A 57,671-nucleotide genomic window follows, 5' to 3' on the forward strand; every position below is an offset into this window, starting at 1 on the left:
GCGTCCAGGGCGGCTATGCCGACTTCCGCGACGCCAAGTATCCGCGCCTGTCGGGCCTGGTCTCCAACAAGTGGGACACCAGCATCGGTCGTGTCGGCGCGTTGCTGAACGTCTCGTACGAAGAGCGCAAGCTGCGCTCGGACGAGTTCGACGTGCTGGCCTGGGACCGCGTGGGCCTGGGCGACATCAACGGCGACGGCGTGACCCAGACCGCGACCAGCGGCCCGCTGACCCCGGACGAAGTCTGGCGTCCGCGCCAGCTGCGCAGCGTCAGTCAGGCCCAGGACCGCAAGCGCCTGGGCGCGGTGGGCACCCTGCAGTGGGCCCCGACCTCGACGCTGCAGTTCACCTGGACCAACAGCTACAACCGCTTCAAGTACCGCAACGACTATCGCCTGCTGCGCCTGGACGTCGACAAGGCCCGCGCCAACACGACCGCCTTCAAGCGCAACGAGAACGGCACGCTGATCGCGGCAACGGTCAACAACGGCAACGTGCTGACCAACAACTTCGTCGAGCCGACCAACCAGACCAACTACACCTCGCAGCTGGACGTGAAGTGGGACCTGTCCGACCGCCTGCAGGTGACCGGCAAGGCCAATATCGCCCGGGGCCGCAACCGCGTGCCGCTGGTGGTCTATCCGACCCTGGTGGGCAACAACACCACGACGATCAGCTACGACTTCGCCAGCGGCGCCGACCTGCCGACCGTCAAGCTGCCCAGCTTCAACCTGAATGACCTCGCCAACTACAAGGTCAACACGGTCGTCCCGCAGTCGCGCCACACGGCCAACAACGAAGACGCCGTCCGTTTCGACCTGAAGTACGACTTCGACGCCGGCATCCTGGAGTCGGTGAAGGGCGGCGTGCGCTACGGCAAGCGCACCCTGGCCCAGCAGAACGACGACTCGCTGTCGAACAAGTTCACCAACACCCCGGTCACGACGATGCAGGGGCAGATGGCCGGGGCCTTCACCGGCACGTTGACCACCGGCAATGACTTCCTGTCGGGCCTGGGCGGCGACCTGCCGCGCGGGTGGGCCGGCTATGCATCCAGCTTCGTCAACGGTCCGGGCCTGGATCAGCTGATGAGCGCCTGGGGCCTGTCGGTCCCGATCGCCAAGAACATCACCACCTATTACGACGTGCAGGAGAAGACCTGGGGCGGCTACGTCCAGGCCAACCTGTCGGGCGATATCGCCAGCAAGCCGTGGTCGGGCAACATCGGCGTGCGGGTGGTCCAGACGGACTCCCACTCGTTCGCCTTCCTGCCCGACAAGACCGGCGCGCTGACCTGGCAGGACAATCCCAACAAGTACACGGACGTCCTGCCCAGCGCGAACTTCAAGGTGAACCTGACCGACGACCTGGTTTTGCGCCTGGCCGCCGCCAAGGTCATCGCCCGCGCCGCCGCCGACCAGCTGAAGGCCGCCACCAGCATCAACTACGGCTTCCAGACCGCCAGCTCGGGCAACCCGACCCTGGATCCGTTCCGGGCCACCCAGTACGACGCCTCGCTGGAGTGGTACTTCCGCCCGTCGGACTTGCTGTCGATCGCGGTGTTCAAGAAGGACGTCTCGGCCTTCATCGCCAACGAGATCGTCAACATCACCATCGTGAACAAGGAATTCCCGGGCCGTGACGACTTCCGTCTCAGCCGTCCGCGCAACGGCAACAGCGGCGAGGTCCAGGGCTTCGAGCTGGGTCTGCAGCACAGCTTCACCGAGCTGCCGGGCGCGCTGGACGGTCTGGGCGTCCAGGCCAACTACACCTTCATCGACAGCACGACCCCCAACACCGACCCGTTCACGGGCGACACTCTGCCGCTCGAGGGTCTGTCGAAGAACAGCTACAACCTGGTGGCCTTCTACGAGAAGTACGGCTTCTCGGCCCGCATGGCCTACAACTGGCGCTCCAAGTTCCTGACCGGCACGGTGGCTGGCTCGCCGATCTTCTCCAAGGCCGTGGGCCAGCTGGACGCCTCGGCCAGCTATGACGTCAACGAGCGCCTGACCGTGACCTTCGAGGCGCTGAACCTGAACGGCGTCGAGGGCTACACCTACCAGACCGTGAAGGAGCGCCTGCTCTCGCACGTCAAGAACGACCGGCTGTTCAGCGCGGGCCTGCGCTTCCGTTACTGACGGAATCCGCGCTGACACGCGCCGCGACGCTGATCAAACGCTCTCCCGCGTCCAGCGTCGCGGCGCCCTTTTGGCCTTCACCCGGGAGACCCTCCGTGGCCCTGAACCGACGTAATCTTCTCAATGCTGGCGCGGTTGCGGCGGCTGTCTCGGCCCTGCCGAAGGTGGCGGTGGGCAAACCGGCGCGTAAGCCCAACTTCGTGGTCATCCTCTGTGACGACCTAGGCTTCGGCGACGTCCAGCCGTTCGGCGGCAAGATCCCGACGCCGTCGCTCAGCCGGATGGCGGAGGAGGGGCTAACGGGCCAGAGCTACTACTCGGCCGCCAATATGTGCACGCCGTCGCGGGCCGGCCTGCTGACGGGGCGCTACCCGATCCGCACGGGCCTGGCCTGGGAGGTGATCCTGATCGGCGACGACCGGGGCCTGCCGCTGGAAGAGAAGACCATCGCCCACGCGCTGAAGGCCGACTACGCCACGGCCCTGGTCGGCAAATGGCACCTGGGCCACACCGCCCCCTGGTGGCCGCCGACCAAGCACGGCTTCGACCAGTTCTACGGCATCCCCTACAGCCACGACATGGCGCCGCTGCAGGTGTTCGACATCAAGGGGCCGGAGGCGACGCCCGGCAAGGACGTCGACCTGCATGACCTGCAGCAGATGTTTGTGACCCGCGCCGAGCAGTTCATCGAGCAGAACAAGGACCGGCCGTTCTTCCTGGAGCTGGCGCTCAGCGCCCCGCACCTGCCGGCCGTGCCCTCGAAAAACTACGACGGGGTGACGATCCAAGGGCCGTACGGCGACTTCGTGCGCGAGATCGACGACATCGTCGGCCGCGTGCTGTCCAAGCTGAAAGCCCTGGGCCTGGCCGAGGACACGCTGGTGCTGTTCACCTCGGACAACGGTCCGTGGTTCGAAGGCTCGACTGGGCCTCTACGCGATCGCAAGGGCGGGGCGGCCTATGACGGCGGCTATCACGTGCCGTTCCTGGCCTGGCGTCCGGGCCACGTGCCGGCCGGCAAGAAGACCAGCGCCATCCTGTCGGCCATCGACTTCCTGCCGACCTTCTGCGCCATGGCCGGCTATGCGCCGCCGGCCGGTGTCGAGCTGGACGGCAAGGACGTCAGCGACGTCCTGCTGAAGGGCGCGGCCTCGCCGCACGACGCCATCCTGCTGTTCAACAACGAGGACATCGTCGGCATCCGCACCCAGCGCTGGAAGTACGTCGCCAAGGCCCACTGGCGCGGCGGCATCCAGGACTTCTCCAAGCGCGGCTACGACGAGCTTTACGATATCGAGGCCGATCCGTCCGAGAGCTACAGCGTCGCCGAGCGCCATCCGGAGGTGGTCGCCGAGATGAAGCAGCGGCTAGCCGAGGCGCAAGGGAAGTTCGACAGCTTCCGCAAAGGCGTGCCGCCGTTCTTCCAGAAGGCCAGCGCGCCCAAGTCGACGCACGACTAGCGCGACAGCAGCCGCTTCAGCGCCCCGCCGGGGATCAGCTTGAAGTTCTGCTTGTCGGGGCTGTTGTCGCCATCCTGGACGACGAACAGGCCGTCCTGGAACGGCGCGCCGAAGTCGCCGGCGGCGAACTCCAGGCCGTCGGTGTCGGTCACGGCGTCCACCGAGCCCGAGCCCGTCACGCGGAAGCGACGCAGGTAGCGGCCAGTCTCCAGGTCGTAGGCGACATAGGCGTTGTCGTTCTGGCTGGAAGCGATCAACACGCCGCCGCGCTTGCCCTCGGGCATGATGGCCAGGCCCTCGATGTCGGGGATCAGCCGCACGCCGTCCACGGCGGCGAACATGACCGGCGCGGCCTTGCTGTCGGGCGCGGCGTCCATGCGCCAGACGCCGCGTTCCTCTTCGCCGACATAGAGTAGGCCGGTGCGGTCATCGACCACGCAGCCCTCGGTCTGGGTGGCCAGGCGGACGTCGCGGACTAGCTTGGCGATGGGCGAGGGGCCTGAGAGGTCCAGCGCGTACTCACGAACGTCGCCGTTGTTGTAAGCGATGATCGCGAACACCTCGTCGGCGGCGCGCCGCCACAGGCAAAAGCCGTAGACGTCGCCGACTCCGTCGCCCTCGACACGCGGATGACCCAGGTGGCGCAGGCTGACGGGCGTGCTTTCCAGGGCGTACAGGGCAAGCTTGCCGTTCGGGTCCTCGCTGCGGTCGGTGGCGGCGACCAGCACGCCCGGCTTGCCGTTGATCAGCACGTCGGTGCGTAGGTCAACATTGTTGACCAGGCCGGCCGGCGCCGAGGCGAGCAGGGCGCCCGACAGGTCGTAGACGTGCAGCCCCCACTCCTTGTCGGTGCCGACGATCAGGCTCTTGGTCGGGTCGGTGGGGTTACGCCAGATCGCCGGATCATCGGCGGCGTCATTGGGCGAGGCGACCGGAACGGTCTCGCGCACGGCCTGGATCTCGAAGGTCTCGACGGCCGGTTTGTTGTCAGGGCTTGCGGTGGCGATATCAGTATTGATGGCGCATGCGCATAGAATAGTGGCGGATATAGAGACGAGTTTGCGCAATGCGGGCATGGTAATTCCCCATGGTCCATGATGTCGTGAAGGTGACGGTGTGTTTTTCCCTCATATGAGCTGAAATTCGGATGCGCCACGGCTTTCTGTGCCTGATGTCAACTTCATAAAAGCTTCACTCACGAGGCCGATCGGCCTGCGTCTTCCCCAAAGCGCGCATCCATGCGGCGCAGCGATTTCTCGCTGATTGAGGGGATCATGAGACATTTTTCGAAGCTCGCGGCTCTGGGCGGCTGCTCGCTTTTGGCCTTGGGCGTCTGCACGCCGACGATGGCCGAAGAGACCGCCGCGGCGCCGGCCGCGACGGCTGAAAACACCGTCGACACGCTGGTGGTCAGCAGCTTCCGCAAGGGTCTGGCCAACGCTCGCGAGATCACGCGGTCGGCCGACAACCTGGTCGAGGTGCAGTCGGCGGACGATGTCGGCAAGCTGCCCGACACCAACATCGCCGAGGCGCTGCGTCGCCTGACCTCGGTCTATCTGATCCGCGACCAGGGCGAGGGGCGCTACGTCTCGATCCGCGGCGCCGATCCGATCCTGAACAACGTGACCATGAACGGTCAGACCATCGCCGTCTCGGACACCGACGGGGAGTCGGGCCGCGCCGCGCCGCTGGACGTGCTGAGCGCCAGCGCCCTGTCGCGCGTCGAGATCCACAAGGTCACGCTGCCCTATATGGACGGCCAGTCGATCGGCGGCACGATCAACATCGTCACGCCCACGGGCTTCGATCATGCCGGCCGCTACATCAACGCCAGCGCCGAGGCCGGCTACAACGACTTCGGCAAGGACAGCAAGATCTACGCGGCCAACCTGTCGATGAGCGACCGGTTCGGCGCCAATGACGAGTTCGCCGTCTTCGTCAGTGGCGAATACTGGTTCAAGCAGTACACCTCGCAGCAATATACCTCGTCGGGCTCGCAGGCGGTCGCCGGCTATCCGGCCCACTACCTGTTCCCGACCAGCATCGTCTATGCGCAGTCCATCGGCGAGAAGGAGCGCTACGGCTTCTCGGGCAATATCGAGTATCGGCCCAACGACGACACCAAGGCCTGGGCCCGCTACTTCTTCACCCAGTACAACGACGACCGCACGCGCCCGCAGATCACCCTGCGCGGCCTGCAGGGCCGCGCCGTCGCCGCGCCGGCCGTACGTCGCCCGATCCTGAACCCGACCTCGCAGACCGAGTTCGGCTTCGCCGCCTATCGCGCGCAGATGGAGAACCGCGTCGAGGTCCAGGAGCGTCCGGTCCAGCAGTTCGTCGTCGGCGGCGAGCGCCGCTTCGGCAAGGGCTGGAAGCTGGTCGGCGACCTGAACTACACGACCGCCAAGGAACTGAACCCCTATCAGCGCTACTTCGAGTCGATCACCGACACGACCGGCGCTCTGCCGACCGAGGCCCCGGCGATCACCTTCGCCCGCACCAGCGAAGGCTTGCTGCGGCCGACCGGCTACAACACCGCGCTGTCGGGCGGCCTGACCTTCCTGGATCCGGCCTTCAACACGATGTACCGCCTGCGCGGCGTCACCTCGACCGTGGTCGAAGAGACCTATACCGGCAATCTGGACCTGACCTGGGACGGCGACATCGGCGGCCGTGAGCTGGAGTTCCGCACCGGCCTGAAGGTGCTGTCGCGCGACAAGTCGGTGGACGACACCGACTACCGCTACCAGTTCACCGGGCCCAAGACGACGCTGGCCTCGGCCCCGAACCTCTTCATGCGTTTCGAGGACGGCCGCGGCGAGACCTATCAACCCGTGTCGGGCCTGTCGCTGCTGGCCCCGAACCGCTTCGGCTACGAGGCCTTCTTCGCGGCCAACCCGACCTACTTCACCTATGACGCGGCCGGCGCGGCGGCCAACTCGATGGAGAACGACTACAAGCTGAACGAAGACATCTTCGCCGGCTACGTGATGGGCGAACTGCACTTCACGCCGGACTTCAGCGTCACCACCGGCGTCCGCGTCGAGAAAACCAAGTCGGACATCTTCGCCCAGGGTTTCGTCGCCCAGGTCTCGGCCGATCCCAACACCCCGGCGGGCCGCTCGCGCCTCGGCGAGGTGCCGTTCAAGACCAGCGACATCATCGATATCTCGCGCCAGCACGACTACACCAACGTGCTGCCGGCTGCGGTGCTGAAGTGGGACATGACCAAGGCCTGGCAGTTGCGCGCCTCGGTCACGACCAATATCGGCCGTCCCGACTACACCGACATCGCGCCCATCTCGACGGTGGTGGTCAGCGAGTTCTACGACCGCACCAACAACAAGGTCGAACTGAACGCCTCGGTCGAGATCGGCAACCCGAACCTGAAACCCTACAAGGCGCTGAACTTCGACGCCTCGCTGGCCTACTACTTCCCGGACAACTCGGGCTCGGTCAGCGTCGGGGCATTCCACAAGCGCGTCGAGAACGCCGTCTACAGCATCGGCAACGAGTACAAGAACTACAAGTTCGAGACCGTCACCTACGACAACTACGTCGAAAGCACGGTCGCCAACGCCAAGCCGGGCTTCATCCGCGGCATCGAGTTGGGCGTGCAGAAGGACTTCAAGGCACTGCCCGCGCCGTTCGACGGCCTGGGCGTTTTCGCCAACGCCTCGTTCATCGACTCCGAGGTCGAGATCGTCGTGCCGGGTCGTCCGGACGGCCATGTGCCGTTCTTCAATCAGGCCGACAAGATCTTCAATCTGCAAGGCTATTACGAGCGCGGGGGCTTCCAGGCCCGCGTCGCCTATTCCTATCAAGGCAAGGCGACCAGCAGCGCGTTCGGCGCCAATCCCGACCTCGACACCTATCGCGACCCGCGCAAGTCGGTGGACGCCCGCGTCGGCTACACCTTCGACAACGGCGTGCAGGTGGCGCTGGCCGGGGCCAATCTGACCAGCCCTGCCAACATCAACCGCCGCAAGTCGGACGGCTTCAACATCTCGAGCTACGAGCTGTTCGGGCGCGAGTTCCGCCTGTCGATTTCCAAGACCTGGTGATCCCCGGAGCCTGCCTGCTCCAGCGGGCGGGCTCTTTCACTCCGAAGGAGGGCGCTTCATGCGCCCTCCGCTTTTTCGTTGAGCGCCCCATGAAGAACTCCCGCCGCACCTTCATCGCCACCGCCGCGGCCGCCGGTGTGGCCGGTCCTTTCGCCGCGCACGCCGAGACCAATCCCGAAGGCACGCCGCGCCTCCTGCTGGGGCCGATGGTGGGCGCGGTCACCGCGACCAGCGCGCCGATCTGGATGCAGCTGAGCGGCGACTATTTCGACGCCCAGGTGGCCTACACGACCGACCCGGTCGCCGGGCCCTGGAAGCGCACCACGTCCTCGCGCGCCAAGGCGCAGGACGACTGTACCCTGGTCATCGGCCTGGAGGATCTCCAGCCTGACACGACCTATCACTACCGGGTGCTGTCCAACGGCAAGGTCGACAAGTACCTGCGCGACCTGCCGCCGATGAGCTTCCGCACCGCGCCCGCCGCGCCGGCGAGGTTCCGCGTCGCTTTCGGCTCGTGCGCCCGCATCCAGAGCGATCCCGAGCAGCCGATCTGGCGCGCCCTGGCGATGAACCGGCCCGACCTCTTCCTCTGGCTGGGCGACAACATCTATGGCGACAGCACCGTGCCGGCGACCCTGGCCATGGAGTACCAGCGCCAGCGGTTCGTGCCGTCCTTCCAGCCGATCGGCCGCAACATCCCGCAGCTGGCCATCTGGGACGACCACGACTTCGCCCTCGACAACTACGACCGCACCAACCCGATCCGCGACAAGGCGCTGGAGATCTTCAAGCGCTACTGGGCCAACCCGGCGTATGGCCTGCCGGGGACGCCGGGCGTGTTCTTCGACTACGGCTATGGCGGCGTGGACTTCTTTATGCTGGACGGCCGTTACCACCGCGCGCCGGACGCCGATCCCGACACGCCCGAGAAGGCGTTCCTGGGCAAGGGCCAGTTCGAGTGGCTGAAAGCCCGCCTGCTGGCCAGCAAGGCGCCGTTCAAGATCCTGGCCTGCGGCAGCGGCTGGTCGCGGTTCAAGGGGCCGGGCGGCGACTCCTGGTCGGCCTATCTGCACGAGCGCCAGCGGCTGTTCGACTTCATCCGCGACCACAAGATCAGCGGCGTCGTGCTGCTGTCGGGCGACACCCACTTCCCGTACGTCGCCTGCGCGCCGCAGTCGGAGCAGGGCGGTTACGACCTCTATGATCTGGTGAGCTCGGCCCTGGCTCAGATGGTGGCGGGGTCGCCCATGGACCTCGGGAAGATCGCCGCCCGGATGGCCCCGGACCAGATGATCCGCCAGCCATTGCTGGGGGTGAACAACGCCGGGATCATCGACTTCGACATGACCGGCAAGACCCCGACCCTCAGTTTCAACGTCATCGATATTCGCGGGAAGGCGCTCTACGACCCGCTGACTCTGCGTGCGGACGAACTGGTCAACGGCGTGTCGTCTTGGCGTGGCAAGCTGGGACGATGATCGTCACGGCGACCAAGCAGGAAACGAGCGTGAAGGACGGCGGCGACCCGCTGTTCGAGGCGTTTCGCGCGCTGGAGCCGGCCCTGCGCCGGTTCGTCGCCTCGCGCACCCGGCAGGACGCCGATGTCGACGACATCCTCCAGGGCGTCGCGGCGCGCATCGTCGCGCGCGACCGTGACGTTCCGGTGGAGAATAAAACCGCATTTCTATTTTCGATTGCGTCTAACCTCCTGAAGGATCGCGGTCGGCGCGGACTGGCGCGTCGCCAAGGCGAGCACGTCCCGCTGGACGACGTGGAGCTGGCCGATCCGGCGGCGTTGCAGGACGATGTCCTGGACGGACGCCAGAGGATGCGGCGGTTCCTGGCGGCGCTGGACGCGCTGCCGGGCAAGGAGCGAGAGGTGTTCGTGCTGCATAGGATGGAGGGGCGTACGCTTCTGCAGGTCGGGGAACAGACCGGCCTGTCGCTGTTCCAGGTTCGCAAGCTGGTCGAGCGCGCGATGACGCGCCTGGCGCGCAAGGTCTGGAAGGATTGACGGTGAGCGGCGCGTTTTATCACGAGGAAGAGGACGACGAGCTCGTCGCGGCCCGCTGGGTGCTGGCGATCGACGCGGGGCTCGAGCCTGGCCAGACCGAGGTGTTTCATGCCTGGCTGGCGGCGCGTCCGGAGCGTGCCGACCTGATCGCGCGGCAAGCGGCATTGCAGTCCCTGGCCAAGAGTGCGCGGACCGATGCGCGCCGGCCGACCTCGCGTCGGGGCCTGCTGATCGGCGGCGGCGTGGCGTTCGGCGCGGCGGCGATCGGCGGCGCGGCCGTGCTGCTGCGCCCGCCGCCCAGCGAGGTCTATGAGACGGGCGTTGGCGAGGTGCGGGCGGTCAATCTGGCCGATACGAGCCGCCTGTGGCTGGACACCCGCACCCGCGTCACGACCCAGATGGGCCGGGCCAACCGCTGGGTGTCGCTGACCAGCGGCCGGATGTTCATCGAGGTCGCCCACGACGCCAAGCGTCCGTTCATGGTGCGCGCCGGCAAGTTCGAGGCCCGCGCCCTGGGCACGGCCTTCGAGGCCTCCGCTTTCGCCAACCGCACCGGCGTGGCCGTGACCGAAGGCGTCGTGCGCTTCACGCCGCGCGACGGATCGGCCATCGAGCTGGGCGCCGGGGAGGGGGCCTGGATCACCGCTTCGGGCCAGATCCAGCGGGTGTCGACGGCCATGCCGGGCGTCGCGTCTTGGCGCGAGCATCGGATGGTCCTGAGCGACCGTCGGCTGGACGCGGCGCTGGCCGAGCTCAGCCGCTACTTCGATCAGCCGTTGACGGTGGTCGATCCCAGCCTGGCCGCTCGGCGTGTCAGCCTGTCGTTCTCGATCGCCGACCTGGACGAGCGCCAGGCCGCCCGGATCATCGCCGACGCGGTGGACGCCGACTTCGCCGCGCGGGCTGACGGCGCGCTCGTGCTGCGCCCCAAGCTTAACCTGTAATAGCGGCGTCACGCGCGAGCGATATCGTCCCGACGATGCGGCAGGCGGACATGCGGCTCTTTCCCCTCGTGTTGTCGAGCCTGATCGCCGCCGGCGCGCCGCTGCCCGTCCTGGCGGCCCAGGCGCCGCGCATGGACGCCGTGGCGGGGCCCGGGCGTCCCGGACGACTGGCCGACGCCCTGCTGGCTCTGGCCGCCCAGGCCGACGTCAACATCGCCTTCGACGCGGCCCTGGTCGGTGACCGTCGCACGCGGGGCTTTGCCGGTCCCACCACCTTGCGCCGGGCGCTCGACGCGCTGCTGGACGGCTCGGGCCTGACCTATGTCCTGGCGCCCAACGGCGTGGTGCGCGTGCTGGCGGTCCCGCCGTCCAGGACGCCGGCACCCAAGCCCTTGCCGGTCGCGCCAGCCGTCGAGCCGTCGACCTTGATCGAGCCCATCGCGGTGGTGGGCTATCGCGTCGGGCTGGACCAGGCCGAGGCGCGGGCGCGGCGCTATGACGGCATGGTCCAGGTGATCACCGCCGACGCGGTCGGCAAGCTGCCCGACAGCAACATCGCCGACGCCCTGGACCGGCTGCCGTCGGTCTATCGCATCTCCGACCAGGGCGAGGGGCGCTACCTGTCGCTGCGGGGCCTGAGCCAGGTGCTCGACACCGTGACCTTCAACGGCGTGACCATCGCCGCCTCCGACACCGACGGCCGCTCGGGCCGGGCCGCGCCGCTGGACGTGCTGAGCGCCTCGGCGATCTCGGAGGTCGAGATCCACAATGTCATCACGCCCGACCGCGACGCCGGGGCGATCGGCGGGCTGATCGACGTACGCACGCCCACGGCGCATGACTTCGCGGGGCTCGTCGCCAGCTTCACCGCCGAGATCGGCGCGGTCGACAACGGTGGTGGTCGTGACATCCACGCGGTCGGCGGGGCCTTCGCCGACACCTTCGGGCCCGGCAAGGCCTTCGGGGTCTATCTGGCCGGCGAGCGCTGGGTGCGGGAGTACTTCTCGCCCTTCTACGACACGGCCGAGATCGTGCCGTCGGACAAGGGCCTGTATCCCGACCGCATCCTGGTCGGCGCCTCGATGGGGCGTCGGGAGCGGACCAGCCTGACCGGCTCGCTGGACTGGCGGGGAGAGGGCGGCAACGCCGCCTGGCTGCGGGTCTTCGCGGCCAATTACACCGACGAGGAGCTGCGGCCGGAGTTCATGTTCTATCGGCGGGGCGCTTTGGCGACGGACGGAGGCGACACGTTCTCGTGGCGTGGCCTGCGGGTGCGCACCGAGACACGGCATGAGCGCCAGGACAGGCCCGTGCGCCAGTACGTGCTGGGCGGCCGCTGGGCCTTGAGCGACGACTGGACCGTCGAGGGCTCCGTCAACCGGACGACGGCGCGGGAGCTGAACCCGTATCTCGACTACTACGAGACCCTGGGCGACATCGATCCGCTGGACGGGGCGGCGGACATCGGCCGTTTCCGTATCGTCGACGGCGTCTCAAACCCCGACGGCGCCATGACCGCGCCGGACGGCCGTTCGGTGTTCGACGGCGGCTTTCAGCACCTGTTTCGCATCCGGAGGATCAGCTCGACGGTGCGGGAAGACATCACGACCCAGCAGCTCGACCTGAGCCGGCGCGGGCCAATTCAACTGCGGTTCGGGCTCAAGCGCTTGTCTCGGACTAAGTCGGTGGCCGACGCCGACAACCGCTTCAACTTCCTGGGCGCGGCGACCCTGGCCGATCCCGTCCTGGCTGGCCGGATGAGCAACTACGGCGGGGCAGACGCGATCGTGCCGGGTCTGGACTTTCCGTTTCCCGATCCGGCCGGCCTGGAGGCGCTGTTCGCGCGGCGGCCGGACCTCTTCGTGTTCGACGCCGCAGCCTCGCGCGAGAACTCCGTCGAGGACCAGTACCGCATCCGCGAGACCATCTGGGCCGGCTACCTGATGGGCGCCGTCGCGGTGACGCCGGCCCTGCGCCTCACCCTGGGCGCGCGGGTCGAGCGCACGCAGGTCAGCGCGATCGCCAACGCCTTCGTGACGGAGTTGTCCGGTCCATCCGCCGGCCTGCCGTTCGTGCAGGCCGATATGCTGCCGACCTCGGGCGGGCGCAGCTACGTGAATCTCGCGCCGGCCTTGCTGGCCAAATGGGACGCCGGCGGGGCCTGGGTGCTGCGCGCTTCGGCGACCCAGACCTTCGCGCGACCCGACTATGTCGACCTGGCGCCGATCGCCCGTTTGTCTGTGTCGGTCGCGCCGGATCCGCGCACTGGCGCGTCGGTCGTCAGCGGCGTCAACGAGATCGGCAATCCGCATCTGCGGGCGATCGAAAGCCGCAACTGGGACGTCTCGGCCCAGTACCACCTGCCGCGCCGGCTGGGCTGGATCTCGGCGGCGGGGTTCTACAAGGCGCTCGACGGCCTGCCGTTCGAGGTGTTGGAGGACCGGCCGGGCGAGACCTTTGGCGGCGCGCGCTTCGACCAATATGTGGCGGTCACCAAGAGCAATGTCGGTCACGGCCATGTGGCCGGGGTCGAGCTGTCGCTGCGCTACGACCTGCGCGATGCGCCAGCGCCGTTCGACGGCTTCGGCGTGCTGGCCAACGCGGCCTTCCTGGACTCAAGCGTCTCCGCGCCCGGACGCGCGCCGCGCCGTCTGGCCGACCAGGCCAAGGCGCTCTACGCCGCCCAGCTCTACTACGAGCGTGGCTGGTTCCAGGCGCGCCTGGGCTATGCCTATCAGGGCCGGGCGCCGCGCAGCGACCAGTGGTCCGAGCCGACCGGCCTGAACTATCGCAAGCCGATCTCACGCCTGGACCTGAAGGTCATAGTCGACCTGCCGAACGCCTGGCGCGTCACCCTGGCGGGCGCCAATCTGAGCAACACTCCGTATCGCACCGACCGCAGCACTCAGCCCTACCTTACGGGGACGGGTCCGGGCTACGAGGTCTATGGCCGGGAGTATCGCCTGGGCCTGACCCGGCGCTGGTGAGGCGACGGGGCTCGAACACGCTGTAGGTCAGCGTCCCCAGGAAGATGAAGTAGAAGATCCACAGCGTGATCACATAGCCCCGAGCCATCAGGGTCGGGTCCAGGATCATGCCCAGGTGCGCCATGACCGTGGCCAGCTCCACGCCCGCCGCCATGATCAGCCAGGCGCGGTCCCAGCACAGCGCCAGGACGACCAGCAGGGCGCACATCGAGATATCGACCAGCGCGACGCCCAGCAGCGGCCAGTGATGGCCGCCCAACTTCTGGACGTAGGGCGTGATCAGGAACGCGGCCAGCGAAGCCAGGGCCGCGATCCGCTCCGGACGACCGCCGCGCCACACCACCAGGACCGTGACGACCGGCGTCAGGATCGATCCGAGGGTCTGTACGGGCGAATGCGACATGGGGCCTCCGCGCGACAGGGGAGGTCGAAGCATCGGCATGGTCAAGCCTCAGGCTTGCCGGACTCAGGACTGTCGTGAGCTAATGCCCGACACACAGGGGCCTGTTTCGCCCGCGTCGCGTGGGTGATGGATGAGCCGTTTCGACAAGCTGACCCCCCGTGAACGCGACGTCCTGCTGGGCGCGGCGCAGCTGAAGTCGTCGAAGGAAATCGCCTTCGATCTCGACCTGCGCAAGGCCACCGTCGACAAGCATTTCGCCAGCGCCGTCAGCAAGTTGTCGTTCGGTTCGCGACGTCAGGCGGCGATGGCGCTGGTGGTCCATCTACGCGAAACGGGCCTCCCTATTTTATACCAGGGGCGCCCGATCCCACTACCGTTCGACCTTTCGCCGCTCGTCAATGAGGGGGCGAAAGGAGACCTACATGCTCGATCCGATGGAAGCGGTGCCAGCCTTTCCGGCGATCACATGGAGCGATCTGGAAGCGATCTACGAAGACTTGGCGATTACGAAGGTGGAGCGGGAGGCGGTGCAGCATTTGCTGACCATCACCCGGCTCATGAGCCCCCACCTGTCTCCGCTCGATCTGATGCGCGAGATTATCTGCATCGCTTTCGTTCTGACGCCCGCGAGCGATCAGTCGCCGAACGAGGGCAAGTCCCGCCGCTGGCCCGATCCAAAGCCCAGCGGCTGATCCTGATCCTGGCGGCCGCGCTGGGGTCGGTCGTGTTGGCCTTGGTCGTCCTGGCTCTGGTGATCCAGGTCGGCCACCTGTCCGACGCTTTCGACGCCTGGGTCACGCGCCGCTAGGGCGACGACTTCCTCATCCTCAATCCTATCAAAAGGAGCCCGCCCTGCCGGCGGGATCGAGATCGCATGCAAAGACGAGACATCGCTCAATCCGTCGCCGACGCCCTGTTCGAGGCCGAGCGCGCCGTCGACCTGGCCCTCGAGAAGGCGGCCCTGTTCATCACCCACACCTCGACCCTGCGCCGGGATCACAACTTCTCGGCCATGCTGGCGCATGAAGGCGTCACCGCCGTCACGCGCTCGATCGAGACCCTGGGGCAGACGCGCTCGCACATGATGACGGCCCACGCCGCGTTGGCCGCCGCCGCGCCGCAGATCGGCGTGCGTCCGCTGACCCTGCACGGCACGGGCACCGACAAGCCCGACACCGAGATACCGCCGACGGGCGAGATCGCTCCGCCGCGGATCGTGGCCTCGTCCGCGGAGCGCGCCGCCTAAGCCGTGAGCCCCGGCGGTCGATCGCGGCCGCCGGGTGTGTTTTACGAAACCAGGGTTTCGACCAGGTCGGCCAGAATGCGTTGCTGCGCCGATGTCAGCTGCGGAAACGCCGCCGCCAGGCGGTTGGAACCGGGCGCGGTTATGAAGTCGGCGAACTGGCCCAGCGCATTGCCGCCGTCGTCGACGTCCAGGCCCTCGAACAGCGCGCTGGGCGCGATGCCCAGGGCCCGCGAGGCCTTGTAGAGCTTCGAGGCCGAGATGCGGTTGGCGCCGCTCTCGTACTTCTGCACCTGCTGGAAGCTGACGCTCAGGGCCTCGGCCAGTTCCTGCTGCGAAACGCCCATGGCCAGTCGATGGACGCGCAGAAGCCTTCCGACGTGAACGTCGATCGGGTCGGGGGCGTCCGGGTCAAGCGCGTGCATCGAGCAACCTTAACGCGCTTTCTGAGCGTTGCAATCGAGAAGGGCGCAGCCTAGCCCTCTCTGAGGACGGGCGCGGGCCGTTGCGAGAGCGCCAGCGCCGCGGCGATCAGACCGCCCGCGGCCGCCAGGATCGCCGCGCCGACCATCAGGATCAGCACGCCGCTCCAGTCCACGCTCCAGCGGGCCTCGAACACCTTGACCACCACGGGCCAGGCGGCCGCGAAGCCGCACAGGACGCCAGCCGCGCCGGCGATCAGGCCGACCGCGCCATACTCGATGACATAGGCGACCAGGATCTGAGACCGCGTCGCGCCCAGCACCTTCAGGGTGGCGGCCTCTCGGGCGCGCGCCCTGGCGCCGGCGGCGATCGCGCCGGCCAGCACCAGAAGGCCGGCCAGCCCTGCAACGGCCGCCGCGCCGCGCACCGCCAGGGCCAGTCGGTCGAACAGCGAGGCGGCGGCGTCCAGCTGCTCGCGGACGCTGATCACGTTGACCGTGGGAAAGTCCGCGCCCAGCTGGCGAGTCAGGACCGCCTCGTGCTCGCGGCTCAGCCGTGCGATCGCCACGCTGCGCAGCTCGGCGCCCTCCAGCGTGGCGGGGTTGAAGATCAGCGCGAAGTTGGGCCCGAAGCCGCCGAAGTCGACCTTGCGCAGGGCGGCGATGCGGGCCTCGATCTCGCGGCCCAGGATCAGGACTGTGATGGTGTCGCCGACCTTCAGGCCCGCGGCCTCGGCGACCTCGATGTTCAAGGCGACCTGGGGCTGCCCGGCATGGTCGGTGGGCCACCAACGGCCGGACACGACGCCGGCGTTGCGGGGCTCGCGGGCGAACAGCGAGACGCTGATGTCGTTGTCGAAAGCCCAGCGCTCGGAAGGCTTGATGGCCTTCGTATCCACGGCCTTGCCCTTCAGGGCGACGATGCGGCCGGTGGCGAAGGGCATGCGCAGATAGGCGTCCTCCTTCAGCGGTCCGGTGACCTTGGCCACGGCGGCGTCGAAGGCTGCGGCGCGGTCGGCGGGGATCTCGGTGAAGACCATGGCCGGGGCGGTGCGCGGCGCCACGTCGCTGACCTGGGCCAGCAGGGCCGACTGGATCAGCACCACGCAGGCCAGCAGCGCGACGCCAAGGCCGATGGCCGGACTGGCCGTCCGCGCCGCTGACCTCGGTCCCGCCAGATTGGCCAGACCCAGTTTGATCGGGCCACGCGTCAGGCCGCGCACTCTACCGGCGACCCAGGCGGCCGCGCGTCCCAAGGCGGACAGCAGGCCGAAGGCGACGGCGACGCCCGCGATCATGATCGCCGCCGAGACCGGCGTCGGGGCGGTGGCCACGGCCAGGGCCGCCAGGCCAAGGCCCGCGATGGCCGCGCCGATTGTCTCCACGCCCAGCGGCAGGCGGGCGCGCGGCGCGCGGCGGAACAGAGCCGAAGGCGGGGTGCTGCGCGCCCGGGCCAGTGGGATCAGCGAGAAGGCGGCCGCCGCCAGGATCCCGAACAGCCCGGCCTTGGCCAGCGGCCAGGGATAGACCTTGAACAGGGCCGGGATCGGCAGGCTGGAACCGGCGAACTGCCCCAGGATCAGCGGCGCGATCGCGCCGACCGCCAGCCCGATCGCCACGCCCAGCAGCGCCAGCAGGCCGATCTGGATCAGGTGCAGGTCGCGGATCAGGCCGCTCTGCGCGCCCAGGGCCTTCAGCACGGCGATCGCCGGCTCTCGCGCCGACAGATAGGTCGACACCGCGCCGGCCACGCCCAGGCCGCCCGCGACCAGCGAAGCCAGGCCGATGAAGCCCAGGAAGTATTCCAGCTGGTCGATCAGCCGCCGCGCGCCCGGCGCGCTGTCCAGGCGATCGCGGACCCGCAGGTGGGAGTCCGGGAAGGCGCTCTGGATGGCCTTGCCGGCGGCACGGGGATCCTGGTTCGCCGGCAGGGCGATGCGGACGGTGCGGCCCGACAGTCCGCCCGGCGCTAGCAGGCCCGAGGGCTCCAGGACATCGCGGCGGATCAGGACGCGCGGGGCCAGCGAGAAGCCGCGCGACAGGCCGTCCGGCTCGCTGACCAGGCGGACGGTGACGACCAGGGTCATCGGTCCAGCCTCGAAGCGGTCGCCGATCTTCAGGTGCAGGCGATCCAGAAGCGCGGGCTCGACCGCCGCGCCCGGAACGCCGTGATGGTCGGCCAGGGCCGCGGCCAAGTTCGGCGCGCCGTCCAGCTTGACCGCGCCCGCCAGCGGGAAGCGGCCGTCCACGCCACGCAGGCTGACCAGGCGGCGGTCGCCATTGGGCGCCTGGGCCATGGCGCGGGCGACGGCGGCGTAGGTCGTGGCGCCCAGCTTGTCGAAGGCGGCGTGTTCCTTGTCGGTGAAGTCGCGGTTCTCGACCGAGAACGACAGGTCGCCGCCCAGGATCTCGCGCGCCTGTCCGGCCAGGCCCTGGCGGAAGGCCTCGGCGGTCGAGCCGGCGGCGGCGATGGCGGCCACGCCCAACGCCAGGCAGGCCAGGAAGATGCGAAAGCCGCGCACGCCCGAGCGCAGTTCGCGGGCGGCCAGTCGGAAGGCGAGAGGGGCCATGCTCAGGCCTGGATCCGGCCGTCGGCCATGCGCACGATCCGGTCGGCGCGAGCGGCCAAAGTCGGGTCGTGGGTGACCATCACCATGGCGGCGCCGACCTCGGCGACCAGGTCGAACATCAGGTCGGCCACCGACGCGGCGGTCGCGCCGTCCAGGTTGCCGGTCGGCTCGTCGGCGAACAGCAGGGCGGGGCGCGCGGCCAGGGCGCGGGCCAGGGCGACGCGCTGCTGCTCGCCGCCGGACAGCTGGTGCGGATAGTGGGTCAGGCGCTGGCTCAGACCGACCCGGCCCAGCCAGTCGCGAGCGATGGCGGTCGCGTCACGCGTTCCCGCGATCTCCAGCGGCGTGGCGACATTCTCCTCGGCCGTCATGTTGGGCAGCAGATGGAACGACTGGAACACCAGGGCCGCGCGACCGCGACGCAGGCGGGCCCGGCCGTCCTCGTCCAGCTTGGCCAGCGTCTGGCCGAATAGCCGCACCGTCCCGGCCGTGGGTTCCTCAAGCCCCGCGCCGACCGCGATCAGCGAGGACTTGCCCGATCCCGACGGACCGACCACGGCCACGCGCTCGCCCGGAGCGACGACGAAGTCCACGCCGCGCAGGATATTCACGGGTCCGGCGGATGAGGGCAGGGTCAGGGCGACGGCGTCGAGGGCCAAGGGGGCGGCAGGCGAGGGCTCGTCGGTCATGTCGCTTCCTGAGGAGCCGGCCATTGTTCCGCCGGCAGCCAGACTACATAGGAAGGCATGAGCCCGATCGCACAGCGTTTTCCCAACCGTCGCCGAATTTTGCTCGGCCTTGGCCTGTTGAGCCAGCTGGCCGCCGCGCCCAAGCCGCCGGTCGTCACCGTGTTGGGCGACTCCATCACGGCCGGACTGGGCCTCCCGGCGCGTGACGCCATGCCGGCCCAGCTCCAGGCTGCCCTGGCTAGACGCGGCGTGTCGGCCATCGTGCGGGCTGCCGGCGTGTCGGGCGACACCAGCGGCGGCGGCCTGGCGCGGGTCGGCTTCAGCGTCGCGCCCGACACCAAGGTCTGCGTGGTGGCCCTGGGCGGCAACGACCTGCTGCAAGGCGTCGAACCGGCGCGGACCAAGGCCAATCTGCGCGGCATCCTGCAGAAGCTCAAAGCGCGCGGCGTCAAGGTGGTGCTGGTCGGCGTGGGCGCGCCGCCGGCCATCGGCGCGACCTATGCCCGCGAGTTCAACGCGGTCTATTCGAGCCTGGCCAAGGAGTTCGCCGCGCCGCTCTATCCCAACATCCTGGCCGGGGTGAACGGAGACCGCGCCCTGATGCAGGGCGACGGCATCCACCCGAACGCCGCCGGCGCCAAGAGGATCGGAGAGGCCTTGGCGCCTTTGGTCGTTCGGGCTCTGGCAGGGCGCTAGATCAGCGGTTCCAGGGGAAGACCAGGCTGGGTTGGTGGGCGTAGCGCTTGACGCCGATGGTCAGGGTCTCGCCCGCGCCCGGCGCCAGGCGGACGTTGAACCATGAGGCGTTGACGGTCATCGCCGCGCCGCCCGCCGACTTGACGGTGGTCGCGTCGTTCTCGCCATAGGCCCCCATCTGCACCGTCACCGTCCGCGCCTTCAGCGGGTTGGTATTGACCAGGGTCAGGGTCACCGCCTCGGGCGTGATTTTGCGCACCAGGGCGGCGACGCCGTCCGGCAGGCCCGGGCGGCGCGCCTCGGGATCGAAGTGACGGACCTGGGCGTGCAGCGCCAGGGGGCCGTGACCCGAACCGCCCGGATCGGCCGCGCCCATGGTCAGGTTGATCAGGGCCTCGGTCGCCACCGGATTGGAGTCCGACCAGCGGGTGTCGTCCGGCGGGAAGCCGATCGTGGTGTCGTCCTTGCGGATACGCTCGCCGGCGACCCGCACCTCTTCCAGCCCCGCCTGCAGCGCGTTGACCGCATAGGCCTCGTCGCCCGACTGCAGGTAGTCCAGCCAGCCCGGCTTGCTCTCGCTGGCCTTGGCGCGGGCCAGGTCGGCGGGGTTCATCTCCCACAGATAGAGGTCGGCCTCGAGCTTGCGGCGATTGCCCAGGCCCGGCGAGCGGCCGGCGACGTCGTAATAGCCGTACCAGCCCTTGTCGCCGTAATAGACCGGGATCATCGTCTTGCCGTTCTCGACCTTCTTCTGGGCGTACAGGTTGTCGAGCTGCTTGCGCAGGACGGCGGTGTAGCCCTGGTCGCCGGTCAGCAGCAGGGCGTTGCCGAAGGCCTCGGGCGGGCCGCGCAGCACGTAGTTGCGCACGCCGCTGTCGGGCGAGTTCCAGCCGAACACGCCGCCGTACCACTTGCCGCCCCACTCGCCGCCGATCGAGCCATCCAGGCCGATGTTGGAGGGGATGTTGCCGCCATTGGCCTTGGTCCGCTCCTTCCAGGCGTCGACATAGGTGAGCAGCCAGGTGCGGTACTTGGCGTCGCCGGTGGCCATGTAGGCGGTCATGGCCAGGTTGGTGCTGGCCAGGTTCAGCGGGTGGTCGCCCTTGATGTTGGTCGACTTCAGGAAGCGCTTCTGGCGCTCGGGATTGCCGCCGGGCACGGGCGGGCCGTCCCAGTCGATCGGCGAGGGCTCGCCGAGGTTCGGACCCTTGCTGCCGTTGAACAGGCTACGGATGATCTTGTGCTGCGGATCATAGTTCGGCGCGGCCGGATCCTCGTTCAGATAGAAACCCGCGAACCGGCGCAGACGGGTGAGGTACAGCGGGTCATCGGGCTGGGCCAGGCCGTAGAAATAGAAGCCCGACAGGCCTTCGCCAATGTGCTCCCAGTCAAAGGACGGGGTGAATTCACGCTGGTAGATGCCGTCGCGGGCCGAGGCCACTTCCGGCACCTTGGCGCGGGAATATTGGTCCAGATGACCTTCCCAGACCGTCTGCCAGCTCTTGAGGATCGTGTCCGGTCCGCCCAGCGCATAGGCCAGCGGCCAGTTGCGGATCGGCTCGACGGAGTCGTCGGGACCGTCGGTGATGCCCCAGTGCTCGGGACCCTTCAGATAGCCGCGACCGTCCACGAACTTGCGGGTGAAGGCCTCGACGCCCTCGGCATTGGCCTGCAGCAGGGCGCGCTCGGCCAGGGCCCAGGCCGGGGCGGGCATGGGCTTGTCGACGGCCAGGGTGGGCTCGGCCCGCGCGATGGCAGACGTGGCCAGCAACGTCGAAAGCGCGAACGCGGCGAGGGAGAGGCGGCGGGGAGGGGACATGGGACAGGATCCGTCGGGAGGGAAACAAAAAGACCCGGGGCCGCGTGGCGCGGCCCCGGAGTTGGCAGGACCTAGAAGCTGTAGCGAAGGCCCAGATAGAACTGCCGGCCGGTGTGGCCGTAGACCCAGGGGCGGTCCGACACGTCGACGTAGCGGTCGTTGGCCTCGTCGGTCAGGTTGATGCCCTCCAGCGACAGCTGGAAGCGCTCGTTGATCGTGTAGGTGGCCTGCATGTCGACGTTGAAGGTCTTGTTGGTGCCTTCGACGAAGTTGCTGTTGCGGCCCGGGACCTGGGTCAGGTAGCCCGACCGGTAGGCCAGCGACCCACGGATGCTGAACTTGTCGGTCTCGTAGTACAGCGTGCCGTTGGCGGCGTCCTTGGACAGGCCCACCAGGGTCGAGGTCACCGTGGCCGCGCCCGGAACGTCGGAGGTCAGGTACTCGATGTCCGAGGTGACGTGGGTGTAGTTGGCCATCACCCCGAAGTGCGACAGCCAGCCGGGCAGGAAGGTCAGCCGCTGCTGCAGGCTGATCTCCAGGCCCTTCAGCTTGCCGCCGTTGGTGTTGACCGGCCGTGAGACGTCGAACTCGTCGGTGGGCAGGGCGATGGTGCCGTTCAGGATGTCCAGCGGCAGGCCCAGCGTGTTGAACGGCTGGCTGGTGCGCAGGGTCTGGACGAAGGTCGAGATGTTCTTCTGGAACAGGCCCACGGCATAGATCGAGCCCTCCGCCGGGTACCACTCGAACGACAGGTCCAGGTTCTTGGACTGGGTCGGCTTGAGGTCGGGATTGCCGGTCGAATAGCTGCGATTGCCGCCCTGGACGCTGATGTCGCCGCCGGGGCGCAGGCTGCCCAGGCCCGGACGGGCCATGGTCTTGGCCGCGCCGAAGCGCACCAGCACGTCGTCCGTCACTTCCAGGGTCAGGTTCAGCGACGGCAGGTACTTGTGGTAGGCGCGCTCGGCATTGACCAGCTCGATCTTGGAGCCGACCGCCGCATAGCCTTCCGAGTTCTGCTCGGTCTTCAGGTAACGCACGCCGGCGTCGCCGCGCAGGGGACGGCCAAAGAGACTGGTGCGGAAGTCGGCCTCGACGAAGGCGCCGGTGTTCTGCTCCTCGACCCGGCCAGTGGCGCTGCGGGCCTCGGTCTGCTCGATGGTGCCCAGCTTGAAGAGGCCGGTGTTGCTGTAGATGTTCAGCGCCTCGGCGTACTTGTCGATATTGGGCACCAGCCAGGACGTCACGCTGCCGCCGGGCAGGCCCAGGCCCTTACCGTAGCCGCTGAACACTTCGGACAGATCGGTCATCTGCTGGGCGGTGAGCACCGGAATATCGGTCTCGCCGGCGATGCGGCGCTGGTCGGCCGAGTTGAACTTGAACTTCCGGGTGTCGGCCCCGACGCGCAGGGTGATGTCGTTGGTGAGGTCGAACGCGCCTTCCAGCTTGGCGGTGTCGAAGGTGTTCTCGATCCGCGTCTTGACCAGGTTCAGCGCCGAGAAGCCGGGGATCGTCGCCCAGCTGGCCGGGCTGGCCGCGTCGAACGGCAGCTTGACCAGCGGCAGGCGGTCGTTCTGGCGGTAGTCGTAGGAATAGCCGTCGACGTCCAGTCGCTCAAAGGTGACCGTCGTGCCGATCGGGCTGTCAAACACCGACGAGGCGTGGCCGGCCAGGCCCTTGACCTGGAAGCGGTCGTTGAACCGGTGCTCGAAGTCCAGGGTGAACTGCTTGAAGGTGGTCGTGGACTCGGTGTGCGAGGCCTGCGAGCGCATGTCGACATTGTCGAAGACGCCGTAGACCAGGTCGTGGGTGTCGTTGACGACACCATCGCGAATGATCGTGGCCGGCTTGCCGGCCGAGCCGCTGCGCGAGAACGAGATGGCCTGCAGCAGGCGCTCGTCGCGCTTGCCGTCCAGCTTGCCGTACAGGGCGTTCAGCGAGACCAGCGTGCGGTCGGTCGGCCGCGCCTGCAGGGAGGCGGTGACACCCAGGCGCTTCTCGACGTGCTCGAAGCTGTTGAAGCTGGGATTGCGCGGATGGAAGATCGCCGTGGCGGTGGTGTTGGAATTGACCTGGGCGGCGGTGTAGCCGGGCAGGGTCGAAGCGGTGTTGAAGCCGCCATTGGCGCCGCCGGGACCCCAGCGGGTGGTGCCGTGGCTGTCCTCGACGATATCCCGCTCGCCATAGGCCACCGAGAGCAGGGCGCCCAGCTTGCCATCCGCCCAGGTCTTGCTGGCCAGGGCGGCGAAGCGCGGATCGTAGTTCTTGGACAGGTCGTTGTAGCCCATCTGGGCGGACAGGACCAAAGTCGGCTTGCGGAAGTCGAACGGCCGGCTGCTGGCCAGGTCGACCGTGGCGCCCAGCGAGCCTTCCTCGACATCGGCCGAGGCCGTCTTGCGCACGGTCAGGCCGTTGAACAGCTCCGAGGCGAAGACGTTGAAGTCGAAGCCGCGGCCCCGGTTGTTGCCCGCCGCGCCGCCGCTGTCGCTGCCGCCCGAGGTGGCCAGGGCCTCCATGCCGTTGATCCGCACGCGGGTGTATTCGGGACCCAGGCCCCGAACCGAGATCTGGCGGCCTTCACCGGCCACGCGGGTGATGGCCACGCCGGGAATGCGCTGCAGGGACTCGGCCAGGTTCAGGTCGGGGAAGGCGGCGATGTCCTCGGCCTTGATCACGTCGACCACGCCGGTCTCGCGGCGCTTGGCGGTGATGGCGCTGGCCAGACTGGCGCGGAAGCCCGTGACGACCACGGCCTCGACGCTGTTGGGATCCTCGGCCGGCGCCTGTTGAGCGACGGCATTGGTGGCGGTCAGACCCAGACTTAGAAGCGAAACTCCAAGTAAAAGGGCATGACGAGACGGCACGCGGGGCGTGTTCATAGGCGCGTTTCTCCCTTCCCCGAATTGATCGGGGTTATGTTTTTTGTATTTGCCGGGTCGACGCGCGACGGAGGGGCGCGATGCTTGAGCTCTCCGCCGATCGGCGCGTGTTTGGCGAATTAAGTCTTCATTGTGGCAATCTGTCTTGCCAATGCCGATATCGGTGTTCGCCATGCGATATCGGCATGGCCTCACCCTTCGGTTGATCTTGGCGCAAACTCCTGCGCCGTGTAGCCATGGTGAGAAAATGAGAACGAATGGCGCGGTCGTCCGATCGGGGATGATACCGGTGTCATCAAGGGGAGGATGATCATGGCCGCTAAGAGCGTCTTGCTCTCAACCGTTCTGGCGACGCTGCTGCTGGCGGGCGGAACCGCTGCGGCGCAGGATACGCTGGCCGGCCTTGGCCCCGTGCGGGGCTATACCGACGTCGTCTTCGACACCACCAAAGAGCGCTACGACATCCTGGTGGACGCCTCGCGCTCCGAGGATCCCGCCGCTCATCGCTACCGCACCGTCCAGGCCGCCTACGCCGCCGCGCCGGCCGGCACGCGTGAGCGGCCGACGGTGATCGGCATCCTGCCCGACGTCTATCAGCTGGGCGGCACGCCGACCGAGCCGGGCCTGACGATCACCAAGCCCAACATCACCCTGATGGGCCTGACCCGCGACCGCCGCAGCGTGGTGCTGGCCGACAATCGCGGCAACAAGCAGGGCGCGGCCAATAACGGCTTCACGATGATCGTCGACGCCGACGGCTTCTCGGCGGTCAACCTGACGATCCTGAACTACTGCAATGTCGACTACGACTATCCGGGCGATGCGTCGAAGAGCCTGAAGCGGCGCTCGGGCGTGATCACCCAGGCCGTGGCCATCCAGATGAGCGGCGACCGGCACGTCTATTCGCACGTCGCCATCCTCAGCCGGCTGGACACCATGTTCAACCGCACCAAGCGCTCGTACTTCACCAACGCCTATCTGGAGGGGACGGACGACTATCTGGGCGCGCCGGGCGCCAGCGTCTGGGAAGACTCCGAGATCAACTTTATCGAGGGCGGCGGCATCCTGTTCGCGGGCGGCACGACGTTCATCCGCACCCGGTTCCGCGCCGTCAAACCGATGCAGTTCTACAAGGTGCCGGTCGCGCCGGTGGCGCTGATCGACTCGACCTTGCCCGACGTGCCGCTGGCCTGGTTCGGCTGGCGCGCGCCGCCGCAGTCGGAAGCCTCGCTGACCTATCGCACCAAGACGGACGTCGGGCGGCCGGTCGACCTGATTGACAGCATCGTCGGCCCCGAGCGCCGCACCCTGTCGCGTGAGCTGACCGCGGACGAGAGCCTGGCCTTCAATCCCTGGAACCAGCTGCGCTGGGCGTCGGACGGCTCTGATGACGGCTGGGACCCGGCCGGGGCGCGGGCCAAGTTCGAAGGGCAGGGGACCCGTCCCTATCGCATCAAGTTGGCCAACGGCGTCTCCCGCATCCGCACCGGCGAGGCGCCGGTCGAGATCGCCGCCCAGGTCCTGCCCAAGGGCGCGACGGGGCGGGTGCGTTGGAGCTCGTCCTCGCCTCTGGTCAAGCTCAGCGCGACCGAAGGCGACCGCGTCGTGGTCACGGCCGCCAACACCGGCGAGCGCACCGAGGTCGCGACGATCAAGGCCATCGCAGACAATGGCTTCAGCAGCACGGCCCAAGTCTCCGTCGATCCGGCCTACCGACCTGCGCCCGCGCTGGTCGCCGCGCCGAAACTTCAGGCGACCTCCGGCGGCCTGTCAGTGGCCTACGCTCTGGCCGGCTCAACCGGTCGCCAGGACCAGTCGCTGGTCACCTGGTTTGCCTGCGCCGATGCAGCCTGCGCCCAGCCTCAGCGGATCGCGGTCTCGCGCGGCAACGAACCCCTGCGGACGCCGAAGCTCTCCGGCAACCTGGCGGGACGCTACGTGATGGCCGAGGTCCAGCCGAAGACCGATCTCAGCCAGCCTGGCCCGGCGGTTCGCACGCCGCCGATCAAGGCGCCGGCTGGCGCATTGGCGACGGCCGTCCTGGACCCTCGCGCCCAGCCCGACAGCACTGCCGCTGATCGGTGGGAGAAGGACTGGAGCCTGACGGGAGCCTGGTCCAGCCAGGCGCCGTTCGAGGACCAGACCCACTGGGGCCTGCGCGCCGGCGACAAGGACAACACCCTGCTCTATGTCGGCCGCCCGTCGGCCGGTGACATGGATGTCACGGTGGCCTTCGACACCGACAAGCTGGAGGGCCAGGGTTTCTCGATCGCCGGCTCGCCCGCGGACGACGGCCGTCCGCGCGCCGACATCCTGTTCAAGTACGATCCCGTGAGCCGCGACGGCTACGCGCTGCGCTTCTGGCGCTCGACCCGCTCGGCCACGGCCGTCGTGTTCCAGCTCTATCGGATCAAGGCCGGCCACGGGACGCCGATCAGCGACCAGGACCAGCTGACCGGCGTGGTCAAGCCGACCACGACCCTCCAGATCTCGGTGCGCGGCGGCCAGGTGACCGTGAAGGGCTCCAACACCGCCGACGGTGAGACCTTGAACCTGACCGGAACGATCGAGCCCAACAGCCACGGCGCCGCCGGCCTCTACTGGACCGCCTCGCGCCCCAGCGGCTCGGTGGTCTTGCGGGGACTCAGCGTGACCTACCCCTAGTCGCGGGGCTCGCCGTCTTCCCAGAAATAGGCGTCGCGCGCCGGGTCGTAGAAGTAGAAGCGGCCGACGCGACGATCGAAATACTGCCGGCGATTGATCTCGTAGGGGCGAGGCGCGGTGCGGGGCGGTTCGGCGCGTTCGGCCGCGACCTCGCTGTTGTCGTCGGCCGGGCCGGCCGCGCGATCGGCCGTGCGGGCCGGCGCCTCGTAGAAGACCGTGCCGCCGGTTTCGCCCGTCGCCGTCGCGGCGAAACGGGAGGTGTCGGCTCCGACCAGGGTGATCAGCTTGGAGAAGCGGTTGGGGCCGTATTTCTCGTCAGTGGTCACGTCGAAGTCGAGGCGCAACGCCACCTCGCACAGCAGGCCGTTGGGGCGGACCTCCTGGGTGATGCGGGCGATGCCGCTGAGGCGATCGTGCACCTCCTCACGGCAGGTCGCGTTGTCCGGCCACAGATAATAGTAGCGCCCGACCAGGTCGTAATTGGCGTTGGCCTCGTTGCGGCGCTTGAGGTCATAGACCGCGACCACGTCGCGTCCGCACCGGTCTACGGTCTGCGGCGTCATACGCTGCACGCCCCGGTACGATGGCTTGAACGCCAGGGACTCGGCGAACCGCTTGGCCTGGTCGCAGTCACCCCGGAAGGCGCTCTGGGCCTGGGCCTGGGTCGCGCCGACCAGGAGCAGGGCGGCGGTCGCCGCCACAAGGGTTCTGGTCATGGTCTGGCTCCTTGGCAGGTCGCGACGGCGCGCACCTGGCAGTAGTTGACGCCGTTGGGGCAGTTGGTGTCGCCGGCGCGGACCGACAGGGTCTCGCCGCCCTCGCTGTCGCAGGCGGCGCGGCCGGCCAGCTCCAGCGATGGATAGAAGTTCGTGGTCGGATCGACCTTGATGAAGCTCGAGGTCGTCCAGGTGCGCAGGGGCAGGGCCGGCGCGGCGGCCGCAGGGCGACGCGCCGGCAGCGTCACCGGCTTGGGCGGCGCACGCACGACGGGCGGAGCGGGCTGGACAGCTTTGGCCGGCGGTGGTTTCGCCACGACCTTGGCCGGTGGTTTGGCGACGGGCGCCTTGGCCTTGGGGGCGGGCTTGGGCGCGGGGGGCGGCTTTTCCCCGACCGGCGGTTCGGGCGGGGTCTCGACAGGCGCAGGCTTCATGGCCGCATCGATACGGGCCAGACCGCGCTCGCCTTCACGCTGCAGCAGCGAACCATCGCCCAGCTGGGCCACACGGGCATAGAGGCCGCGCGCCTGGGTCAGCCGATCGGTGTCGCCGCCGGCCTGGGCTTCCAGCAGTTGGGCCAGGGCCAGCACGGCGTCGGCGCGGCTGCCGGCGGCGGCCTGGCGGAGGCGGGTCTCGGCGGCGGCTGGGTCTGGCGCGCGCCCGCCTTCGCCGCGCGCCAACATCTGGCCCAGCGCCAGGGCCGCGTCGTCGCGGGCTCGCGCCGTGTCGGGCCGGCCGTCGTCCGGGGCGTCCGCCGCGCGGCGCAGCCAGCCCAGCGCTTGGTAGGCATAACCGCCGCGATCGGAATTGGCCGTCTCGCTGGCCCGCAGGCGATAGAAGGCCCCCAGCCGTTCCATGGCGGCAGGCTCGCCGGCGGCGGCGCGGGCCGTGGTCTGGGCGTCGAAGCGCTCGGGCAGGCGCAGGCCTTGGGCCGGGGCGTCCGCGCAGCGCAGGCGCCAGGCGCCGCCCGCCGAGATCCATTGGCAGCCGGTCGGCGCGACTGGGACGGCGGCCTTGGGCGTCGTGGCGGCAGGCGGTGTCGACGGTCGCGAAGTCAGGCGGGGCGCGACCAGGGCGACGGCGGCGATCGCGATGGCCGTGAGGCCCGCGGCCCACCAGCCCCATCGACGTCGAGCCGGCGCCTCGCGGGCGATCGTCAGCGGGGCGTCGACGGCGTCCGGCGTCTCGAACAGGTCGGCCATCGGCAGCGGCGGCAGGGCCAGCGAGTCGGTTTCGGGCTCCGGCCAGGGAGCCTCGGGCGGCGTCTTGGCGAGACCTTCGAACCAGGGCGCATCGTCCGGCTCGGGTCCCAGGTCCAGGCCCGCCAGCCAAGCCGCCGCGTTGGCCGGGCGCTCGGCGGCGACGGGCGCGAGCCCCGCCTCGATCCCGGCACGCAGGCCGACAGAGGTCGTGGCGGCGGGCCAGGCGTCGTCGCCGGCCACGCGAGCGGTGGCGGGCGGCGGCGTACGGCCGGTCAGCAGACGCTGGAGCAGGGCGCTGGCGGCGTAGAGGTCGGCGGCCGGACCGATCGGATGGCGCAGCGCGCCGTCATGACCTTCGGGCGGCGCATAGCCGGGCTCGACCAGGTCCTGCTGGCTGCGCAGCGGCCGGAAGAACGGCCGGCGATCGACCATGAAGCCGGTCAGCCGCACCTCGCCATCGCCGATCAGCACGGCGCGAGGCGACAGGTCGCCGTGCACGATGCCGGCAGTGTGCAGCTCTCCCAGCGCCCTGGCTAGTTTGCGCGCGAAGGCGGTGATGACAGGTTCGGCGAGGGGACCGGGATGGTCCGCTAGCCAATTCTCCAGGGTCACGCCGCTCGGCGGTTGCAGCCAGAAACAGCCGCCGGTCCCCCGCGAAACAGCCTGGACTGGCAGGGCCGCGCGTGGCGCGCTCGCCTGGAGCCGGCGGCCCAGCGTCTCGAAAGCGTCCAGCGCTACGCCGTATTGCTCGGCCGCCTCGGGGATCGCCGTCAGTTTACCGTCAGCCTCGCGCACGGCGCCGGCCGGGGTGAAGCGGACGGCCTCAAGCGCCTCACCCTCGACGGCGAAGGTCTCCAGGGCGCCGGCGCGGCGCAGGGGCCGCAGGCGTAACGGCTTGCGGAAACCCTCGACCTTCAGGCGCAGCGGCGCCGCGATGACCGTCATGGCATGTCTCCACAGTCGGCGACGGCCCGCGTTGCGGCCTCGACGATCCGGTCGGCCTCGGGCGCGGCCGGTGTGTCGAGCGGCGCGAGCGCGACGCGGATCGGCGTGGCCGAACCGTCTCGACGCCAAACGCTTTCGGAGCCGCCTCCGTTGAGTCCGAGCGTGGCGCGCATCAGGGCTGGATCGGCGGCCAAGCCGGAACAGGCGAAGAAGTGCGGCCAGTCGCGGGCGGCGGGACTACCGGCGGCGACGTTGACGGTCAGCCAGCGCGGCGCGGTGACATCGGCTTGTGGCGCCGGCGAGGGACGCGCCATCCAGGCGCCCAGGCCCAGGGCGGCCAGCCACAGGGCGGCGATGGCGGTGTAGGGAACCCAAGGCCTCATGACCCGCCTCCCACGATCCAGCTGTGAGCGGCGGGCGAGCGCAGGATGGCCGCGACGACCGCCAGGGCCGGGGTCTCGGCCTGCCGCTTGTCCTGCAGATTGACCACGATGGTCAGCCCTCGCGCCGGCTGGCCGCCGGCCTGGTGCAAGGCGACGACGGCGATGGCGTGGCCGTCCAGCAGCGGCGGCTCGACCGGTCGCAGCGGCAGGCTGAGGACCCGGCCGTCCGGCTCGGGCGTGAAGTCCCCCGGCTGGCAGTTGCGGTAGCCGCAGGCGAACCGCTGCATCTCCGCCGCCGCCTGCTGGGCAATGTCGGAGCGGCCGGCGACGCGGACGCGGCAGCGGGTTTCCTTGAGCTCCAGGATCTGGCGCGCTGCCTCTGCCTGGGTCTTGGGCGCGGTGAAGCCGAACTTCAGCACCCCGGCCGTCGCGTCCCAGCGCAGGCCGCAGTCGCTACGGGCCAGTTGCCGCAGCAGCGCCGCGCCCGGTTCGCTAGGGGCCTCGCCGGCGACCTTCATAGTGCCGGTTTTGCCGTAGAGGGTCACATCCGGGCCGTAGCCCATTTCGGCGAAGGACCGGCCCAGTCCGGCGGCGGTGCCGGTCTTGATCACGCGCGACAGGCCGTCCAGCACGGTGGCGCGGATCTGCGGGCTGCGCATCGGCAGCGTGTCGGCGGGCGGTCCGGCGTTGGGCGTGAAGCGGGCGCGCACCGCTCGACCCGTGACGATCCGCGAATAGACCTCGGCCATCTTGATGGCGCTCCAGGTCGAGCGGCTGCCGCCCAGCACGGCCATCAGGTAGTCGTTGCGGAACGAAGCCACGGCGTCGAAGCCCAGCCGTTCGCGCTCAGGCGAGGCACCGGCCAGGGGTGAGGCGCAGGGTGGCGTAGCCCCGCTGAGCCCCCGCCAGACGCCGACATCGTAGCGGCAGCCGCCGCCCTGGCCGGCGTCGAGGTCGAACAGGCGGGCCAGGCGATCGGGCCAGGCCGGACCGCGTCCGGGCGGCGGGCGCAGAACCCAGCCGAACGGCCCCGGCGCGGTCGCTTCGCCGAAGACGGGCAGGGGCGGGACGTCGGTATGGCTCTTGCCCTCCAGCGACCAGGCCTCGACCGGCGACGGCTGGGCGCGGGTCGGCGGCGGCGGCGCGCCGGGCGTCCGATAGGCCAGCATCATCAGGGCCAGGGCGTAACGGTTGTTGGAGTGCTCCAGGAAGGTCGGGAAGTCGGTGACGCCCAGGCCGTGGTTGTCGAAGCCGCCCTTGCCCAGGTCCATGCCCAGCACGGTGCGGACGCGAGCATCGGTCCCACCCTGGATCTTCAGGGTCGCCAAGCCTGGATCGGCGTCGAGGATCGCCATCGAGAACGGCCCCTTGGCCATCGAGCCGACGGGCAGGCGCTCGAAATTGTGGTTCTGGTCGATCAGGTTCTGGCCTCGGCGCGTGCGGCGCTGGGCGGGGGCAAGGTCGCTGTCGGTCAGCGGCCAGGAGGCGACGGCCAGCACCTGGCCGGTGGTGGAGTCCATCACCGTCACCGCCGCCTTGAAGGCGTCGCCGCCGTCCTTCTGGGCCTCGGGCGAGGGGCTGGCGCGCACCGTGGCCGCGCCGGCCGAGAGGGCCTCCTGGGCGACCTGTTGCAGGCCAGCATCCAGCGACAGCCGCAGCGGCGCCGGAGGTCGGCCGCTCATGACCCGCTCCAGCGGCTGGGCCAGGGGCTGCAAGGCCGGATAGTAGGCGCGGGCGCCCGAGGGCTCGCTGTGGGCGATGTCGGTCACGCCGCCTTCGAGGCGCAGGCGCAGCACCGACTGGCCGGTGCGCAGGGTCAGGGTCTCGCTCTGGGGCAGGGGCGTCAGGGTCACGTCGCCGTCGGACCTAGGGCGGATATCGCGGGCGCCGACCCGGATCTCCAGGATCGACGGGGTTTGCACCCGCACCACGGCCTGGTCGCCGACCAGCATCACCGAACCCACGGCATGAGGCGGGGCGTCGCCGTCCTTCAGGCAGATCGAGAGGGCGCGGCGCGACCCGGCGGCGCCGACGCGGCGGGTCGGCATCAGGATGTCGCAAGCCGCGGCGGGCGCGCCGTTCGGTTCCAGGGCGATGGGCGGCGGGGGCGGATCTCCGCCCAGCGGCTGCAGGCGCAGGCCGGGCGCGGGGCCGCCTCGGAACAGGATCGGGCCGGCCCAGGCCCCGCCGCCGGAATAAGGCCGGTCGATCTGGTGGGCGAAAGGGTCAATGCCTTCGACCCATTGGCCATCGTCGCTGAGCCGCCAGACCGCCGGGTCTTGCAGGTCGGCCCGCAGATACGAGGCGTTGACGAAGGCGCGCAGGCGCGGGTCGCGGCCGACCGGGCCGTCGCGCAGGGCGATCCGGGGCTCGCCGTTGGCGTCATAGCGCACCGACAGCCATTGGCGCTGGGCGATGGCGTCGACCAGGCGCTCGTAGCCGCTGGTCAGCCCTTGGCCGGCTGGTCGACCCAGCGCAGCGAGCACCGCCGGCGCGCCAGCGACCAGGGCGACGACGGCGAGCAGCGGCGCGGCGGTGGCGAGGGCGCGGGTCCAGGCCTGCGAGCGCTTGGCGCGGCGGCTCATCGCCTGGCCTCCGCCGAACGCTCGGCCAGGCCCCAGACGGCCAGGGCGACCAGGATCGCGCCTTCCAGCAGGTCGCCGCCCGAGGTCGGGGCCAGCAGGTAGGCGTTGCGGCCGGTGAACGGGACCAGTTGCAGATTGGCCAGCGTCATGTAGGTCGCCGCACCGAACAAGCACCACAAGGCTAGGAGGCCGGTCGCGCGCTTCGCATCGAGCGGCGTCGCGCGCGTCATCGACCAGACGGCGATCGGCGCGGCGGCCAGCAGGGCCAGGAACAGGCCGGTCGCCAGCCGTCCGAATGGCGACATCAGGTGGATAGCGGTCAGGTTGTCGGTGGCTTGCACGGGCTTGAGCGCGGTCAGATTGGCCGGCGACAGGTAGCCGCGTCCCAGTAGCGAGCCGGTGTAGTCGGAAAGTTGGGCCGACCAGACCTTGAGCGCCTCGGCCTCGGTGGAGACGTCCGCGCCCAGGGCCTCGGGCGCGGCGATCAGGTAGAGGCGCAGAAGGTTCTGGCTGGCCTTGGCCTGGCGGTCCAGGCTGGCGAGGGCCTGCTCATCGCTGAGGCCGCGCGTCATCTGGGCGGTCTGGCCCAGGCGATCGGCGCCGGCGGCCCCGACCGCGCCCAGCAGTGGCAGGACCAGCAGGGCGGCCATGGCCGCGACCGCCGGCGCCGCCCAGGGCAGGCGCGCGACGCCACGACGCCAGGCCAGGCCGGCGGCGACCGCGCCGATCGGCAGGAACATCAGGGCATAGCCGCTGTCGCGCACCGTGAACGGGATGACGAAGGTGGCCAGGGCCAGCAGCGCCCAGAACACGATCGGCCGTCCCCAGCCCGCCGGTCGGTCCTCGCTGGCGGCCAGCAGGCGGCCGAAGCCGATCAGGATCAGGGGCGTGTAGACGACGCTGATCGCCAGCACCGTGACGCCCAGGTCGATGCGTTCCTTCCAGCCGATGGCCCCGACCGTCAGGCGGCCGATCAGGACGATGATCAGCAGCATGACGCCGGACAGCCACGCGGACTTGGCGGGCGCGGTTATCCAGCGTTCGGCGAAACCGTTCAGGGCAGAGGGCGCGGCGCCTTTCGATGGCGGCGTCTTGGCGATGCGCCACAGCAGGGCCAGGCCCCAGGCTCCGAGCAACAGCAGGGCCAGAACACTGAGGTGGCGGGTCCAGGCCAGGACGACGGCGGCGGCCAGTGGCGGGGCGAGGTCCAGGGCCAGATCGCCGGCCTTGCGGGCTTCGCCGGCCCGCGCCCACGCGAGCAGGGCAGCCGGAACGACGGCATAGGCTATGGCGGCGTCGCCGAGGATCTCGCGCCAGTCCAGGGTCGGGTCAGCCTGGGCGGCGGCCAGGCCGATCAGCAGGCGCAGGGCGAGCAGTAGCTGTAGCAGGCTCAGGATGGTCCAGAGGGCTGGGCGGCGGTGGAAAAGGTCACGGCAGAGCAGCAGCAGGCTGAGGGTCCAGGCCAGCACGACCAGCGCCGCCGGCCAGGGCGTCGCCAACTGATCCAGCGCCAGATGGGCGATGCGCAAAGCCGGAGCTGCGGCGGGCGCATCGAGCTTGGCGTGGGTGAAGGCGGCGCAGGCAGGTCCTTGAGGGACGGACGGCGCCTGGCGCAGGGCGTCGGCGGTCAGTCCGCCGACGACGGCGGCTTCCAGCCCCAGGCGGCGAGGCGGCGCGCCTTGTTCGCAGCGGCCGACGACCTCGGTCGGCGGTGTGGCGAAGGTGATCTCGGCCTGGCCGTCGCGTTCGGCCAGGACCAGGCTGCGGCGCAGCTGTAGGCGGCCCCGCCGCGCGTCTGGTCCGTCCAAGACGCCATCGACGAAGCGAGGCTCGAAGATCTCCGCCCGGATCCCGACTCCCAAGGGAATGGCCGCCGGCGGGGTGTAGGGAACGACTTGTCCGCCGCGTGCAATGCGGGCGCCCGGATCCGCGAGGATGATCGCCCAGGCCGAGCCGCCGAAGCCGCCCTGCTGGAACAGGAAGCTGCGCGCCGGCGCGCGGGCCGCGCCCTTGCCGACGCACAGCCAGCGCTCACAGTCGGCCAGCACGCCGCTGGCTTGGCCCGTGCCCGGACGGGGGAAGAAGTCGCGCAGGGGATGGATCGCCTGGGTCGGGGTCCAGTCATTGACGCCGCCGAAGGCCAACAGGGTCTTGCGTTCAGGCATGGCCGGGCCGCCGGCGCCGGCCTCGGCCACGACCTGACCATCTCGCCATACGGCCGGGGCCAAGGTTCGGCCGCGCAGGATAGCCCAGGCCGCGCCGTCGCCCTCGCAGGGCGCCTGGACACACACGGCGTCGCCTTCGCCAAAGGTCAGGGCGGTCGGCCAGGTGAGACGTCGACCGTCGCGCAGGCCGATCACGACTTGCGACGGGGCTTTGTCGGCGCCGGCGACGACCAGGGCCAGGGGCGGGGCTTCACCGCCGGTCGAGAGGTCGGGCTCGACGGTGGCGAAGCCGGCCGGCAGGCGCGGCACAACCAGGTCGTCGCGGCCGGCGTCGCCGCCCAGGCGTAGCGGGAACTGGCGCACCTCGGCCGTCAGCCGCAGCAGCGACAGGCGCAGCTCGCCCGTGCGACCCTGGATGGAGGCCGTCAGCAGGCAGCCTAAGACGAGGATGGCCGGCGCGATGACACCCATCATCAGGGCCGCCACCCTCGCGGTCGACGGCTTGCGCCGCGCCGAAGCACCGTCGCTTGCCACACGCCAGTACGCCAGACCCAGCGCCAGGCAGACGACACCCAGCAGGACACCACTCATCCGCTGCCCGCCCTCCGCGCCGCGCCGAAGGTGGACCGACCCAGATAACGCCAGTGGTCATGGACCCGCTTGAGGGCCAGCATGCGCCATAGCGCCAGGCCCAGCGCCGCCAGCGAACCGGCGATCAGCGCTGGCCAGCCCAGACGCGGGCCGAGAGCCACGATCACCGGCGAAACCGCCGCGACATGCTCCATCGGCGCGGAACACAGTGCGCCGTCGTTGCGCACCAGGGCCCGCCGCGCCTCGCGGAAGGCCGGGTCGGCGTCCATGCCGACGCCTTGGCACAGGTCGCGGCGCAGCGCCGCGCCCTGGGGCGTGTCGCCGAGGGCCGCCAGGCGTTCCGCGAAGGCGGGCGTCGGCGACGACCAGGGCTCGAGCTGCGACAGGCCCAGCCGCTCGATCCATGGCCCGCCGCCGCGCGTCGGGGCGGCACCGACGACGGCCGCGCCCGGACGGAGCGTCAGGCCCAGGGCCCACACGATCCCGACCACGGCCAGCAGGACCAGCAGGCCGCTGACGATCAACGGCCTGACGCCGTTGCGCCGGGTCATGGCGCCGACTCCGTCAGCGGGGCCTCGGCCGCCGGCCGCCGCCGGAAGAGGCCCGTCAGCCCGTCCCAGGCGCGGCGCTTCTCGGCGTGTTCCTTCAGGCGGAGCAGGGCGCGGATCAGCTCGGTGACCCCCACATGGTCGAGCCGATAGTTGATGGTCGTCGACCCTCGCGCCACGCCCTCGAAGGCGGTGGCGAACTGGAAGCTGGCGAAGGCGAACCACTCGTCGATCTGGCGGGCGACCCCGGGGCGCAGGGCGTTGAGGGTCGCGAAGGCGTCGGCCTTGGCGGGCTCGCGGCGCAGGACGCGCAGCAGGTGGGCCGCTTTCGGATGGCCTTGCAGCAGCCGGCGGATCGGCAGCTGTACGGCGTCGGACCGGTGGGTCAGGTCGTCGCTCTTGGACAGCACGATGAACATCGGCTTGGTCGGCTTCTTGCGCTCGGCCTCGCGGCTGCGGTCGAACACGGCGTAGGCGTCCATCGACGGGTCCAGATCGGGGCCGCCGCGCTCTTCCATTACCACCATCAGCTGGGCCATCAGGCCCACGCCGCTGATATATTCGCCGAGCTCCTCGTGCTTGGAGGCCAGGCGTTGCAGGGCCTGCTCGACGCCGCCCTCCAGCAGATGCTTGCGCTCGCGGACCAGGGTCTTGAGCTTTGCCTGCGCCTTGGCGTCGCCAGCCTCCGCCGCCTTGCGGGCCTGGGAGACCTGGCGCTTGAGGGCGTCGACCCGGTCGATCAGCGCCTGGGCAGGCGGCAGGCCGGTGGTGTCGACGGGCGCGGTCCCGCCGGCGGCGGCGCGTCGCCAGAGGACGTCGTGGGCCAGCTCCGACAGCAGGGTCTCGTCGGCCGGCAGCAGGGTCAGGAACGCCTGGCCGGTATGGATCACGTGCCGCATCAGGGTGTTGGCCTCACCCAGGAACGAGCCCTCGACCGCGCGCAGGAACCGCTCGCCCGGGATGTCGATGACGTAGAAGTCCTGCGCGCCCTTACGGAAGCGGTGGGCGGTGAACTGGACGGTGTTCTCCACGTCGCCGGGCGGCGCGCGGCGCGGATAGCAGGCATAGGCGTCGCCTTCCTGCAGCTCGTACTTCAGCCGGTTGAGGAACCAGGTCTTGCCGGCGGTCGGGAAGCCCAGCAGCACCATGGTGAAGACGCCGGACTCGCGGATGCGGCGCAGGGTCTCGACATCCAGCTCGCGGGCGACCGGACCGGCGATCGGCGTCTCGGCGACGGGCTCGGCCTCGACGGGGGCGAAGGACGGCTGTTCCGAGGCGGCGGCGGCCTGATCGACCTTCTGTTCGACCAGCGCCTTCAGGCTTTCACCCAGGCCTTCGGGCGCCTGGGGTTCGGCGCTGGTGGGCGGCTCGGGCGGCGTCATGCGGCGCAGGGTGTCGATCACCTCGCCCATGGTCACGCCGGGCGTCGGCGTTTCCAGCGCGCGGACGGCCGGAGACGCTGTGCGGCCCTCGGCCAGGGCGCAGTGCGGGCAGTCGGCGAAGTCCTTGCTGGAGAACTCGTTGGTGCAGATCTCGCAATAGGTCATCGCGCGGCCCTCGCCACGGTGACCAGCGCCCAGGCGGCGCGGGTGAACTCGTCCGGATGGCGCGCCTGGCGCAGGCCGGTCGGAATGGCCCGCGTGGCCAGGGCGGCCGACAGCTCGGGCGCGAACTGCTTGGCGGCCGTCACCACGCCGGGATCGGCCAAAGCAGCGTCGGCGCTGGCCGGGGGGCGAGCCAGCAGGGCCGTGAGCGTCGCGCGGGTCCGGGCGCCGTCCATGCTGGGGCGCTGGCATTGCAGACGCAGCAAGGTCCCGGCCAATTGGCGGGCGTCCTCGTCGTCGAGGTGTATCAGGGCATTGTCCTGGACGGCGTCGAGGAAGGCCGGCGCGGCGAGGGCGATCTCCTTGGAGAAGGCGGGATCGGCCGCCAGCCGCGTCGCCCACAGCGTGACGATCCCGGTCAGGTCCAGGCGGGGCGCGACATCGCCCAGCCAGGCGGCGACGGCGGGCCTGGCGACGACCTCGTCGAGGCTGGGCAGGGCGTTGGAGCCGACGCCCTCGATCAGGCCGCGCACATAGAAGGCCGCGCCTTGCGCATCGGCGACGGCGACCAGGGCGTCGAAGGTCTCGGACACGCCGTCGCGCAGGGCCTGGCTGGCCGCGTCGGCGCCTTGGGCATGGCGCATCACCGCGCGCAGCAGGGCGATCATGGCCTCGGGCGTCAGCTCGGCGCAGGCAGAGGCGATCTCTTCGAACATCACGTCGGCGGCGGGCAGGCGGGCCTTGTCCTGCGACCACTGGGCCGAGCGCAGGGCGGCGGCGGCCGGTTCGCGCTCGGCGATCGCGGCCAGCTTCAGCCACGCCTTCCAAGCCAGGGTCGGCTCGGCCATGGCCTTGATCGACAAGAGCTCGTGCGTGGCCTGGAAGGCCGCCGGGCTTTCGGTCGAGGCGTGAGTGACCAGCTTGAACACGCGGGCCGGATCCAGATCGCCGGCCGGGGTCATCAGGCTGGTGCTGGCCCATCCGGTGAGGCTGGCGCGGCGCGCGGGATCCTCGACGCCTTCGACCAGGGCGGCCAGCGCGCCTTCCGGATCCTCGTCGCCGACATCGATGGCGATGTCGCTCCAGCCGACGCGCGGCGCGATCATCGGACGGGCGACGACGGGTTTCAGGCTCCTCGGCGAGACCTTGAGCGGCTCCAGGCCGAAGGTCGTGTCCTCCGGCTGGGGCAGCAGGCGCAGCAGGCGAGGCGAGGCCCAGCCGATGGCGTCCAGCAGGGCGGCGTCGGCGAGCAGCAGATGGGCGACCGCGATCGGACCAAGTTCGCCTTCGCCCAGGTGCCGGACGCGCGCCACGGCGAAGGACGAGCCGTCGGCGGCCAGCGGCAGCATGGCGACAAACTGCTGGCGGCGCTGCATGGCCCACCCCGCCAGCGACAGGGCGAAGTCGGCCAGGCGGGCCTGGCTTTCCGAAGTCAGGCTTGATCCGGCGTGCCGGCGCAGACCGTAGTTGCGGCCCTGGGCCTTGGGGCCAATGACCGCCGTGGGGACGAGGACCGTCATGGCGTCGTCGCCGGGGGCGGATTGGCCGGCGTCGGCGCTGCGCCGGCGCCGACGGGTTGCGCCGAGCGGGGCGGGGCTTCGCTGGTCGCCGCGGCGGGGCGGCCCAGTTCGCGCGGGGGTGTGCGTGCGACGGGCTTGGCGGGCGGTGGCGCGGCGCGTTCGGCGCGAGGCTGCTGGGCCGGCGCCGTGCGTGGCGTGGCGGCCGGCGCGGGGTCATCGACGGTCGGCGCGATCGGTGCGATCGGCGAGGCGGCGGCCGGTGATGTCGTGGGCAACGGATCGTCCGTCCGTCCGACCTGCAGGCCCAGCAGATAGCCGACGCCCAGCAGCGCCGCCGCGGCGACCGCCATCAGGGCCATCCCCCATGGCGGCACGCCCCATAGTCCCCGGGACTTGGCGCGTTGATCAAGCGCCTCGGCGATCCGGTCGGCGGCCTCGGCGGACAGAGCCTGATGCTGTTCGGCGACCGCGGCGCGGGCGGCGTCGCCGACCGCGCGGGTCAGAGCGGTCGACATCGCGCCGCCCGGATCGTCCTTCACCGACTTGCCGGCCCATTCGAGGATCAGCGCCGCCAGTTCACGGCGCAGAAGTTCGACGTCTCGAAAATGGCCGTCCGCCATCGCTGGGTCCTCGCTCGCCTTCCGCCCGAGCCGCCAGCATCTCTCTCCCAACATGAAGCGCGCCTGAACGAGCTTGACCGTGGGTGCGTCGACGAGAGGCGGCCCTCGATAGAACGAAGGCCGCCTGATCTTGGTTGTCGCCCTAGAGGAAGAAGTCGCTGGGCGCTCAGAAGCGAAGTTGGGCGAACAGAACGGCCAGGTCGACGGGCTTTCCGCCCAGCGCGCGAACCGCCGGTCCGGCCTGCTGATGGACCCACTGGGCCTGGAGCTTCAGGTTGCGGGTGACCTGCCAGCTGCCATCGAGCTGGGCGGCGCCGCCGACGGCCTTGGCGCTGTCGGTTCCGCTGGGCGCCAGCGGGACCAGGGGCTGGATGTAGATGGCGTCTGCGCCGGTCCAGCGGCGATGCGTCGAATAGCTGGCCTCCAGGCTGACGCCCTTGCGCGGCGTCACGCCCAGGCTGGACCGCAGCGACACCAGATTGCCCCAGCTGAACAGCGTCGTTTCGTTGAAATAGCCGCCCTTGGGGAACAGCGGGTTGAAGGTTCCCAGGACGCCGTCGGTCGGGTCTTTGTCGCCCGAGCCCAGGTCCAGGCGCAGGCCCAGGCGCGGCTTCCACGGCTGGCTCAGCGTGTAGCCGCCGGCGGCCGAGGCCGACCAGGCGCGGATCCTGCGACCGGCGAAGCGCCCGCCCTGGACCATGCCTTCGGCGTCGTAGTCGAAGGCGCCCGCCGTCCCGGCCAGGCGCGCGCCGAGACTGGTGCGGCGCTCGTCCCCGACGACCGCGCCGAACCGCACGCGATCGCGCTCCAGGCCCAAGGCGTAGACGTCGAGGGTCTGGCGGGGCGATAGCCTGGCCGCGGCATAGAGGCCGTAGAACCGCTGGGTGCGGCTACGCGTGTCGTCGAAGGCGCCGGGCGAGAGGGCGACAGGCTGCAGGTAGAAGGCGTCCAGCTTCAGGTCGCCGGCCGAGCGCGTGACCCGCGCGCCGTCGAAGCTCTGGCGGATGTTGGGCGACTCCCGCACGGCGATGAAGCGCTGGATCGGGTTCAGCTGCAGCTCCTGGCGGCCCAGGCGCACGCGCCAGCCGGCGGCGGGCGCGATGTCGACGAACAGCACCTGGGCGTCGACGCCGTCGCGATCCAGGGCCGTGGCGGGGTCGCGCTTGCCGATGTCGCGATGGACGCCGAGTTCGCCATAGACGCGGACGGCCGGGGTCAGGTGCAGGTCGGCGCTGAGCAGCAGCCGGGTCAGGGCGAAGGTGTCGGCCTGCTCGCCGCCGATGCCGAAGTGCGGGGCGTCGATGGCGTCCACCCGCAGGCGGGCCTCGCCGCCGAGGCTGAGATAGGCGTCGCCGCCCAGCGGGATGTAGCGGAGCGGATCCTGGCCGGCGCGATCCTGGACATCCTTCAGGTAACCGTAGTCTTCGTCAGATCGCACCGGCTTGAAGGCGGGCGGCTCGGCGGCCTGGACGGCTGCCGCGGCGAGCAGGGCGGCGATCATGCCTGCATGGCGCGCGGGGCGCGGGCGTACAGGCCCCCCAGGATGGCGACGACGACGACGGCCGGCAGCAGGCTCCAGGCCCCGGCGACCAGCACCCCGACCGCGCCGCCGATGGCGCCGACCGCGAAGGCCATGACCGGCGGCCAGGTCTTGGCGATCCGGGCGCGCAGGGCTTCGTCCAGGCCATTCTTGGAGGACAGCAGGTCAACGAGGTCGATGGCGATCTGGGTGACGTTGCCGGTCATGATGGTGGTCGGGGCCATGTGGCTGAACACCACCCGCGCGCCGACGTTCTGGACGGCCATGGCGCAGACGCCGACCAGGCCCGCCAGCATCACCGCCGGTTGGTCGGCGCTCTTAGCCGGCAGGGCCGCGACGGTCAGCAGCATGAAGACCAGCAGCATCACCGCCTGCAGCAGCAGCACCGCCGCCTCGTTGGCCTGGCCGCGCGCCCGGCGCTTGCAGATCATCACATAGGTCGCGGCGGCCGCGAGGATGAACACCGGCAAGGACAGGAGCTTGGTGGCGATGCCCTGGCCGCCGCCAGCCAGGGATACGCCCAGCATGACAAGGTTGCCGGTGGCGTGGTTCACGAACAGGCCGAACAGCAGGACAAAGCCGACCACGTCGACATAGCCGCCGACCAGGGCCATGCCGATGGCCGTGGTCGCAGACAGGCGCGGGGAGGGCGGGCTCATGCGGCGCGCTCCCGACGGTCCAGCAGCGCGACCAGCACGAAGCCGCCGATCAGGCCGATGTGCTCGACGAAGGCGTTCGTGGCCATGAAGCGGTCATGCCCCGGCGCCATCGCCCAGAACGCATTGGCCTTGAAGGCCGCCAGCAGGGTGAAGACGCCCAGCATGCCCGCGCCCAGCCACAGCCAGCGACGGGTCAGGATCAGCAAGGGGCCGACAATTTCGACGGCGATGGTCAGCGCGGCCCAGAAGGCCGGCGGGCTCATGCCGAAGTGGGTCTGCTCGGCGACGGCGCCGGGAAAGTCGCTGGCCTTGACGGCCGCGCCCAGCAGATAGGCGCTGACCAGGGCCAGGCGGGCGATGTGCGCTGTGGGCCGCCAGTCGAGGATGGCGTCGATGAAGTGTGGGGTCTGTGTCGAACCGGCCATGATCAAACCGCCCAGCAGCCGCAGCCCATGGCGCCCCAGAAGGAGCGCGCATCGGACGTCGGGGCCTCACGGGTATAGGCCGAGGCGTGGTCGTGGCCGTGGACGTTGCAGCTGCTGGCGCAGCCGCAGGCCGAGGCCAGCGCCATCGCCGTGCGCTTCGAGCGGTTCTGATAGCCGCCGAAGGTGCGCACGGGCGACCAGTCAGGCATCGGCGGGGGGAGGGAGGGCGAGAGCTTGGCGTAGTCGCCTTCGCCGTGGACCACCTTGCCGCCCAGCAGGGTCAGCACGGCCGACAGGTGCGGGATCTCATCCTCGGGCACGGTCATGTAGTCGTCGGCGAGCACCGCCAGGTCGGCCAGCTGGCCGACGGCGATCTGGCCCTTCTTGCCTTCCTCGTTCGAGAACCAGGTGTTGGCGGTGGTCCACAGGCGCAGGGCCTCTTCGCGATCGACGCGGTTGGCCGGCGGGTAGAGGCGCGTGCCGCCCACCGTCTTGCCGGTCACCAGCCAGTTCAGCGAGACCCACGGATTGTAGCTGGCCACGCGGGTCGCATCCGTACCCGCGCCGACCGGCACGCCGGCCTTCAGCATCTTGGTGATCGGCGGCGTCGCCTCGGCGGCCTTGGCCCCGTAGCGGTCCATGAAGTACTCGCCCTGGAAGGCCATGCGGTGCTGCACGGCGATGCCGCCGCCCAGGGCCGCGATACGGTCGATGTTGCGGTCGCTGATGGTTTCGGCGTGGTCGAAGAACCAGTGCAGGCCGTCGAACGGCATGTCACGATTGACCTTCTCGTAGACGTCCAGCGCCCGCGTGATGGTCTCGTCATAGGTGGCGTGCAGGCGCCAGGGCCAGCGGTTCTCGACCAGATGACGGATCACCGGCTCCAGGTCGCTCTCCATGTTGGCCGGCATCTCGGGACGTTCGACCCGGAAGTCCTCGAAGTCGGCGGCGCTGTAGACCAGCATCTCGCCGGCGCCGTTGTGGCGGTACTTGTCGTCGCCCTGGCCGGGCTTGACCTGCTTGGACCACGACTGGAAGTCCGACAGCTCGGCCTTCGGCTTCTGGGTGAACAGGTTGTAGCTGATGCGCAGGGTCAGCTGGTCGTCCATGTGCAGCTTCTCGATGATCGCGTAGTCATCGGGGTAGTTCTGGAAGCCGCCGCCGGCGTCGATCACGCCGGTCACGCCCAGGCGGTTCATCTCGCGCATGAAGTGGCGGGTCGAGTTCAGCTGGTATTCTTCCGGCAGCTTGGGACCCTTGGCCAGGGTGGCGTACAGGATCGTGGCGTTCGGCTGGGCCAGCAGGAGCCCCGTGGGCTCACCCGAGGCGTCGCGCTGGATTTCGCCGCCCGGCGGGTTGGGGGTGTCCTTGGTGTAGCCGACGGCGCGCAGGGCGGCGCGGTTCAGCAGGGCGCGGTCATAGAGGTGGAGGATGAACACCGGCGTCTCGGGCGCGGCGGCATTGATCTCGTCCAGGGTCGGCAGGCGCTTCTCGACGAACTGGTGCTCGGTGAAGCCGCCCACGACGCGCACCCACTGGGGCGGCGGGGTGTTGGCGGCCTGCTTCTTCAGCATGGCCATGGCGTCGGCCAGGGTCGGCACGCCGTCCCAGCGCAACTCCATGTTGTAGTTCAGGCCGCCACGGATGATGTGCATGTGGCTGTCGATCAGGCCCGGGATCACCCGGCGACCCTTCAGGTCGATGATCGTCGGGTTCTCACCGGCGGCCTTGCGAACCTTGCCTTCCTCGCCGACGGCGGCGAACTTGCCGTCACGCACCAGGGCGGCGTCGGCGCGCGGGTTGGAACGGTCGAGGGTTGTGAACTTGCCGTTGATGAGGAGCAGATCGGTCATGGGGCGCCTTTCAGCGAAAGCGGAACTGGAGAGAAAGGCCGCGCCGAGCGCGACAGTCTGGCGGCGATTGAGGGTCATGCCTGGCCCTCGGTCTTGCGCGGGTCAACGGCCTGGGGACCCAGCACCTGACCGGCGCATTCGGGGGTCTTGAGGTAGGCCACGACCGGCGCCTTGGTCATCAGGCGCTTGGCGATCGGGACCGCCTGCTCGCCCAGCAGCATGCCGAGCAGGCCCAGGAGGGCGATGGCCGGCGGGGCGGGCGAGCGCACGTTCAGCAGCGCATAGATCACGCCGACCAGCAGGCCCGCGCCCAGGGAGAGCAGATAGGGTTTCATGACGACGCTCCAGCTTCGAGAACAGGGGGCGGGTCCGTCGGCCCGCCCCGGTGACTTGTGTCAGTGGCCTTCAGAGGCGCCGAACATGGTCTTGGCGTAGGTGATGCCCAGGCCGTAGGCGCCACCGAACCGGCGGGCGACGCCCGTGGTCATGTCGTAGGTCTCGCCGCGCGCCCAGTCGCGTTGCAGCTCCAGCAGGTATTGCAGCGAGGTCATCGGCTGGGCGCCGGCCTGGACCATGCGGGCCACGGCGCGCTCATGCGCTTCGTCGGAGATGTCGCCGCTGGCGTCGGTGATGACATAGACCTCGAAGCCTTGGTCCAGCGCCGAGAGCGCCGGGCCGACGATGCAGACGCTGGTCCACAGGCCGGCCAGCACGATGCGCTTCTTGCCGATGGCGTTGACCTGGGCGATGACCGCCTCGTCTTCCCAGGTGTTCATCGACGTGCGGTCCAGCAGCGACTGGCCGGGGAAGGCGTCGGTGATTTCCGAGAACATCGGGCCCGAGAAGCTCTTCTCGGCGACCGTGGTCAGGATGGTCGAGACGCCAAAGCCAGCGGCGCCGTTGGCGACCAGGGCCGCATTGGTGCGCAGCAGGCTGGTGTCGATCGACTTGGTGGCGAAGGCCATCTGCGACTGGAAGTCGATCATGATCAGGGTGTGGTCGGTGGCGTTGAGGAGACGTGCGCCGGGGGCGGCTTTGGCTTGCGGGGTCATGGTTGGATCCAGTCCTTGGGCTTGTTGGCGAGCCGCTCCGGGCCGCCGCGTTTGCTGCGATGACGTGACTTTGGCCGTGATCCATTGGTCCTGAAATGGAAATGATGGAAATTCATTGTTTCCATTTTTTATATCTCTGGCGATCGGCGGAATGCGCCCGCGGCGCCGAGATGTCCAAGACCTTGGCCCTCGTCGTTCATGTGTGTGGCTGAACTGAATTAGCGCCGAGACGCGTCGGCTCGGCTTGAACAGTTCTCACGCGAAGAACGGGTTTTCGCTGTCGCCAGGTGATCTGCGACGACATCGGACTTGACCGCGATTTACTGGGCTTAACACCAACACGGCGGCGGCTTCTCCTAGTCTGCCCAGGTGAAATCACCAGGGAGGAGAGAGTCCCGTGCACCAGTTTCAACAGGCCTTGGCCAACGGCGCCGATCACTACGAAGGTCTGCTTCCTTGGCAGGCCAAGCGGGTTCGAGACTATGTCGACGCGGGCCTGCAAGGCCGTGTGTCGTTGGGCGCGGCGGCCAGCCATGCGCGCCTGAGCCCCGGCTACTTCTCCCGATGTTTCCGGCAGTCCTTCGGCGTCACCTTCACCCGGTTCGTGGCGCGTCGGCGGGTCGACCGCGCGCAGGGCTTGATGACCGATGGCGGGACGAAGCTTAGCCAGATCGCCCTGGCGTGCGGCTTTGCCGATCAGGCGCACTTCACGCGCACCTTCGGCAACGTCACGGGATGCACCCCCGCACGGTGGCGGCGTCAGGCCGCCATCACCCTGTCGCCGGCTCAGCTGAACTGACAGGTCGATCCTGGAAACCCTGAGTTTCGAGCCGTTCGCTCGCGGCGCCGAGGCGTGCGGGCTACACCGGTTTCGGGCGCGGGCAAGCCTTTTAAGTTGTATCGTCAGGAGTATCGATCATGACCACCCCCAGCTGGACCCGCCGGCGCGCCTTGAAGTCCGGGGCCGGCGTCCTGGGCCTGAGCCTTGCGGCCTCAGCCAGCGCGGCGTTCGCCAACCCGCCCCAATCGGAAGGCTATGCCAGCGTGCCGGGCGGTCGGATCTATTGGCGAAAGTTCGGCTCGGGCGGCAAGACGCCGCTTCTGACGCTGCACGGCGGGCCGGGCTCGTCGCACAACTACCTGCTGCCGCTGCAGGCCCTGGCCGACGAGCGCCCGGTCATCTTCTACGATCAGCTGGGTTGCGGCCGGGCCGACGCGCCTGAAGAGGACAGCGCCTACTCGATCCAGCGCTCGGTCGAGGAACTGGACGCCGTGCGCGCCGCCCTGGGCCTGGACCGGGTCGTGCTGCTTGGCCATTCCTGGGGCGCGCTGCTGGCGGTCGAGTATCTGTGCCAAGGCCGAGGGCAGGGCGTCGAGCGCCTGATCCTCAGCGGCGCCATGGCCAGCATCCCGCAGGTCATGGCGGGCTTTAAGCGCCTGTTCGCCACCATGCCCGACGGCTGGGGCGACAAGATCCATGCGCTGGAAAAGGCCGGCAAGACGGGCACGCCCGAATATGCCGAGCTGGTCCAGGCGTTCTACGACACCTTCGTTCTGCGCGTTCCGCCCAGCCCCGAGGTGCTGACGACCCTGGAGGCGCTCGCCAAGTCGCCGGCCTATCGCGTGCTGAATGGCCCCAACGAGTTCACCATCGTCGGCAAGATCAAGGACTGGGACCGCCGCAAGGACCTTAAGGCGATCACCCAGAAGACCCTGATCACCACCGGCGAGTTCGACGAGGTCACCCTCGATTGCCACCAGACCCTTCGCGACGGGATCGCCGGCCACGCGCGCCTGGCCGTGATGACCGGCTGCTCACACCTGACGATGAACGAAAAGCCGGCCCAGTATAACGCGCTGCTGCGCGGCTTCATGAACGAGGCCTGATGCCTGCTCGCCGGTGACGGGGCGACCTGTCGCCGGCGGCTCAGAGGTTCGGGCTGGCCTCGCCCTTGGCCAGCCGGTCGGCCATGCGGACCAGCTCAGGCAGGGACTCGGCTTCCATCTTCTTCATCACCTGGCTGCGATGCAGCTTCACGGTCGCCTCGGTGATGGCGACGCGTTCGGCGATCTGCTTGTTGAGCAGGCCGGCCGCGACCAGCGTGAAGACCTGGCGCTCGCGCTCGGACAGCGTGGCGTGGCGAGACCGCAGCGCCTGATCGTGCCGGGCCTCAATGCGGCGCTGCTGGTCCAGGGCCAAGGCTCGGTTCACCGCTTCCAGCAAGTCCTGCTCGCGCACCGGCTTGGTCAGGACGTCGACCGCGCCGGCCTTCATCGCCCGAACCGCCATCTGGACATCGACGTGGCCGCTGATCAGCACCACCGAATAGGTCGCGCCAGTTCGGGCCAGGGCTTCCTGGAACTCCAGGCCGCTGCGTCCCGGCAGGCGGATGTCCAGAACGATGCAGCCGGCCCGTTCCAGCTGTCCTGACTCGAGGAAAGCCTGCACCGATCCGTAGATCTCGGTGACCATGCCGACCGATTGAAACAGGCCGCGTAGCGCTTCGCGGACGCTCTCATCGTCGTCGATCACGACGACGATGGCGCCGCCATCCTTAGCGATGGGAGACATGAACGCCGTATCCTTCCGCCAAAGGCAGGGTGAAACTGAAGACGCCGCCGCGCGCGCCGTGGTTGGCCGCCCAGATCCTGCCGCCGTGGGCTTCGATGATCGAGCGGCAGATGGAAAGGCCCATGCCGATGCCTTCGGCCTTGGTGCTGTAGAAGGCCTCGAACAGGTGATCCGGGTCGTCGGCGCCCAGGCCCGGTCCGGTGTCCGTCACGCTCACCAGCGCGTCGCCGTCGCGGATCTGGGCGCTCACGGTCAGGCGGCGTGGGTCGGCGGCCGTGCCGGACATGGCCTCGACCGCGTTCATGACCAGGTTCAGGACGACCTGCTGCAGCTGGGTGCTGTCGCCCCGGATCGTGATCGCGCTGGTCTCCAGCTGAGCCTTGGCGACCACGCCCTGGCGCTGGAATTCGTTCTGCAGAAGATCGAGGACGACCTGGATGACCTGATCCAGGCTGACCTTCTCCATGCGCGGCGCGGACTTGCGCGCCAGGTTGCGCAGGCTGGTGATGATGTCGCCCGCGCGGTGGCCGTCCCGGACGATGCGTTCGGCGGCCTGGCGCGCCATGGCGATGTCGGTCTGGGCGCTGTCCAGCCACCGCAGGCAGGCGCCGGCATTGGTGACGACCGCCATCAGGGGTTGGTTGACCTCGTGGGCGATCGACACGGCGAGTTCGCCGATGGTCGTCATCCGGGTCACGTGGGCCAGGTCGTTCTGGCTCTGGCGCAGGCCGGCTTCCGCGCGCTTGCGGTTCTCGATGTCGACATTGACGCCGAACCACTGGGTGAGATTGCCCGCCTCGTCGAAGAACGGGCACGCCCGGATCAGGAACCAGCGATACTCACCGTCCGCTCGGAGCAGGCGTAACTCGGATTCGCCGGGGATGCCCGAAGCGATGATCTCGGTCCACAGCTCCAGAATGTGGTCGCGGTCATCCGGGTGGATATAGTTGGCGAACCCGAACCCGAGCACGTCCTCAAGCTGGGCCCCGGCGTAGTCGAGATACTGCTGACTCCAGAAGGTCGTGGCGCCCTGAGCGTCCGAGGACCAGGTCAGCCCCGGGATCGAGGAGACGATCTGCTGAAGCTGGCGCTCGCTGTCGCGCAGCGCCGCCTCGCTGTTTCGAAGCGCATCCTGCGCGCGTCGCCGGTCTTCGACGTCGATATTGACGCCGAACCACCCGGTGAGCTGTCCAGCGTCATCGAAATAGGGGCTCGCGCGAAACAGCATCCAGCGGTAGCGGCCGTCGGCGCGCCGAAGACGGGCTTCGTGTTCGTTGGCCCGGCCGTGGGCCAGCGCCTGGACCCACGCGTCCATAAGGCCCCTGGCGTCGTCCGGGTGGACCGCATCGATCCAGCCGCCCAACAGCGCCGATGCGCCGGTCTGGCCGATGAAGTCCAGATATTGCTGACTCAGGAACGTGATGACGCCATCGGCGTCCGCCGACCAGACCAGACCGGGCACCGCGTTGATGATGTGCTCCAGCCGGCGCTCGTTTTCCCGCAGCGCGACCTCACTGGCCTTCAGCGCCTCTTCGGTCCGCTTGAGGTCTTCGATATCGAGGTCGACGCCGAACCACCGGACGGTTCCGTTCGCATCGGCGAACTTCTGGCCCGCGAAATAGAACCAGCGATACTCGCCGTCGAACCGCCGGATCCGGGCCACCGCCAGTGAGGTGTCCTTGTCCTGGGCGTCGCGCCAGGCCGTCATCAGGCCGTCCACGTCGTCGGGATGGATGACGTCGGCGAAGCCGAAGTCCAGGATGTGGTCGGCGGGAAGGCCGACATAGTCCAGGTACCTCTGGTTCACGAAATCGGCGCTGCCGCCTTCCTTGGCGGACCAGACCAGGACAGGCAGCGAATCCAAAATCAGGCTGACATTGCGCTCGCTGGCGACCAGTGCGGCCTCAGCGCACTTGCGGTCCTCGATGTCCAGGTTCACGCCGTACCAGCGAACGACCTCGCCCTCTGCGTTCAGCAGGGGGCTGCACCGGCAGATCAGCCAGCGATACTCGCCGTCGGCGCGCCGCGACCGCCCCTCGATGTCGCCGCCGGTCTTGGAGGCCATCATGACCTGCCACTCGGCGAACATCCGATCGACATCGTCGGGATGGAATTGCGCGAGGAAGCCGGCGCCTTTCAGCGTCTCGGCCGACAGCCCGACGAAGTCGATAAAATGCTTGTTGAAGGTGTCTGCATAACCTTCCGCCGTCGTCGACCACGCCATGCCGGGAATGGTGTCCAGCATCAGGCTCAAGGTCCGCTCGCTTTCACGCAGCGCCGCTTCGCTGGCCCGAAGCGCGTCCTCGGCGCGCTGCAGGTCCTCGATGTCGACATTGCAGCCGAACCAGCGGACGACGCCATTGGCGTCGGTCAGTTTGCGGCCCGCGAAATAGAACCAGCGGTACTGGCCGTCGGCCCCGCGGATGCGCCCCTTGAGCGCGGTCTGGTCGTTGTGGGCGATGTCCCGGGTCCAGATCTCCATCATGCTGGGGACATCGTCGGGGTGATAGAGATCCAGGAAGCCCCATTCCAGGATCTTGTCGGCGGGCTCGCCGGCGTAGTCGCGCCAGCTGTGGTTGATGAAGTCGGCGCTGCCGTCAGGGCGCGCCGACCAGACTAGGACGGGCAGCGAATTGATGATCAGGTTGAGGTTCTGCTCGCTGGCGAGCAGGGCGGCCTGGGCCTCTTCGAGCGCGGCCTCGGCGCGCTTGCGGTCCTCGATATCGGCGCCCGCGCCGTACCACTTGATGACATTGCCGTCCGCGTCGAACAGCGGGTTCTGCCGGAGCACGAACCAGCGATATTCGCCATCGGCGCGGCGCAGCCGGCCTTCGACATCGCGCGGGCGCTTGGTCGCCATGATCTCCTGCCAGGCGGCCAGCAGGTGGGCGGTGTCGTCCGGGTGGAAGATCGGCCAGAAGCCCTGGCCACGGATCTCCTCGGCGGGCCAACCGACATAGTCGACGAAGTTTTGGTTGCAGAAGTCGATCAGGCCGTCGGGCGTCGTCGACCAGGCCATCGTCGGAATGGTGTTGATCGTCAGGTGCAGACGCCATTCGCTTTCCGCCAGCGCTGCTTCGGACAGGGGCTTGTCGCGAAGGTCGGCGGGCGGCGCGCGATCGCTGAGTTCGCGCATTTCGCGGCAGGCCAAAGCGGCATGGGCGGCGGCGATCTTCAGCTTCGACCGGTCCATGGCGTCGGGAAAGGCGTTGCGACGCGCCCCGGCCAGGATCACGCCGATGCTGGCGATTTCACCCAGGGGGCATTGGACGACCGACATCGGCTGCCCGTCGAGGGTCAGCATGGCGCCCGGTGCGCCGGCGGCCGACCAATCCTCGAGGGCGATCCGGACCTCTTCGGGCGAGCAGGTCTCGCCGAAGGCCGGCGCCACACGCAGGAAGACATGCGTGGTGTCGCTGAAGCGCAGGCCGACAAAATCCAGGGCGAGCATGTCGAGCAGGGTCTCGAGCACGCTTTCCGCAATGGACGTCGGGTCCAGGCCTTTCCAGATCTCAGGCAGCTGGCTCAGGCGCTCGATGTCGCGATGGAGCTGTTCCAGAATCCGACTTTCAGCCGCCTGCGGCATGACATGCGGAGGCGCCACAAGCGGCCCTTCGTCTTGTCTCTCCGACGTCGCGGCAACCTAACGTGATCGCAGCGCTGCTTCCACCTCAACCAAGGTCTAGCCGCGCTCGACGATAGGCTAGGTCGGCCTGCCCTGCGGCGATAGCAACGCGACCATGGGTGAATTGAAGCCCGATGGCGGCGAGCGTTACCTTCCGGTTCTAATCCGAGGAGGGTGGTGTGTCGAAGCGTTCGAAATCCACCTGCCGTCTTGTGCCGCCGGGCAGGGCTGCGCGCCCATGACCCACGCGCCGACCTTCGCCTTCGGGACCTACCTGTTCATACCGCGACGCCAGCTGCTGTTGAGAAGCGGCCAGGTCGTTCGTGTCGGCGGTCGAGCGCTGGACCTGCTGACCGCCTTCGTCCAGCGTCCCGGTGAGGTTTTGACCAAGCGCGAGCTGCTGGAGGAGGCCTGGCCCAACACCACGGTCGTGGAAGGGAACTTGAAGGTCCACATCGCCGCCTTGCGCCGGGCGCTCGACGACGACGCGGACTCCGCCACCTACATCGCCACCGTGAACGGTCGCGGCTACCGGTTCGTCGCGCCGGTGGAGACTGGCCAGGCGTTGACGAGCGCGCCGGAGCGGCCGCCTCTGCTCGAAGAGGTTCAGCCTGGCCCCGTCGAGGGCGACTTCGAGGGCATCCTGGCCTTGCTGGCCCGATCGATGCGCTCGGTGGTCATCGACATGCCGCGCGACGGTGAGGTGGATGCCGCCGCGCCGCGCCGGGTGTTGTTCATCGAGCTGACCTCGCGAGACGAGGCCTTGATCGAGAACGTCTTCGCTCAGCGTCTACGCACGATATCCGCGACGCGCTAGGCGTCGCGGATATCTTGGCGGCGAGCGCCAGGGCTTACTTCGTGACCTTGCGATCCAGGAAGTCGTGGATCAGCGGCGCCATCTCGGTGAGGCGATCTTCCAGGGCGAAGTGGCCGCTGTCGAGGATGTGGACCTCGGCCTTGGGCAGGTCGCGCAGATAGGGCGGCGCGCCGGCTTCCGGGAAGATCTTGTCGTTCTTGCCCCAGACGATCAGCGTCGGCGGCTGGTAGTCGCGGAAGAACTTCTGGAAGTCGGGGTAGAACGGCACGTTCGAGCCGTAGTCGCCCAGCATGTCCAGCTGGATGTCGCGGTTGCCCGGACGGTCGAGCAGCGCCTGATCGTGCACCCAGTTGTCGGGGCTGATGCGCGCCACGTCGCCCATGCCGTCGGTGTACTGGAACTTGGTGATGTCCAGGGTGACCAGGCCGTTCAGGGCGTCGCGGTTCTTCTGCGAGCGGTCCTTCCAGTAGACCTTGATCGGATCCCAGAACGGCGACTGCAGGCCTTCATTGTAGGCATTGCCGTTCTGGACGATCAGGCCGCTGACCCGCTCGGGGTGCTTCAGCGCCAGCCGGTAGCCGATTGGGGCGCCGTAATCCATGACGTACATCGTGTAGCGCTTGAGGCCCAGCTGGGTGGTCAGCTTCTCGACGACGTCGGTCTGGTTGGCGAAGGTGTAGGCGAACTGGGTGTGGTCCGGGGCGTCGCTCTGGCCATAGCCCGGATAGTCCGGCGCGATGACCCGGTACTTGTCGGCCAGCAGCGGGATCAGGTTGCGGAACATATGCGACGAGGTCGGGAAGCCGTGCAGCAACAGCACCACCGGACCGTCGGCCGGACCGGCCTCGCGATAGAACACCTTCACGCCGTCGATGGTGGCGGTCCGGTAGTGGATGATGGGGGGCGCGGGACGCGTGATCGCGGCCTTCGGAGCCGGGGCGGCCATAGCGTGGGGCGCGGCGGCCAGGGTGGCGGCGGCGAGCGCCAGGGACGTGAGCAGTCGAGTCATCGAAGTTCTCCGTGGGTTTTAGGGGAGGGCAGGGCGAGATCGTCAGGCGGCGCGACTACTTGGCGTCGTCGGCCGCCATCGCGATGAAGTCGGCGACGTAAGCGGGCTTGGAGAGCATCACGGCGTGGCTGCTGGTCGTTTCGACCAGCGTGGCCTTGGCCCGCACCGCCATGGCGCGCTGGGCGGCGGGCGGGATCATCAGGTCCTGGGTCGTCAGCAGGTAGTAGCTGGGCTTGGCCTTCCAGGCGGGCGCGGTGATCTTGGCGCCCACGGCGCCCAGGCCCCACGGCACTTGCGAGGCCGCCATGAAGTGGGTGACGGCCGGGTCGACATCGGCGGCGAAGGCCGAGGCGAACTTGGCCGGGTCGACCTGGATGAAGCCGTCCTTGGGCGGCAGCAGAGGGGCGGGCGGCGCGCCGGGGACGGGCGTGGTCGCCAGCTGCAGGACGGACTCGCCGGCGTCGGGCGCGAAGGCGGCCAGATAGACCAGGCTTTTGACCTTGGGGTCGGCGCCGGCCTCGGTGATCACCGCCCCGCCGTAGGAGTGGCCGACCAGGATGACCGGGTGCCGCGCCTGGGCGATGGCCTGTCGGGTCGCCGTGGCGTCGCCCTCAAGGGTGATCGTCGGGTTCTGGACGATCAGGACCTCGTAGCCCTTCTTCTCCAGCAGGTCGTAGACCGGGCGCCAGCCCGAGGCGTCGACGAAGGCGCCATGCACCAGCACGATGGACACCGGCTTCTCGGCGGCGAAGGCCGCGCCCGCCGGCGCGGCGGCGGCCAGGGCCGCGATCATTCCAACAACGGCGCGCTTCATCTTGTTCTCCTTGGGGTGACCTGGCCCGGGGTGGGCGTTGGTCAATAGGAGTAGTCCCCAAGGCGGCGGGTGTGGTGTTAGGCGTGGTAAAGCCTGGTCAAGTTCAGAACATGTCTAGCGGTCGGCGTAAAAACTGACCTCATTCGTCAGTGATATTGAAAGTGCGATCGCGCACCGTGATCTTTTCAATATTGAGTTGGTACAAGATTTTACCGGGATTTACTGGTCCGCTCGCGCTCGGTCGGGAAGGGTCGATGGGCGCGGGGCGTCCTCGACGATGCCGACCGCAGCGCTGACCCTTCGAGGAAGTCCCATGACGATATCGCCGAACCCGAAAACCAGCGTCCTGCCTTCAGGCGGCGGCGCGGCGCTCATTGATCCCGCCGATGCGGTGATCCTGCTGCTGGATCACCAGGCCGGCCTGTTCCAGACGGTCAAGGACATCGCGGTGGCCGACCTGCGGCGCAACGTCGAGATGGTCGCCCGGCTCGCGACCCTGCTGAACATTCCGGTGATCACGACCGCCTCGGAGCCGAACGGCTCGAACGGTCCGCTGATGCCGGAAATCCACGAGCAGGCGCCCCACGCCGTCTATGTGCCGCGCAAGGGCGAAGTGAATGCCTGGGACAATGGCGACTTCGTCGCCCAGGTCGAAGCCACCGGCCGCAAGACCCTGATCATGGCCGGCGTCTGGACCAGCGTCTGCGTGATGTTCCCGGCGCTCGACGCCGTGGTCGCCGGCTACGACGTCTATGCGGTGATCGACGCCTCGGGCGATCCCAGCGAAATGGCCTCGCGCACCAGCCTGGCGCGCTTCGTCCAAGGCGGGGTCAAGCCGACCTCGACCAATGCGCTGCTCAGCGAGTTGCATCGCACCTGGGCGCGCCCGGAAGCCGCTGAACTGGCCAAGCTCTACGGCCTGGCGGCCCCCAACTACGCCGCGGTCATGGAAAGCTTCCAGAAGGCCCAGTCGGTGGCTCGGGCCGGAGCCTAGCGACCGGTCAGCGCGAACCGGAACATCCGGCTGGGGCCATCTTCGGGCACGAGATAGAGGTCATTGCCTTTCAGGGCCATGCCTTCTTCCGTGTACCGAATGCCCCGGTCGGTAGCGCCGGCCGCGCGGCTGTCCACCAGCTTCATCGAAGGCCAGGCGAACCAGTCGATGGCGCCGGCCTTGGGGCCCAGCGCGCCCGACCCGACCAGGCGGCCGCGTTCGAACTTCATGTCCTGATAGCGGGTAGGGGCGGGGTTCTTGACCACCCGGACCTGTCGTCCCTGCCGGTCGAACACGTAGAGCAGGCGGCTGTCCCAGTTGCCGGCGACCAGACCGCGCCCGGATGCCGCCACGCAGCCCAGGTGATCGGCGACGGAGATCCTGCGTCGGACCTTGAAGGTCTGCTTGTCGATCTCAACCAGCACCGCTGAGCTGTTGGCCCTGTACTCCGCCACCGGGACCCAGATCGAACGGCCATGCATGGCCATGCCGCCCGGGTGAAAGCGAACGCCGTCGGTGATCTCGAGCCGGCGCTGGAACTTGCCGCTACGCCGGTCGAACTGGTGGATGTAGCCCTTGTGCTCGCGGGTATCGACGGACGTGACCCAGATGTGCTGGGCGTCGAGGTCCATGCCCTGGACGTGGAACAGCTCGCCGTCGAGCGGCAGGATATCGACGAGCCGGGCGCGTTCGATCGCCGTGACCGGCTGCGCCGAGGCCACGCCGGTCAGGAACAGGAGGGCCGTCGCTGCGGCCAGGACGCGGGCTCGGATCATTGGGTCTTCCAAAAAAGAGCGGGGCCGGCGCGCGCCGGCCCCGCAGTCGTCGGGGATCTAGAAGGTGGTCAGCTGGAAGCCCAGCCAGACCGTGCGGCCATTGTTCTTCACCTGATAGGCCGGGCCGTAGTTGGTCACGCCGTAGCGGTCGGTGATGTCCTGATCGAGCAGGTTGCGACCCTCGACCATCACCCGCAGGTTGCGGCTGACCTGCCAGCTGGCTTGCAGGTCCAGCAGAGAGTCGTACTTGGTGCGCCGGTCGTTGGCCGGGTTGTAGCTCAGGCTCGGGACCGACGACTGTTCCTGCAGGTACAGGTTCGCCGCGAACGGACCCTTGTTGTAGGCCAGCGAGGCGTTGAAGAAGTGGCGCGGTGCGGCGTCGACCAGGCGGGTGTCGCTGGGCGGGGTGCCGCCACCGCCGTTGATCGCCGTGACCTGGTAGACCAGGTAGTCGTAGGACAGGGTCAGGCCCAGATTGCCCAGGCGCGCCGGGATCCACGGCAACTGCGGATCGGACCACACCGCCTCCAGGCCGCGGACCTTGCCGTAGACCTTCTTGCCGTTCACCTCGCGGACGTTGCTGGTGTAGGTGATCACCTCGCGCACGCCGTCGGGAGCGACCGACTGGCTGCTGCTGCTGGCCGAGATGTCGCGCAGGTCCTTGGCGAAGGCGCCGAACGAGAGATAGGCCGAGCGACCGTAGTAGTACTCGGCCGAGGCGTCGAAATTGGTCGAGCGGATCGGCATCAGGTACGGGTTGCTGTAGCTGATCGAGCGGGTGACCGGGATGTCGTAGCTGGTGATCAGGCGGCGCGAGGCGCTGTTGATCGCCGGGCGTTCCAGGGTCTTCGTGAAGGCGCCGCGCAGCTTCAGGTTCGAGGTCACGTCAAACGAGCCATAGGCGCTGGGCAGGACGTGCCAGTAGTTCTGTTCGTAGTGGCCCTGGACGTACTTGCCCACGGTGTCGGGCTCGTACTGGTCCAGCTCGCGATGGGTGTGGGCGGCGCGAACGCCGGCCGACAGGCGGGCGCGATCCCAGCCGTACGAGACAATGCCGTAGCCGACGCCGACCACTTCGGAGCCGTTGAAGTTCTGGCCGTAGCTGTCGGCGGGGTCGGCCGCGTAGAGGCGGTTAGCGTCCGGCGACGGGGTCCCGCGGGTGTTTACCAGGTTCAGGAAGGTGTCGACGTTCCAGTCGACCGGCTGGAACTGGGTCAGGCTGGAGGCGCCCGTGACCTCCGACAGCAGCACGCCGCTGGTCGGCAGGACGCGGGCGTAGCCGCGCTGGACATTGCTGCGGTCCAGGGTCTTGAGCTGGGCGCCGGCCTTGAAGCCCAGGCCCTTGGCGGCCAGCTCCATGTTGTGGGCGTAGTCGATGCGGGCGAAGTAGTTCTGGTCGCGGCTCAGCGTGTCGCCGACCGTCACCTTCGAGTTCAGGCGGTAGTTGGCCGGGACGCCGGTCTGGGTGTTGGCGCCGGGCGTGAAGGCCAGCGCCTCATGGTCGAAGCTGTAGCCGACCGGCGTCGTTAGCGCGCTGGAGCCCAGCACGAAGCCGCTGGTGGCGATCGAGCCGGACAGGACGCGGTTGTAGGTCACGCCCAGGCGAACCGACAGGCTGTCCTTGTCGCTGATCGCATAGTCGCCGCCCAGTTGGACGATATGGTCCATCAGCTTGGGATGGCCGGCGTTGAAGCCGTAGGTCGACGCGGCGGCGTTGAACTGTC

The 57,671-nt window shown here is 69.1% G+C and carries 43 protein-coding genes (2 of these 43 cut by a window edge); 15 read left to right on the top strand and 28 right to left on the bottom strand.

Annotated elements, in window-relative coordinates; all coding sequences use genetic code 11:
- Both AC07NF_RS04770 and AC07NF_RS04775 read left to right on the top strand, forming a co-directional pair.
- Positions 1-2,141 carry the 3' portion of a TonB-dependent receptor gene (locus tag AC07NF_RS04770; protein ID WP_494628562.1) on the top strand. 535 nt of this gene lie to the left of the window's left edge, so only the last 2,141 of its 2,676 coding nucleotides appear in the window; its start codon lies beyond the left edge, outside the window; its stop codon occupies positions 2,139-2,141.
- Between the two features lie 95 nt (positions 2,142-2,236).
- On the top strand, positions 2,237-3,601 hold the full coding sequence (locus tag AC07NF_RS04775; protein WP_494628560.1) for a sulfatase family protein: 1,365 nt from the start codon (positions 2,237-2,239) through the stop codon (positions 3,599-3,601).
- On the opposite strand, the gene AC07NF_RS04780 is transcribed toward AC07NF_RS04775, so the two are convergent.
- On the bottom strand, positions 3,598-4,677 hold the full coding sequence (locus AC07NF_RS04780) for a phytase (RefSeq protein WP_494628558.1): 1,080 nt from the start codon (positions 4,675-4,677) through the stop codon (positions 3,598-3,600). The genes AC07NF_RS04775 and AC07NF_RS04780 overlap by 4 nt on opposite strands.
- Before the next feature lie 198 nt (positions 4,678-4,875).
- Between AC07NF_RS04780 and AC07NF_RS04785 the strand changes: the two genes are divergently transcribed.
- From AC07NF_RS04785 to AC07NF_RS04805, 5 genes are all read left to right on the top strand, one after another.
- Entirely contained in the window at positions 4,876-7,665 is a 2,790-nt protein-coding gene (locus AC07NF_RS04785) for a TonB-dependent receptor (RefSeq protein ID WP_494628556.1), read from the top strand.
- An 89-nt stretch (positions 7,666-7,754) separates the two neighbouring features.
- Positions 7,755-9,143: an alkaline phosphatase D family protein gene (locus AC07NF_RS04790; RefSeq protein WP_494628554.1), complete on the top strand. Its 1,389-nt coding sequence runs from the start codon at positions 7,755-7,757 to the stop codon at positions 9,141-9,143.
- Complete coding sequence (locus AC07NF_RS04795) at positions 9,140-9,679, top strand: RNA polymerase sigma factor (protein WP_494628552.1); 540 nt, start codon at positions 9,140-9,142, stop codon at positions 9,677-9,679. Before AC07NF_RS04790 ends, AC07NF_RS04795 begins: the two co-directional genes overlap by 4 nt.
- Before the next feature lie 2 nt (positions 9,680-9,681).
- Positions 9,682-10,623: a FecR family protein gene (locus AC07NF_RS04800; RefSeq protein ID WP_494628550.1), complete on the top strand. Its 942-nt coding sequence runs from the start codon at positions 9,682-9,684 to the stop codon at positions 10,621-10,623.
- A gap of 50 nt (positions 10,624-10,673) precedes the next feature.
- Positions 10,674-13,610: a TonB-dependent receptor gene (locus tag AC07NF_RS04805; protein ID WP_494628548.1), complete on the top strand. Its 2,937-nt coding sequence runs from the start codon at positions 10,674-10,676 to the stop codon at positions 13,608-13,610.
- Here the strand turns inward: AC07NF_RS04805 and AC07NF_RS04810 are convergent.
- Entirely contained in the window at positions 13,540-14,013 is a 474-nt protein-coding gene (locus tag AC07NF_RS04810; protein ID WP_494628546.1) for a hypothetical protein, read from the bottom strand. The two genes, AC07NF_RS04805 and AC07NF_RS04810, sit on opposite strands and share 71 nt — an antisense overlap.
- Before the next feature lie 130 nt (positions 14,014-14,143).
- On the opposite strand from AC07NF_RS04810, the gene AC07NF_RS04815 reads away from it, so the two are divergent.
- Together AC07NF_RS04815 and AC07NF_RS04820 are read left to right on the top strand one after the other, a co-directional pair.
- On the top strand, positions 14,144-14,821 hold the full coding sequence (locus tag AC07NF_RS04815) for a response regulator transcription factor (RefSeq protein WP_494628544.1): 678 nt from the start codon (positions 14,144-14,146) through the stop codon (positions 14,819-14,821).
- 66 nt (positions 14,822-14,887) lie between these two features.
- The gene (locus AC07NF_RS04820) at positions 14,888-15,259 is read left to right on the top strand and encodes a hypothetical protein (protein WP_494628542.1); all 372 of its coding nucleotides are present in this window, start codon (positions 14,888-14,890) and stop codon (positions 15,257-15,259) included.
- Positions 15,260-15,300: 41 nt separating this feature from the next.
- On the opposite strand, the gene AC07NF_RS04825 is transcribed toward AC07NF_RS04820, so the two are convergent.
- The 3 genes from AC07NF_RS04825 to AC07NF_RS04835 are packed head-to-tail and all read right to left on the bottom strand — an operon-like array spanning position 15,301 to position 18,937.
- Positions 15,301-15,681 (bottom strand): helix-turn-helix domain-containing protein, encoded by a 381-nt coding sequence (locus AC07NF_RS04825; RefSeq protein WP_494628540.1) that lies wholly within the window; start codon positions 15,679-15,681, stop codon positions 15,301-15,303.
- Positions 15,682-15,731: 50 nt separating this feature from the next.
- Complete coding sequence (locus AC07NF_RS04830) at positions 15,732-18,254, bottom strand: ABC transporter permease (protein ID WP_494628685.1); 2,523 nt, start codon at positions 18,252-18,254, stop codon at positions 15,732-15,734.
- The gene (locus AC07NF_RS04835; RefSeq protein ID WP_494628539.1) at positions 18,251-18,937 is read right to left on the bottom strand and encodes an ABC transporter ATP-binding protein; all 687 of its coding nucleotides are present in this window, start codon (positions 18,935-18,937) and stop codon (positions 18,251-18,253) included. Before AC07NF_RS04835 ends, AC07NF_RS04830 begins: the two co-directional genes overlap by 4 nt.
- A gap of 57 nt (positions 18,938-18,994) precedes the next feature.
- Between AC07NF_RS04835 and AC07NF_RS04840 the strand changes: the two genes are divergently transcribed.
- Entirely contained in the window at positions 18,995-19,633 is a 639-nt protein-coding gene (locus AC07NF_RS04840; RefSeq protein ID WP_494628537.1) for an arylesterase, read from the top strand.
- 1 nt (position 19,634) lies between these two features.
- Here the strand turns inward: AC07NF_RS04840 and AC07NF_RS04845 are convergent, their stop codons facing one another.
- Positions 19,635-21,452, bottom strand: coding sequence for a DUF8034 domain-containing protein (locus AC07NF_RS04845; RefSeq protein WP_494628535.1), 1,818 nt, complete (start codon positions 21,450-21,452; stop codon positions 19,635-19,637).
- 71 nt (positions 21,453-21,523) lie between these two features.
- On the bottom strand, positions 21,524-24,328 hold the full coding sequence (locus tag AC07NF_RS04850; RefSeq protein ID WP_494628533.1) for a TonB-dependent receptor: 2,805 nt from the start codon (positions 24,326-24,328) through the stop codon (positions 21,524-21,526).
- 312 nt (positions 24,329-24,640) lie between these two features.
- Between AC07NF_RS04850 and AC07NF_RS04855 the strand changes: the two genes are divergently transcribed.
- Entirely contained in the window at positions 24,641-26,992 is a 2,352-nt protein-coding gene (locus AC07NF_RS04855) for a pectinesterase family protein (protein ID WP_494628531.1), read from the top strand.
- Here AC07NF_RS04855 and AC07NF_RS04860 read toward each other — a convergent pair.
- From AC07NF_RS04860 to AC07NF_RS04930, 15 genes are all read right to left on the bottom strand, one after another.
- Complete coding sequence (locus AC07NF_RS04860) at positions 26,989-27,708, bottom strand: hypothetical protein (protein ID WP_494628530.1); 720 nt, start codon at positions 27,706-27,708, stop codon at positions 26,989-26,991. The genes AC07NF_RS04855 and AC07NF_RS04860 overlap by 4 nt on opposite strands.
- Positions 27,705-29,855 carry a protein kinase domain-containing protein gene (locus AC07NF_RS04865; RefSeq protein ID WP_494628528.1) on the bottom strand — a complete coding sequence of 717 codons (2,151 nt, stop codon included), beginning with the start codon at positions 29,853-29,855 and terminating at the stop codon, positions 27,705-27,707. Before AC07NF_RS04865 ends, AC07NF_RS04860 begins: the two co-directional genes overlap by 4 nt.
- Positions 29,852-30,238 carry a hypothetical protein gene (locus tag AC07NF_RS04870; protein WP_494628526.1) on the bottom strand — a complete coding sequence of 129 codons (387 nt, stop codon included), beginning with the start codon at positions 30,236-30,238 and terminating at the stop codon, positions 29,852-29,854. Before AC07NF_RS04870 ends, AC07NF_RS04865 begins: the two co-directional genes overlap by 4 nt.
- Entirely contained in the window at positions 30,235-32,823 is a 2,589-nt protein-coding gene (locus AC07NF_RS04875) for a hypothetical protein (protein WP_494628524.1), read from the bottom strand. Before AC07NF_RS04875 ends, AC07NF_RS04870 begins: the two co-directional genes overlap by 4 nt.
- Positions 32,820-35,579, bottom strand: a complete 2,760-nt coding sequence (locus AC07NF_RS04880; RefSeq protein ID WP_494628522.1) for a hypothetical protein — start codon at positions 35,577-35,579, stop codon at positions 32,820-32,822. The genes AC07NF_RS04875 and AC07NF_RS04880 overlap by 4 nt, the downstream gene beginning before the upstream one ends.
- Complete coding sequence (locus AC07NF_RS04885) at positions 35,576-36,130, bottom strand: hypothetical protein (protein ID WP_494628520.1); 555 nt, start codon at positions 36,128-36,130, stop codon at positions 35,576-35,578. Before AC07NF_RS04885 ends, AC07NF_RS04880 begins: the two co-directional genes overlap by 4 nt.
- Positions 36,127-37,674, bottom strand: coding sequence for a hypothetical protein (locus tag AC07NF_RS04890; protein ID WP_494628518.1), 1,548 nt, complete (start codon positions 37,672-37,674; stop codon positions 36,127-36,129). The genes AC07NF_RS04885 and AC07NF_RS04890 overlap by 4 nt, the downstream gene beginning before the upstream one ends.
- Positions 37,671-39,191, bottom strand: coding sequence for a hypothetical protein (locus AC07NF_RS04895; RefSeq protein ID WP_494628516.1), 1,521 nt, complete (start codon positions 39,189-39,191; stop codon positions 37,671-37,673). Before AC07NF_RS04895 ends, AC07NF_RS04890 begins: the two co-directional genes overlap by 4 nt.
- Positions 39,188-39,811: a hypothetical protein gene (locus AC07NF_RS04900; RefSeq protein ID WP_494628515.1), complete on the bottom strand. Its 624-nt coding sequence runs from the start codon at positions 39,809-39,811 to the stop codon at positions 39,188-39,190. The genes AC07NF_RS04895 and AC07NF_RS04900 overlap by 4 nt, the downstream gene beginning before the upstream one ends.
- A 166-nt stretch (positions 39,812-39,977) precedes the next feature.
- Complete coding sequence (locus AC07NF_RS04905) at positions 39,978-41,312, bottom strand: alginate export family protein (protein ID WP_494628513.1); 1,335 nt, start codon at positions 41,310-41,312, stop codon at positions 39,978-39,980.
- Positions 41,309-42,010 carry a YoaK family protein gene (locus tag AC07NF_RS04910; protein WP_494628511.1) on the bottom strand — a complete coding sequence of 234 codons (702 nt, stop codon included), beginning with the start codon at positions 42,008-42,010 and terminating at the stop codon, positions 41,309-41,311. The genes AC07NF_RS04905 and AC07NF_RS04910 overlap by 4 nt, the downstream gene beginning before the upstream one ends.
- Positions 42,007-42,435, bottom strand: a complete 429-nt coding sequence (locus AC07NF_RS04915) for a DoxX family protein (RefSeq protein WP_494628509.1) — start codon at positions 42,433-42,435, stop codon at positions 42,007-42,009. Before AC07NF_RS04915 ends, AC07NF_RS04910 begins: the two co-directional genes overlap by 4 nt.
- 2 nt (positions 42,436-42,437) lie before the next feature.
- Positions 42,438-44,288 carry an amidohydrolase gene (locus AC07NF_RS04920; RefSeq protein WP_494628507.1) on the bottom strand — a complete coding sequence of 617 codons (1,851 nt, stop codon included), beginning with the start codon at positions 44,286-44,288 and terminating at the stop codon, positions 42,438-42,440.
- Positions 44,289-44,362: 74 nt separating this feature from the next.
- Positions 44,363-44,623 (bottom strand): DUF1427 family protein, encoded by a 261-nt coding sequence (locus tag AC07NF_RS04925; RefSeq protein ID WP_494628505.1) that lies wholly within the window; start codon positions 44,621-44,623, stop codon positions 44,363-44,365.
- A gap of 60 nt (positions 44,624-44,683) precedes the next feature.
- Entirely contained in the window at positions 44,684-45,340 is a 657-nt protein-coding gene (locus tag AC07NF_RS04930) for a hydrolase (protein ID WP_494628503.1), read from the bottom strand.
- Between the two features lie 397 nt (positions 45,341-45,737).
- Between AC07NF_RS04930 and AC07NF_RS04935 the strand changes: the two genes are divergently transcribed.
- A complete protein-coding gene (locus tag AC07NF_RS04935) occupies positions 45,738-46,139 on the top strand; it encodes a helix-turn-helix domain-containing protein (protein WP_494628501.1) in 402 nt (133 codons plus the stop codon).
- A gap of 119 nt (positions 46,140-46,258) precedes the next feature.
- On the top strand, positions 46,259-47,227 hold the full coding sequence (locus AC07NF_RS04940) for a proline iminopeptidase-family hydrolase (RefSeq protein ID WP_494628499.1): 969 nt from the start codon (positions 46,259-46,261) through the stop codon (positions 47,225-47,227).
- 40 nt (positions 47,228-47,267) lie between these two features.
- Here AC07NF_RS04940 and AC07NF_RS04945 read toward each other — a convergent pair whose 3' ends face one another.
- On the bottom strand, positions 47,268-47,912 hold the full coding sequence (locus tag AC07NF_RS04945) for a response regulator transcription factor (protein ID WP_494628497.1): 645 nt from the start codon (positions 47,910-47,912) through the stop codon (positions 47,268-47,270).
- Complete coding sequence (locus AC07NF_RS04950) at positions 47,896-51,498, bottom strand: PAS domain-containing sensor histidine kinase (protein ID WP_494628495.1); 3,603 nt, start codon at positions 51,496-51,498, stop codon at positions 47,896-47,898. The genes AC07NF_RS04945 and AC07NF_RS04950 overlap by 17 nt, the downstream gene beginning before the upstream one ends.
- A gap of 277 nt (positions 51,499-51,775) precedes the next feature.
- Here AC07NF_RS04950 and AC07NF_RS04955 point away from each other — a divergent pair, with 277 nt between their 5' ends.
- Positions 51,776-52,354, top strand: coding sequence for a winged helix-turn-helix domain-containing protein (locus tag AC07NF_RS04955; protein ID WP_494628493.1), 579 nt, complete (start codon positions 51,776-51,778; stop codon positions 52,352-52,354).
- 34 nt (positions 52,355-52,388) lie between these two features.
- Here the strand turns inward: AC07NF_RS04955 and AC07NF_RS04960 are convergent, their stop codons facing one another.
- On the bottom strand, positions 52,389-53,363 hold the full coding sequence (locus tag AC07NF_RS04960; protein WP_494628491.1) for an alpha/beta fold hydrolase: 975 nt from the start codon (positions 53,361-53,363) through the stop codon (positions 52,389-52,391).
- Between the two features lie 55 nt (positions 53,364-53,418).
- On the bottom strand, positions 53,419-54,177 hold the full coding sequence (locus AC07NF_RS04965; protein ID WP_494628489.1) for an alpha/beta hydrolase: 759 nt from the start codon (positions 54,175-54,177) through the stop codon (positions 53,419-53,421).
- Between the two features lie 313 nt (positions 54,178-54,490).
- Between AC07NF_RS04965 and AC07NF_RS04970 the strand changes: the two genes are divergently transcribed.
- Positions 54,491-55,171 carry an isochorismatase family protein gene (locus AC07NF_RS04970; protein ID WP_494628487.1) on the top strand — a complete coding sequence of 227 codons (681 nt, stop codon included), beginning with the start codon at positions 54,491-54,493 and terminating at the stop codon, positions 55,169-55,171.
- Here the strand turns inward: AC07NF_RS04970 and AC07NF_RS04975 are convergent.
- Positions 55,168-55,947, bottom strand: coding sequence for a DUF6454 family protein (locus AC07NF_RS04975; protein WP_494628485.1), 780 nt, complete (start codon positions 55,945-55,947; stop codon positions 55,168-55,170). The two genes, AC07NF_RS04970 and AC07NF_RS04975, sit on opposite strands and share 4 nt — an antisense overlap.
- A gap of 57 nt (positions 55,948-56,004) precedes the next feature.
- Positions 56,005-57,671, bottom strand: the 3' portion of a protein-coding gene (locus AC07NF_RS04980; protein WP_494628483.1) for a TonB-dependent receptor. It continues 1,189 nt past the right edge of the window; only the last 1,667 of its 2,856 coding nucleotides appear in the window; its start codon lies off the right edge, out of view — the gene reads right to left on this strand; the stop codon is at positions 56,005-56,007.

This window comes from Caulobacter sp. GW821-FHT10A06 (assembly GCF_059415805.1).

Bases quoted from the DNA above. Each gene is read 5' to 3' on its own strand.
- AC07NF_RS04805 (WP_494628548.1), top strand. From the start codon at position 10,674: ATGCGGCTCTTTCCCCTCGTGTTGTCGAGCCTGATCGCCGCCGGCGCG.
- AC07NF_RS04860 (WP_494628530.1), bottom strand. From the start codon at position 27,708: ATGACCAGAACCCTTGTGGCGGCGACCGCCGCCCTGCTCCTGGTCGGC.
- AC07NF_RS04840 (WP_494628537.1), top strand. From the start codon at position 18,995: ATGAGCCCGATCGCACAGCGTTTTCCCAACCGTCGCCGAATTTTGCTC.
- AC07NF_RS04975 (WP_494628485.1), bottom strand. From the start codon at position 55,947: ATGATCCGAGCCCGCGTCCTGGCCGCAGCGACGGCCCTCCTGTTCCTG.
- AC07NF_RS04885 (WP_494628520.1), bottom strand. From the start codon at position 36,130: ATGACCCGGCGCAACGGCGTCAGGCCGTTGATCGTCAGCGGCCTGCTG.
- AC07NF_RS04910 (WP_494628511.1), bottom strand. From the start codon at position 42,010: ATGAGCCCGCCCTCCCCGCGCCTGTCTGCGACCACGGCCATCGGCATG.
- AC07NF_RS04785 (WP_494628556.1), top strand. From the start codon at position 4,876: ATGAGACATTTTTCGAAGCTCGCGGCTCTGGGCGGCTGCTCGCTTTTG.
- AC07NF_RS04865 (WP_494628528.1), bottom strand. From the start codon at position 29,855: ATGACGGTCATCGCGGCGCCGCTGCGCCTGAAGGTCGAGGGTTTCCGC.
- AC07NF_RS04945 (WP_494628497.1), bottom strand. From the start codon at position 47,912: ATGTCTCCCATCGCTAAGGATGGCGGCGCCATCGTCGTCGTGATCGAC.
- AC07NF_RS04920 (WP_494628507.1), bottom strand. From the start codon at position 44,288: ATGACCGATCTGCTCCTCATCAACGGCAAGTTCACAACCCTCGACCGT.
- AC07NF_RS04905 (WP_494628513.1), bottom strand. From the start codon at position 41,312: ATGATCGCCGCCCTGCTCGCCGCGGCAGCCGTCCAGGCCGCCGAGCCG.
- AC07NF_RS04780 (WP_494628558.1), bottom strand. From the start codon at position 4,677: ATGCCCGCATTGCGCAAACTCGTCTCTATATCCGCCACTATTCTATGC.
- AC07NF_RS04810 (WP_494628546.1), bottom strand. From the start codon at position 14,013: ATGTCGCATTCGCCCGTACAGACCCTCGGATCGATCCTGACGCCGGTC.
- AC07NF_RS04890 (WP_494628518.1), bottom strand. From the start codon at position 37,674: ATGACCTATTGCGAGATCTGCACCAACGAGTTCTCCAGCAAGGACTTC.
- AC07NF_RS04790 (WP_494628554.1), top strand. From the start codon at position 7,755: ATGAAGAACTCCCGCCGCACCTTCATCGCCACCGCCGCGGCCGCCGGT.
- AC07NF_RS04955 (WP_494628493.1), top strand. From the start codon at position 51,776: ATGACCCACGCGCCGACCTTCGCCTTCGGGACCTACCTGTTCATACCG.
- AC07NF_RS04815 (WP_494628544.1), top strand. From the start codon at position 14,144: ATGAGCCGTTTCGACAAGCTGACCCCCCGTGAACGCGACGTCCTGCTG.
- AC07NF_RS04970 (WP_494628487.1), top strand. From the start codon at position 54,491: ATGACGATATCGCCGAACCCGAAAACCAGCGTCCTGCCTTCAGGCGGC.
- AC07NF_RS04855 (WP_494628531.1), top strand. From the start codon at position 24,641: ATGGCCGCTAAGAGCGTCTTGCTCTCAACCGTTCTGGCGACGCTGCTG.
- AC07NF_RS04795 (WP_494628552.1), top strand. From the start codon at position 9,140: ATGATCGTCACGGCGACCAAGCAGGAAACGAGCGTGAAGGACGGCGGC.
- AC07NF_RS04820 (WP_494628542.1), top strand. From the start codon at position 14,888: ATGCAAAGACGAGACATCGCTCAATCCGTCGCCGACGCCCTGTTCGAG.
- AC07NF_RS04875 (WP_494628524.1), bottom strand. From the start codon at position 32,823: ATGAGCCGCCGCGCCAAGCGCTCGCAGGCCTGGACCCGCGCCCTCGCC.
- AC07NF_RS04835 (WP_494628539.1), bottom strand. From the start codon at position 18,937: ATGACCGACGAGCCCTCGCCTGCCGCCCCCTTGGCCCTCGACGCCGTC.
- AC07NF_RS04895 (WP_494628516.1), bottom strand. From the start codon at position 39,191: ATGACGGTCCTCGTCCCCACGGCGGTCATTGGCCCCAAGGCCCAGGGC.
- AC07NF_RS04925 (WP_494628505.1), bottom strand. From the start codon at position 44,623: ATGAAACCCTATCTGCTCTCCCTGGGCGCGGGCCTGCTGGTCGGCGTG.
- AC07NF_RS04915 (WP_494628509.1), bottom strand. From the start codon at position 42,435: ATGGCCGGTTCGACACAGACCCCACACTTCATCGACGCCATCCTCGAC.
- AC07NF_RS04825 (WP_494628540.1), bottom strand. From the start codon at position 15,681: ATGCACGCGCTTGACCCGGACGCCCCCGACCCGATCGACGTTCACGTC.
- AC07NF_RS04930 (WP_494628503.1), bottom strand. From the start codon at position 45,340: ATGACCCCGCAAGCCAAAGCCGCCCCCGGCGCACGTCTCCTCAACGCC.
- AC07NF_RS04940 (WP_494628499.1), top strand. From the start codon at position 46,259: ATGACCACCCCCAGCTGGACCCGCCGGCGCGCCTTGAAGTCCGGGGCC.
- AC07NF_RS04870 (WP_494628526.1), bottom strand. From the start codon at position 30,238: ATGAGGCCTTGGGTTCCCTACACCGCCATCGCCGCCCTGTGGCTGGCC.
- AC07NF_RS04845 (WP_494628535.1), bottom strand. From the start codon at position 21,452: ATGTCCCCTCCCCGCCGCCTCTCCCTCGCCGCGTTCGCGCTTTCGACG.
- AC07NF_RS04960 (WP_494628491.1), bottom strand. From the start codon at position 53,363: ATGACTCGACTGCTCACGTCCCTGGCGCTCGCCGCCGCCACCCTGGCC.
- AC07NF_RS04965 (WP_494628489.1), bottom strand. From the start codon at position 54,177: ATGAAGCGCGCCGTTGTTGGAATGATCGCGGCCCTGGCCGCCGCCGCG.
- AC07NF_RS04950 (WP_494628495.1), bottom strand. From the start codon at position 51,498: ATGCCGCAGGCGGCTGAAAGTCGGATTCTGGAACAGCTCCATCGCGAC.
- AC07NF_RS04880 (WP_494628522.1), bottom strand. From the start codon at position 35,579: ATGAGTGGTGTCCTGCTGGGTGTCGTCTGCCTGGCGCTGGGTCTGGCG.
- AC07NF_RS04900 (WP_494628515.1), bottom strand. From the start codon at position 39,811: ATGGCGGACGGCCATTTTCGAGACGTCGAACTTCTGCGCCGTGAACTG.
- AC07NF_RS04850 (WP_494628533.1), bottom strand. From the start codon at position 24,328: ATGAACACGCCCCGCGTGCCGTCTCGTCATGCCCTTTTACTTGGAGTT.